This window comes from Blautia schinkii (assembly GCF_013304825.1).
Lineage (GTDB): Bacteria > Bacillota > Clostridia > Lachnospirales > Lachnospiraceae > Blautia_A > Blautia_A schinkii_B.
In genome coordinates, this window is record NZ_JAAWUO010000008.1 from 57,672 (window position 1) to 115,010 (window position 57,339).

At 40.5% G+C, this 57,339-nt stretch carries 62 protein-coding genes and 1 tRNA gene; 49 read left to right on the forward strand and 14 right to left on the reverse strand.

The annotated features are described in order from the left end of the window. Positions 1-94: 94 nt before the first annotated feature. From HFM85_RS07615 to HFM85_RS07645, 7 genes are all read left to right on the forward strand, one after another. The gene (locus HFM85_RS07615) at positions 95-1,093 is read left to right on the forward strand and encodes a PTS mannose/fructose/sorbose transporter subunit IIAB (protein ID WP_173737683.1); all 999 of its coding nucleotides are present in this window, start codon (positions 95-97) and stop codon (positions 1,091-1,093) included. A gap of 70 nt (positions 1,094-1,163) precedes the next feature. After that, a complete protein-coding gene (locus HFM85_RS07620; protein WP_173737684.1) occupies positions 1,164-1,979 on the forward strand; it encodes a PTS mannose/fructose/sorbose/N-acetylgalactosamine transporter subunit IIC in 816 nt (271 codons plus the stop codon). Beyond that, positions 1,976-2,806 carry a PTS system mannose/fructose/sorbose family transporter subunit IID gene (locus HFM85_RS07625; protein WP_173737685.1) on the forward strand — a complete coding sequence of 277 codons (831 nt, stop codon included), beginning with the start codon at positions 1,976-1,978 and terminating at the stop codon, positions 2,804-2,806. The genes HFM85_RS07620 and HFM85_RS07625 overlap by 4 nt, the downstream gene beginning before the upstream one ends. A 108-nt stretch (positions 2,807-2,914) precedes the next feature. Next, positions 2,915-4,594: a glycoside hydrolase family 13 protein gene (locus HFM85_RS07630; protein WP_173737686.1), complete on the forward strand. Its 1,680-nt coding sequence runs from the start codon at positions 2,915-2,917 to the stop codon at positions 4,592-4,594. 161 nt (positions 4,595-4,755) lie between these two features. After that, complete coding sequence (locus tag HFM85_RS07635) at positions 4,756-5,598, forward strand: Cof-type HAD-IIB family hydrolase (protein WP_173737687.1); 843 nt, start codon at positions 4,756-4,758, stop codon at positions 5,596-5,598. A 178-nt stretch (positions 5,599-5,776) separates the two neighbouring features. Next, on the forward strand, positions 5,777-6,634 hold the full coding sequence (locus tag HFM85_RS07640; RefSeq protein WP_173737688.1) for a YitT family protein: 858 nt from the start codon (positions 5,777-5,779) through the stop codon (positions 6,632-6,634). Positions 6,635-6,877: 243 nt separating this feature from the next. Continuing rightward, complete coding sequence (locus HFM85_RS07645; RefSeq protein WP_173737689.1) at positions 6,878-7,585, forward strand: C40 family peptidase; 708 nt, start codon at positions 6,878-6,880, stop codon at positions 7,583-7,585. Between the two features lie 580 nt (positions 7,586-8,165). Here HFM85_RS07645 and HFM85_RS07650 read toward each other — a convergent pair. Genes HFM85_RS07650 through HFM85_RS07690 form a run of 9 tightly spaced genes read right to left on the reverse strand, consistent with a single transcriptional unit; the run spans position 8,166 to position 16,684 of the window. After that, entirely contained in the window at positions 8,166-8,789 is a 624-nt protein-coding gene (locus tag HFM85_RS07650; protein ID WP_173737690.1) for a V-type ATP synthase subunit D, read from the reverse strand. 12 nt (positions 8,790-8,801) lie between these two features. Then, on the reverse strand, positions 8,802-10,184 hold the full coding sequence (locus tag HFM85_RS07655; RefSeq protein WP_119239431.1) for a V-type ATP synthase subunit B: 1,383 nt from the start codon (positions 10,182-10,184) through the stop codon (positions 8,802-8,804). Between the two features lie 15 nt (positions 10,185-10,199). Then, on the reverse strand, positions 10,200-11,969 hold the full coding sequence (locus HFM85_RS07660) for a V-type ATP synthase subunit A (RefSeq protein WP_173737691.1): 1,770 nt from the start codon (positions 11,967-11,969) through the stop codon (positions 10,200-10,202). Further along, positions 11,962-12,549 carry a V-type ATP synthase subunit E gene (locus HFM85_RS07665; RefSeq protein ID WP_173737692.1) on the reverse strand — a complete coding sequence of 196 codons (588 nt, stop codon included), beginning with the start codon at positions 12,547-12,549 and terminating at the stop codon, positions 11,962-11,964. The genes HFM85_RS07660 and HFM85_RS07665 overlap by 8 nt, the downstream gene beginning before the upstream one ends. A 12-nt stretch (positions 12,550-12,561) precedes the next feature. Beyond that, on the reverse strand, positions 12,562-12,870 hold the full coding sequence (locus HFM85_RS07670) for a V-type ATP synthase subunit F (RefSeq protein WP_119239433.1): 309 nt from the start codon (positions 12,868-12,870) through the stop codon (positions 12,562-12,564). A 1-nt stretch (position 12,871) separates the two neighbouring features. Further along, entirely contained in the window at positions 12,872-13,303 is a 432-nt protein-coding gene (locus tag HFM85_RS07675) for an ATP synthase subunit C (RefSeq protein ID WP_015525392.1), read from the reverse strand. A 38-nt stretch (positions 13,304-13,341) separates the two neighbouring features. After that, the gene (locus tag HFM85_RS07680) at positions 13,342-15,282 is read right to left on the reverse strand and encodes a V-type ATP synthase subunit I (protein WP_173737693.1); all 1,941 of its coding nucleotides are present in this window, start codon (positions 15,280-15,282) and stop codon (positions 13,342-13,344) included. Positions 15,283-15,300: 18 nt separating this feature from the next. Further along, the gene (locus tag HFM85_RS07685) at positions 15,301-16,344 is read right to left on the reverse strand and encodes a V0D/AC39 family V-type ATPase subunit (RefSeq protein ID WP_173737694.1); all 1,044 of its coding nucleotides are present in this window, start codon (positions 16,342-16,344) and stop codon (positions 15,301-15,303) included. 19 nt (positions 16,345-16,363) lie between these two features. After that, positions 16,364-16,684, reverse strand: coding sequence for a hypothetical protein (locus tag HFM85_RS07690; RefSeq protein ID WP_173737695.1), 321 nt, complete (start codon positions 16,682-16,684; stop codon positions 16,364-16,366). Positions 16,685-17,266: 582 nt separating this feature from the next. Here HFM85_RS07690 and trmB point away from each other — a divergent pair. From trmB to HFM85_RS07710, 4 genes are all read left to right on the forward strand, one after another. Beyond that, positions 17,267-17,923: a tRNA (guanosine(46)-N7)-methyltransferase TrmB gene (gene trmB, locus HFM85_RS07695; protein WP_173737696.1), complete on the forward strand. Its 657-nt coding sequence runs from the start codon at positions 17,267-17,269 to the stop codon at positions 17,921-17,923. A gap of 10 nt (positions 17,924-17,933) precedes the next feature. Continuing rightward, a complete protein-coding gene (locus tag HFM85_RS07700) occupies positions 17,934-19,262 on the forward strand; it encodes an MATE family efflux transporter (protein ID WP_173737697.1) in 1,329 nt (442 codons plus the stop codon). A 114-nt stretch (positions 19,263-19,376) separates the two neighbouring features. Next, complete coding sequence (locus HFM85_RS07705) at positions 19,377-19,550, forward strand: hypothetical protein (RefSeq protein WP_158526479.1); 174 nt, start codon at positions 19,377-19,379, stop codon at positions 19,548-19,550. A 94-nt stretch (positions 19,551-19,644) separates the two neighbouring features. Next, positions 19,645-19,717, forward strand: a tRNA-Lys gene (locus HFM85_RS07710). A gap of 319 nt (positions 19,718-20,036) precedes the next feature. On the opposite strand, the gene HFM85_RS07715 is transcribed toward HFM85_RS07710, so the two are convergent. Beyond that, complete coding sequence (locus HFM85_RS07715) at positions 20,037-21,392, reverse strand: Ig-like domain-containing protein (RefSeq protein WP_244092502.1); 1,356 nt, start codon at positions 21,390-21,392, stop codon at positions 20,037-20,039. A gap of 213 nt (positions 21,393-21,605) precedes the next feature. On the opposite strand from HFM85_RS07715, the gene HFM85_RS07720 reads away from it, so the two are divergent. The 4 genes from HFM85_RS07720 (at position 21,606) to guaA (ending at position 26,247) form a co-directional block, all read left to right on the forward strand. Further along, the gene (locus HFM85_RS07720) at positions 21,606-21,788 is read left to right on the forward strand and encodes a ribbon-helix-helix protein, CopG family (RefSeq protein ID WP_173737699.1); all 183 of its coding nucleotides are present in this window, start codon (positions 21,606-21,608) and stop codon (positions 21,786-21,788) included. A gap of 71 nt (positions 21,789-21,859) precedes the next feature. Continuing rightward, entirely contained in the window at positions 21,860-22,357 is a 498-nt protein-coding gene (locus tag HFM85_RS07725; RefSeq protein WP_173737700.1) for a hypothetical protein, read from the forward strand. 649 nt (positions 22,358-23,006) lie between these two features. Then, positions 23,007-24,569 carry an alanine/glycine:cation symporter family protein gene (locus tag HFM85_RS07730; RefSeq protein WP_173737701.1) on the forward strand — a complete coding sequence of 521 codons (1,563 nt, stop codon included), beginning with the start codon at positions 23,007-23,009 and terminating at the stop codon, positions 24,567-24,569. Positions 24,570-24,669: 100 nt separating this feature from the next. Next, the gene (gene guaA, locus HFM85_RS07735) at positions 24,670-26,247 is read left to right on the forward strand and encodes a glutamine-hydrolyzing GMP synthase (RefSeq protein ID WP_118368525.1); all 1,578 of its coding nucleotides are present in this window, start codon (positions 24,670-24,672) and stop codon (positions 26,245-26,247) included. Between the two features lie 292 nt (positions 26,248-26,539). Here guaA and HFM85_RS07740 read toward each other — a convergent pair whose 3' ends face one another. After that, positions 26,540-27,070, reverse strand: coding sequence for a helix-turn-helix domain-containing protein (locus HFM85_RS07740; protein WP_009247529.1), 531 nt, complete (start codon positions 27,068-27,070; stop codon positions 26,540-26,542). A 448-nt stretch (positions 27,071-27,518) separates the two neighbouring features. Here HFM85_RS07740 and HFM85_RS07745 point away from each other — a divergent pair, with 448 nt between their 5' ends. The 8 genes from HFM85_RS07745 (at position 27,519) to HFM85_RS07780 (ending at position 34,747) form a co-directional block, all read left to right on the forward strand. After that, on the forward strand, positions 27,519-27,707 hold the full coding sequence (locus tag HFM85_RS07745) for a helix-turn-helix domain-containing protein (RefSeq protein ID WP_009247528.1): 189 nt from the start codon (positions 27,519-27,521) through the stop codon (positions 27,705-27,707). Beyond that, on the forward strand, positions 27,708-28,799 hold the full coding sequence (locus tag HFM85_RS07750; protein ID WP_009247527.1) for a site-specific integrase: 1,092 nt from the start codon (positions 27,708-27,710) through the stop codon (positions 28,797-28,799). Then, positions 28,789-29,124 (forward strand): plasmid mobilization protein, encoded by a 336-nt coding sequence (locus HFM85_RS07755; protein WP_009247526.1) that lies wholly within the window; start codon positions 28,789-28,791, stop codon positions 29,122-29,124. The genes HFM85_RS07750 and HFM85_RS07755 overlap by 11 nt, the downstream gene beginning before the upstream one ends. After that, entirely contained in the window at positions 29,114-30,268 is a 1,155-nt protein-coding gene (locus tag HFM85_RS07760; protein ID WP_009247525.1) for an AAA family ATPase, read from the forward strand. The genes HFM85_RS07755 and HFM85_RS07760 overlap by 11 nt, the downstream gene beginning before the upstream one ends. A 355-nt stretch (positions 30,269-30,623) precedes the next feature. Beyond that, on the forward strand, positions 30,624-31,763 hold the full coding sequence (locus HFM85_RS07765) for a plasmid recombination protein (RefSeq protein ID WP_019190307.1): 1,140 nt from the start codon (positions 30,624-30,626) through the stop codon (positions 31,761-31,763). A 26-nt stretch (positions 31,764-31,789) separates the two neighbouring features. Beyond that, positions 31,790-32,167 (forward strand): TnpV protein, encoded by a 378-nt coding sequence (locus tag HFM85_RS07770; RefSeq protein ID WP_009247523.1) that lies wholly within the window; start codon positions 31,790-31,792, stop codon positions 32,165-32,167. A gap of 453 nt (positions 32,168-32,620) precedes the next feature. Further along, positions 32,621-34,165, forward strand: a complete 1,545-nt coding sequence (locus HFM85_RS07775) for an ATP-binding cassette domain-containing protein (RefSeq protein ID WP_009247522.1) — start codon at positions 32,621-32,623, stop codon at positions 34,163-34,165. An 84-nt stretch (positions 34,166-34,249) separates the two neighbouring features. Then, complete coding sequence (locus tag HFM85_RS07780; protein WP_009247521.1) at positions 34,250-34,747, forward strand: nucleotidyltransferase domain-containing protein; 498 nt, start codon at positions 34,250-34,252, stop codon at positions 34,745-34,747. A 417-nt stretch (positions 34,748-35,164) separates the two neighbouring features. Here HFM85_RS07780 and HFM85_RS07785 read toward each other — a convergent pair whose 3' ends face one another. After that, positions 35,165-35,689, reverse strand: coding sequence for a helix-turn-helix domain-containing protein (locus HFM85_RS07785; protein WP_173737702.1), 525 nt, complete (start codon positions 35,687-35,689; stop codon positions 35,165-35,167). A gap of 232 nt (positions 35,690-35,921) precedes the next feature. Between HFM85_RS07785 and HFM85_RS07790 the strand changes: the two genes are divergently transcribed. From HFM85_RS07790 to HFM85_RS07865, 16 genes are all read left to right on the forward strand, one after another. Continuing rightward, the gene (locus tag HFM85_RS07790) at positions 35,922-36,104 is read left to right on the forward strand and encodes a helix-turn-helix domain-containing protein (RefSeq protein ID WP_026650251.1); all 183 of its coding nucleotides are present in this window, start codon (positions 35,922-35,924) and stop codon (positions 36,102-36,104) included. Positions 36,105-36,121: 17 nt separating this feature from the next. Beyond that, positions 36,122-37,222: a site-specific integrase gene (locus HFM85_RS07795; RefSeq protein ID WP_156723366.1), complete on the forward strand. Its 1,101-nt coding sequence runs from the start codon at positions 36,122-36,124 to the stop codon at positions 37,220-37,222. Further along, positions 37,200-37,523, forward strand: coding sequence for a plasmid mobilization protein (locus HFM85_RS07800; protein WP_173737703.1), 324 nt, complete (start codon positions 37,200-37,202; stop codon positions 37,521-37,523). The genes HFM85_RS07795 and HFM85_RS07800 overlap by 23 nt, the downstream gene beginning before the upstream one ends. Next, positions 37,520-38,674 (forward strand): AAA family ATPase, encoded by a 1,155-nt coding sequence (locus HFM85_RS07805; RefSeq protein WP_173737704.1) that lies wholly within the window; start codon positions 37,520-37,522, stop codon positions 38,672-38,674. The genes HFM85_RS07800 and HFM85_RS07805 overlap by 4 nt, the downstream gene beginning before the upstream one ends. Before the next feature lie 91 nt (positions 38,675-38,765). Further along, positions 38,766-39,008 (forward strand): complexin-2, encoded by a 243-nt coding sequence (locus HFM85_RS07810; RefSeq protein WP_173737705.1) that lies wholly within the window; start codon positions 38,766-38,768, stop codon positions 39,006-39,008. Between the two features lie 174 nt (positions 39,009-39,182). Then, positions 39,183-39,410, forward strand: coding sequence for a DUF5348 domain-containing protein (locus HFM85_RS07815; protein WP_129900153.1), 228 nt, complete (start codon positions 39,183-39,185; stop codon positions 39,408-39,410). Positions 39,411-39,757: 347 nt separating this feature from the next. Beyond that, complete coding sequence (locus tag HFM85_RS16420) at positions 39,758-41,269, forward strand: coiled-coil domain-containing protein (protein WP_173737706.1); 1,512 nt, start codon at positions 39,758-39,760, stop codon at positions 41,267-41,269. A gap of 10 nt (positions 41,270-41,279) precedes the next feature. After that, positions 41,280-41,657: a TnpV protein gene (locus tag HFM85_RS07825; RefSeq protein WP_055155753.1), complete on the forward strand. Its 378-nt coding sequence runs from the start codon at positions 41,280-41,282 to the stop codon at positions 41,655-41,657. A 145-nt stretch (positions 41,658-41,802) separates the two neighbouring features. Continuing rightward, on the forward strand, positions 41,803-41,997 hold the full coding sequence (locus HFM85_RS07830) for a MerR family transcriptional regulator (protein WP_055155803.1): 195 nt from the start codon (positions 41,803-41,805) through the stop codon (positions 41,995-41,997). Then, entirely contained in the window at positions 41,991-44,513 is a 2,523-nt protein-coding gene (locus HFM85_RS07835; RefSeq protein ID WP_015561029.1) for a DNA cytosine methyltransferase, read from the forward strand. Before HFM85_RS07830 ends, HFM85_RS07835 begins: the two co-directional genes overlap by 7 nt. Continuing rightward, positions 44,506-45,723 carry a hypothetical protein gene (locus tag HFM85_RS07840; protein WP_055155754.1) on the forward strand — a complete coding sequence of 406 codons (1,218 nt, stop codon included), beginning with the start codon at positions 44,506-44,508 and terminating at the stop codon, positions 45,721-45,723. Before HFM85_RS07835 ends, HFM85_RS07840 begins: the two co-directional genes overlap by 8 nt. A 16-nt stretch (positions 45,724-45,739) precedes the next feature. After that, the gene (locus HFM85_RS07845; RefSeq protein WP_055155755.1) at positions 45,740-46,114 is read left to right on the forward strand and encodes a hypothetical protein; all 375 of its coding nucleotides are present in this window, start codon (positions 45,740-45,742) and stop codon (positions 46,112-46,114) included. A gap of 10 nt (positions 46,115-46,124) precedes the next feature. Next, positions 46,125-46,928: an HNH endonuclease gene (locus tag HFM85_RS16080; protein ID WP_202020362.1), complete on the forward strand. Its 804-nt coding sequence runs from the start codon at positions 46,125-46,127 to the stop codon at positions 46,926-46,928. 29 nt (positions 46,929-46,957) lie between these two features. Continuing rightward, positions 46,958-47,254, forward strand: coding sequence for a hypothetical protein (locus tag HFM85_RS07855; protein WP_055155756.1), 297 nt, complete (start codon positions 46,958-46,960; stop codon positions 47,252-47,254). 25 nt (positions 47,255-47,279) lie between these two features. After that, the gene (locus tag HFM85_RS07860) at positions 47,280-48,080 is read left to right on the forward strand and encodes an endonuclease/exonuclease/phosphatase (RefSeq protein ID WP_173737707.1); all 801 of its coding nucleotides are present in this window, start codon (positions 47,280-47,282) and stop codon (positions 48,078-48,080) included. Between the two features lies 1 nt (position 48,081). After that, positions 48,082-48,633 (forward strand): hypothetical protein, encoded by a 552-nt coding sequence (locus tag HFM85_RS07865; RefSeq protein ID WP_015561033.1) that lies wholly within the window; start codon positions 48,082-48,084, stop codon positions 48,631-48,633. Positions 48,634-48,904: 271 nt separating this feature from the next. Here HFM85_RS07865 and HFM85_RS07870 read toward each other — a convergent pair whose 3' ends face one another. After that, positions 48,905-49,492: a helix-turn-helix domain-containing protein gene (locus tag HFM85_RS07870; RefSeq protein WP_117639246.1), complete on the reverse strand. Its 588-nt coding sequence runs from the start codon at positions 49,490-49,492 to the stop codon at positions 48,905-48,907. A gap of 143 nt (positions 49,493-49,635) precedes the next feature. Continuing rightward, positions 49,636-50,178 (reverse strand): helix-turn-helix domain-containing protein, encoded by a 543-nt coding sequence (locus tag HFM85_RS07875; protein WP_055066090.1) that lies wholly within the window; start codon positions 50,176-50,178, stop codon positions 49,636-49,638. 166 nt (positions 50,179-50,344) lie between these two features. Here HFM85_RS07875 and HFM85_RS07880 point away from each other — a divergent pair, with 166 nt between their 5' ends. From HFM85_RS07880 to HFM85_RS07925, 10 genes are all read left to right on the forward strand, one after another. Then, positions 50,345-50,539: an ICEBs1 excisionase gene (locus HFM85_RS07880; protein WP_081017244.1), complete on the forward strand. Its 195-nt coding sequence runs from the start codon at positions 50,345-50,347 to the stop codon at positions 50,537-50,539. A gap of 20 nt (positions 50,540-50,559) precedes the next feature. Next, a complete protein-coding gene (locus tag HFM85_RS07885; RefSeq protein WP_055066092.1) occupies positions 50,560-51,615 on the forward strand; it encodes a site-specific integrase in 1,056 nt (351 codons plus the stop codon). 2 nt (positions 51,616-51,617) lie between these two features. Further along, the gene (locus HFM85_RS07890; protein ID WP_004611807.1) at positions 51,618-51,995 is read left to right on the forward strand and encodes a plasmid mobilization protein; all 378 of its coding nucleotides are present in this window, start codon (positions 51,618-51,620) and stop codon (positions 51,993-51,995) included. Between the two features lie 102 nt (positions 51,996-52,097). Next, the gene (locus HFM85_RS07895; RefSeq protein ID WP_117639242.1) at positions 52,098-53,078 is read left to right on the forward strand and encodes an AAA family ATPase; all 981 of its coding nucleotides are present in this window, start codon (positions 52,098-52,100) and stop codon (positions 53,076-53,078) included. A gap of 104 nt (positions 53,079-53,182) precedes the next feature. Then, the gene (locus tag HFM85_RS07900) at positions 53,183-53,416 is read left to right on the forward strand and encodes a complexin-2 (RefSeq protein ID WP_173737708.1); all 234 of its coding nucleotides are present in this window, start codon (positions 53,183-53,185) and stop codon (positions 53,414-53,416) included. A gap of 76 nt (positions 53,417-53,492) precedes the next feature. After that, a complete protein-coding gene (locus HFM85_RS07905) occupies positions 53,493-53,732 on the forward strand; it encodes a hypothetical protein (protein ID WP_173737709.1) in 240 nt (79 codons plus the stop codon). Positions 53,733-53,940: 208 nt separating this feature from the next. Further along, positions 53,941-55,371 carry a MobA/MobL family protein gene (locus HFM85_RS07910; protein ID WP_173737710.1) on the forward strand — a complete coding sequence of 477 codons (1,431 nt, stop codon included), beginning with the start codon at positions 53,941-53,943 and terminating at the stop codon, positions 55,369-55,371. A gap of 17 nt (positions 55,372-55,388) precedes the next feature. Further along, complete coding sequence (locus HFM85_RS07915) at positions 55,389-55,760, forward strand: TnpV protein (RefSeq protein ID WP_117991963.1); 372 nt, start codon at positions 55,389-55,391, stop codon at positions 55,758-55,760. A gap of 117 nt (positions 55,761-55,877) precedes the next feature. Continuing rightward, positions 55,878-56,609 carry a hypothetical protein gene (locus HFM85_RS07920; RefSeq protein WP_117991964.1) on the forward strand — a complete coding sequence of 244 codons (732 nt, stop codon included), beginning with the start codon at positions 55,878-55,880 and terminating at the stop codon, positions 56,607-56,609. Then, complete coding sequence (locus HFM85_RS07925; RefSeq protein ID WP_173737711.1) at positions 56,610-56,990, forward strand: hypothetical protein; 381 nt, start codon at positions 56,610-56,612, stop codon at positions 56,988-56,990. Positions 56,991-57,339 lie beyond the last annotated feature (349 nt).

Genomic DNA, 57,339 nt, shown 5'->3' on the forward strand with positions numbered 1-57,339 from the left:
CCTATTTACATATGCAGCCTTTAATGCTATAGTGTGAGCACAAAGGTTATGTACATAACTAACAGGGAAACAGTATAGAAGGAGTGAATACCAGATGAAACAGATTCTGATCGCCACACATGGAAAGATGGCCTCCGGTATCCGTTATACAGCAGAGCTGATCGTGGGAAAAATGGCTGAGATCACAACTATCGATGCTTATGTAACACCGGAAGATAATGTGGAGAAAAAGTTTGAGGAATATTTCGCACAGCACGAAAATGACAGAATTTTCGTTTTCACAGATCTGATGGGCGGAAGCGTTAATCAGAAGCTTCTGGGATATAGTCAGAAGGAGAACGTTACACTTATCACAGGAACCAACCTTCCTGTTCTGATGCAGATAATGATGGCTGACGATGATGTGACAGAGGAAGAGATCCAGGAATTTATCGATGATGCCAGAGAAGAGCTTCAGGTGGTAAACCTTGGCGGCGGAAAGAAAGCTGCATCTAAAGACAGCATTGCAGAAAATAATGCACCGACTGCAGAAAACGCCGTACAGGAGAGCGCAAAGAAAGCACCAGATCCACAGTCCTACGATAATTCCACAGCGAAGATCACAGCACTTCGTGTAGATGACCGTCTGATTCACGGTCAGGTTGCCATGACCTGGACCAAGCAGCTGGCAGTACAGGGAATCGTAGTTGCCAACGATGAGGCTGCCAACGATAACACCCAGAAGATGGCACTGAAAATGGCAGTACCGGGAGGGATTAAATCTCTGATCAAACCGGTGGACGAAGCCATTCGTATCTTAAACAATCCGAAGGCATCCCAAATGCGTATCCTGGTTCTTACAAGAACTGTAAAAGATGCCCTGAAAATAAGAAAGAATGTTGGCGAGATAGGATTTCTTAACGTAGGAAATACGGGACGTTTTGATGGAATCGATGTTTCCGAGAAGCTTGTCCTTACACCAACTATCATGCTGACAGACGCAGAGCAGCAGGCACTGAAAGAGCTGGTAGCTATTGATCCGAAGGCATGTATGCAGCAGGTACCGAATGACGAGCAGAAGCTTGTGAAGGATGTGCTGGATAAATTAAACTGACATATATAAACTGTGGAATGTGAATGTCCACAGAATGAATAAAACGTAACAAAAAAGGGAGGAAGGAAAAATGTTAAACGCATTTCTTGTAGCACTTGCCGTATTCATCTGTGTCGGCGGTGCAGAGCTGATCGGATTTACCATGCTGAACCGTCCGATCGTCATCGGACCTCTGGTAGGTCTGTTCCTTGGAGATCTTCACACAGGAGTTATCATCGGAGCTTCACTGGAAGCCGTATTCATGGGAGTTGTAAACATTGGCGGTGCCTCCGCGGCAGAACCCGGAATCGCCACAGCAGTAGGAACCGCTTTTGCTATCATGCTTGGCAAAGGATCTGAGGTTGCTCTGACACTGGCACTTCCGATCGGTATCCTTGGTCTTCAGATTAAGACAGTTCTCTATATTTTCATTGTAGGTATGTTTGCAAAAACCTTCGACCGTCTGGCAGCAGAGGGCAAGGAGAAACAGATCATCGCTCTCCATTACGGACTCTGGGCTGTGAACTGGGTATTATATTCACTGTTCGCATTCTTCGGGATCCTCTTTGGATCTGATGCAGTCAGTGCACTTCTGGATGCCATCCCGGATGTTGTTATGAACGGTCTGACAGTCTGCGGAGGACTTCTTCCGGCAGTAGGTATGGCGATGCTGATGAAAATGCTCTGGGACAACAAAATCTGCATGTTCTATTTCCTGGGATTTGTCCTGGCAGCATACTTAAACCTTCCGCTTATCGCTCTTGCAGTGATCGGAGTAATTATTGCCATCTCTGTTGGAATGAACGATTATAAGCTTAATCAGCTTTCTGCACAGAGAGTAGCTGTTTCACCGGCTGGAGACTCTGAAGAATATCTTGATGAAGAAGAGGAGGAATTTTTCTCATGAGTAATTTAACAAAATCTATTCCTGCAGATGAAAGAAAAATGCTGAGAAAAGCTTTCTGGCGTTCCTTCACTCTGTATGCAGCAGTAAGCCCGGCAAAACAGGGAGCATCCGGCTTCTGTTATTCCCTGATGCCATTTATCGACAAATTTTACAAAAATGATGAGGAAGGCAAAAAAGCGGCTCTCACAAGAAGTATGTCTTACTTCAATACAACCATCACCTGTTCTACATTCATCATGGGTCTTGTGGCATCCATGGAGAAGAAAAACAGCGAGCAGAAGGATTTTGACGCAAGCTCCATCAATGCGGTGAAATCTTCCCTGATGGGACCTCTGGCCGGTATCGGTGATTCCATTTTCTGGGGTGTTCTTCGTGTAATTGCGGCAGGAATCGCAGTAGGACTTGGAGCATCCGGAAATGTTCTGGCACCTATCGTGTTCCTGCTTCTTTTTAACATTCCGTCTATTCTTGTGAAATATTACGGTACATTCCTGGGTTACAAGCTTGGTTCCGAATACATCCAGAAGGTTTATGCAAGCGGTCTTATGAACATTCTGACAAAGGCTGCCAGCATTGTAGGTCTTATCATGGTTGGTGGTATGACTGCCAGCATGGTAACCTTTAAATCCACTTATGAACTCACCATGAAGGGTGAGTCTGTTCTGAACCTCCAGAGTATGCTGGATCAGATCTTTGTCGGCATCGTTCCTCTTGGACTGACTCTTCTGTGCTACTATCTGCTGAAAAAGAAAAACATCAGCATCACAGTTCTGATCATAGGTGTCATTATCCTGAGTATCCTTCTCTCTCTTTTCGGAATTGCATAAACCTTAAGGAGAAGGAATAAAGACCAGAATTATGAAAAGGCGGACCCCAGTTGGTCCGCCTATAAAAAAGCCTGAAATAAGATATTTTGAATAAAGGAGACACAGAACATGAAAGATTGGTGGAAGAATTCCGTTGTATATCAGATTTATCCAAGAAGCTTCAAGGACTCCAATGGAGACGGCTTCGGCGATCTTAAGGGTATTATTGAAAAACTCCCCTACCTTCAGAACCTTGGGATCGATGTGCTCTGGCTCAGTCCTGTATTTGACTCCCCACAGGACGACAATGGTTACGATATCAGTGATTACCGGAAAATTTATGCAGGCTTCGGAAGCAATGAGGACATGGATGAGCTGATCAGAAAAGCTCACGAGCATGGCATCAAAATCGTTCTGGATCTTGTAGTAAACCATACATCTGATGAGCATGCCTGGTTTGTGGAAAGCCGGAAATCCAAAGACAACGACTACAGTGATTATTACATCTGGAAAGATCCGAAAGCAGACGGCAGTGAACCGAACAACTGGGGTTCCAGCTTCTGCGGAAGCGCCTGGGAATATGACGAGGAGCGTGGTCAGTATTATCTTCATTTTTACAGCAAAAAACAGCCGGATCTTAACTGGGAGAATGAAAAAGTCCGCCAGGAGATTTATGATCTGATGAAATTCTGGATGGATAAAGGAGCAGATGGATGGCGTATGGATGTTATTGCTTCTATCTCCAAGGATCAGTCCTTCCCGGATTATCCGAAGACAGATGACCGTAAATATTACACAGGAAAATATCACAGCAACGGACCAAGACTTCATGAGTTTATCCACGAGATGAACCGGGAAGTGCTTTCAAAATATGACTGTATGACAGTAGGTGAGGCGCCGGGCTCCACACCGGAGGTTGCAAGACTTTTTACAGATCCGGAACGTGAGGAGCTGAATATGATCTTCACATTTGAGCATATGAATATCGACCGTATCCCGGGATCTGTAAACCGTAAATGGGCACTGAAGCCTTTTGATCTCCGTGAGCTGAAACGGGTTATGACTGAGTGGCAGAACAAGCTTTATAATAAAGGATGGAATGCTCTGTACTTTGAGAACCATGATCAGCCGCGTGTGATTTCCAGATGGGGAAATGATACCACTTATCGCGAGGAGTGTGCAAAAGCTTATGCAACAGTCCTTCACGGCATGCAGGGAACACCGTATATATATCAGGGCGAGGAGATCGGTATGACAAACGTACACTTCCCTCTGAACGAGTATGAGGATATTGAGGTGCGCAACGCATATCAGGATCTTGTAATTAAGAACAAAACCATCACCGAGGACGATTTCCGCAAGGCTGTATGGAACAAGAGCCGTGACAATGCCAGAGTACCAATGCAGTGGGATGACAGCGAGAACGCGGGATTCACAACCGGAAAACCGTGGTTCCGTATTTCCGACCGCTATCATGAGATCAATGTAAAAAAAGCTCTGGAAAAAAATGACTCCGTGTTTTATTATTATAAGGATCTGATCCGTCTGCGTCATGAAGAGGAACTTCTCACAGAAGGCGATTATCAGCTTCTTCTTCCGGAAGATGAGAAGGTATTTGCCTACCTGAGAACTTCAGAGAAAGAGCAGTGGATCGTTGTGGCAAATCTTTCTGAGGATACAGTAAGTACAGAAGACCTTACAGAATATGTATCCGATAAAGAGGATATTAAAATTGCAAACTACAAAGACAGAACAGGAATCAAAGAAAACTTGAGACCGTACGAGGCATTTATGATGAGAATCCGCTGAATTCCTGAACTGTTATTTACGCAGCAAAGCGGAAAAAATATCCGCTTTACAGACTGCAGGTATGAGTTTTTGTGCGTATCTGTACTGCCGAAGGCTATCCGGGCGCAGTGCAGATGCGCTTTTTGCTCATAGGAACACAGACGGACAAACAGGAGGAAATTATGGAAAAATACATCATTGCAGTAGATATGGACGGAACACTTCTGAACAGCGAGAATAAGATTTCCGGGAGAAACAGAAATGTTTTGCAGCGTCTGATCGATGACGGACATTATGTGGTACCGGCAACCGGAAGAACAAGGGAGCTGATCCCCCAGGAGTTTTCCGTGCTCCGTGGAGTGAAATGGGGAATTGTGGAAAATGGCTGTGTTGTCTGGGACTACGATAAAAATGAGATGATCTGGCGCAAAACAATGTCCAAAGGAATGGTACGGGGAATCCTGAAGGATGTGGAGGACAGCGGAGTAAAAGGCTGGATCGCGGAAGCTTATGCCAACGGAGTTGCATATTCCGATGCAGATGCCAGAGATTATGTGGCCTCAGTAGCAGATAAAGATTTTCTGGAAAAAACCTTCGTAGATTATTTCCTCAGCAGACATGAATTTGTAAAGGATTTTTACAGGCAGACGGAGCTTCTGGATCAGGCAGAAAAGATAAACATCTATTTTGAAAACCTCGAAGATAGCAGAGCTCTCCGTGAAAAATGGAAGGATCTGGATGATGTGGCTGTCACTACTTCCATCAGCGGTAACGCAGAGTTCAACGCAGCAGGGGTGGACAAAGGAGTTGGTCTTGCCATGCTGCGCACAAAGCTTGGCATTGACCGGATGCATGTGATCGCTTTTGGTGATAATGAAAATGATCTGGAAATGCTGGAAGGCGCAGGCATCGGAGTCGCTATGGGTAATTCCAAACAGTATGTAAAGGATGCCGCTAATGAGGTGACCGGAGATAATGATCATGATGGTGTGGCGGAATTTCTTGAGAGGTTTTTCGGGCTGTAAGCTGTGGGTGATCGTGATCGCTGATATACGGGACAGGGAAATATATTTTCTCTGTCTTTTTTTATTTTCATTTTCGGTGATATAAGGTATGATTAACAGAGAAGATGAGGGGAGTGCCGGTTTTGATCGGTAGTTTCCGGTGAAAATTTTTTGAGGGAATCAGGAGGGAATTTTTTATATGAAAAATTTAGTACCTAAGAGGGTGATGGAATATATAGTTATCACATTTGCAGTTATTCTGATGGATGTGGGAATCTATGTATTCAAATTCCCGAACAACTTTTCTTTCGGAGGAGTTTCGGGTATGGCAGTCGTATTCTCGCATTTTATTCCGATGACATCTGCGCAGATCAACCTGGTGATCAATCTTATTTTGCTGGTGATCGGGTTTATGATCCTGGGAAAAGATTTTGGCATAAAGACAGCTTATGTTACAGTTGTATCTTCGCTGCTCCTGAATGTATTCGAGAAGGTTTTTCCTATGGAAAAAGCACTCACAGGGAACATTATGCTGGAGCTGTGCTTCGCGATCATCCTTCCGGCACTGGCTGCTGCGATCCTGTTTTTTGAGAATGCCTCAGGCGGCGGTACGGATATTGTTGCGATGATCATTAAAAAGTATTCTACGATGAATATTTCGGGTGCACTGTTTCTTGTAGACTGTTTCATCGTTGTTGTTTCCTTTATGGTATTTGATATTACCACAGGCCTCTGCTCTGTGCTGGGTCTTATGGCCAAGACGTTGCTGATCGATAAGTCTATTGAGAGGATGAAGCTGAACAAATATTTCACTATCATTTCCAACAAACCGGAGGAAATCTCCGATTTCATCATGAAGGATCTGAACAGAAGTGCTACAATCTATCATGGAGAGGGTGTTTATACCCATAAGGATAAAAAGATTATCCTGACGGTAGTTGACGTAAAGCAGGCAGTGTTGCTGCAGAGGTTTATTGATGAGGTAGATCCGCAGGCATTTCTGATGGTAACGAAGAGCAGTGAGGTTATTGGTAAGGGATTTATGAGTTATATCTGATTGGTTAGATGATGCTATCCGTTTGACTATATGCTTTGTTATATAGAGAGCATTTTCTACAGCTGTTATGGTTGTAGAGATGCTCTTTTTTTATTGGATCAAGTCTGCAAATGATGTGAAGTTTTCGTGAAAAGGTTTGACATATAGTGTCTTATATGGTAGTATACACACTTACGTAACAAAATTTAACATAATTGTAATAAATAAAAGCAACGATAGATAAATTTTCTGAGAGGAGTTTTTATGTTTTATAAAAAAATTGCTGCTGTTGTCATGAGTGTTGTGATCGCCGGATCTGTTCCGTGTACAGTTTTTGCAGATACAGATGTAAGTGCTGTGACAGATGGCGAGGTGGAGGAACTTTCCATTGAGGAAGACTTCTCAGACGGGACGGATTCCATCTCCGCTCTTGCAAACGCTCTGGCAGACAAGACTGTTTCTGATGTGGCAGAATATCAGGAAGCGAAAGCAGAGGCTGAGGAGATCGCACAGAAGAGACTGGAAGCAGAAGCAGCAGCGGAAGCTGCCCGTAAAGCGGAAGAAGAGCGTAAGGCAGCTGAAGAGGCAGCACGTAAGGCTGAAGAAGCCCGCGTAGCCAAGCGTCAGGAAATTGCGGATTTTGCACTGCAGTTTGTAGGAAATCCGTATGTCTACGGCGGCACAAGCCTGACAAATGGTGCAGACTGTTCCGGGTTCGTGATGTCTGTGTTTGCACAGTTTGGTTATGAGCTTCCCCGTGTGGCAGCAGCCCAGTGTGCAGCATCCCAGAAGAAATCTGTAGAAGATATCGAAGTTGGTGACCTGGTATTCTACGGAGACGGCGGAATCGACCACGTAGCTCTCTATATCGGCGATGGCAAGATCGTCCACGCCAGCACAGCAGCTACAGGAATCAAAGTATCCGACTACAATTACCGTGCACCGGCTGCGGTTGGAACTTTTGTGGAATAATATATGAATAACGAGGATTTGTAGTTTCTTATCCAGATTTGTCTGGGTGCCAGGTGAAAAAAACCCTTCTGGCAATATGCACAAAACCGGTCGAACCATGGTGGATAAGTGAAAAATTATCCAAAAAGTTTTCCACATGGGGAAAATCCGCAAATAGGCTAATAATCAAGTTATACACAAAATTATCCACATTATCCACAAGGATAACAATGTGGAAGACCTGATTTACATAAAATAAATTAAACATATGTTTTGTGTAAAAATGATAAAACTGCAAAAACTGTGAAAAAAATCTGTAAAACTATTGACATTTTTAAATTCTAAATATCAAAAAATATTTCGGGAAAAAGATGTAATTCAAAGAAATAAAAGAAAATAATCTGAAAATAATAACAAAATTCTAATGAAACCACTGTATTTATCCAACCAGAAACCAGAAGTATGGAAATGTGCGTAAAAAAAGGACAGTGACCGGATACAACGGACACTCAATGTGTTGAAAAGTTATTTTCAGGTGTGGATAAGTGTGGATAACATCAAAAATCCTCCGCAGAACCGGAAAGATCTGCGGAGGATTTTTTTAACTGTTTTGTTTCATTCGTTTGATCACCTTCAGACGTGTAAACTCTTCTCGCTCTTTTTCCTCCAGGGCATTAGTGATATCTCTGGTGAGAGTTTCATATCTTGGGATGGTGATATTCTTCAGAGCGTTGGCACGCTTCTGGGTTTTTTTGATATTGGTGGCAAGACGGATAGCTGCGTTTTCAATCATGGAAAGCTGAATGGACAGTTCTTTCACACGCTCGAAAGCTGCCTTGGCCTCGTCCAGGGACAGCTTGGTGCTGTAGTAGGCGTAGGTCGGCGTATTGCTGCTCTGCTTGTCATATTCCACAAGAGGAATCTCAGTACCCATAACGCTTCGTGTCTTGATCCGGATGGAATTTTCTACAGGAACGGTATGGGAAATCTGGTCTACAAAAGCGATACCGATCTCCATGTTAGCTTTCTGCAGGGCTGCATAGGCAGTGCGGAAGGTTTCATCGATCTGAGTCTGGATATCCTTTGCCTGGTCAATAAGCTCCATCATTTCACGGATCAGGATATTACGCTTTTTGTCCATAAGCTCATAGCCCTGTCTGGAAAGAGCCAGAGAATTTTTTGCAAGTATGAGATTTCCCTTGGTGGGAAAGGTATTCGGATCCATAAAATCACCTCACTAACGGACGGTTTCTCTGTAATACTGATCCAGAACTTTGGTATCGATACGGTCGAGCTCTTCTCTTGGAAGAAGTCCAAGAAGCTCCCAGCCCTTATCCAGAGTCTCAATGATGCTTCGGTTCTCAGTCTCAGACTGTCCTACGAACTCAGCCTCGAATGCTTTACCAAATACAAGATACTGTTTATCCAGCGGAGAAAGCTCATCTTCACCGATAACGGAAGCCAGGGCTCTTGCGTCGCCTACCTTTGCGTAGCAGGAAAAGAGCTGGTTGGCAACGTCCTGATGATCAGCACGTGTGAAGCCTTCACCGATACCATCTTTCATCAGACGGGAGAGGGACGGCAGAACATTGATCGGCGGATAAATAGCCTGGCCGTGAAGCTGGCGGTCCAGTACGATCTGCCCCTCTGTGATGTATCCTGTAAGGTCAGGAATCGGATGCGTGATATCGTCATTAGGCATGGTCAGGATCGGGATCTGGGTTACAGAGCCTGTGCCGCCGCGGACAATTCCTGCACGCTCATAAAGAGTAGCAAGCTCACTGTACAGATATCCGGGATAACCTTTTCGGGAAGGAATCTCACCTTTGGAGGAGGAAACTTCTCGCATGGCCTCGCAGAAAGAAGTGATATCTGTGAGGATAACCAGGATGTGCATGCCTTTTTCAAAAGCAAGATACTCAGCGGCAGTCAGTGCGATCTTCGGTGTAAGAAGACGCTCAACAACCGGGTCATTTGCAAGGTTCAAAAACATAACAACGTGATCGGAAGCACCGCTTTCTTCGAAAGTCCTGCGGAAGAATTCGGCTACGTCATATTTAACGCCCATTGCTGCAAAAACAATGGCAAATTTTTCATCAGAATCGCCGCCCAGGGAAGCCTGCTGAACGATCTGTGCAGCCAGCTTGTCATGAGGAAGACCGTTACCGGAAAAGATCGGCAGCTTCTGGCCGCGGATCAGGGTGGTCAGTCCGTCAATGGCGGAGATACCGGTGTTGATATAGTTTCGCGGATATTCACGTGTTACCGGGTTCAGCGGAAGACCGTTGATGTTCAGGCTGACTTCCGGTGTGATCTCGCCAAGACCGTCAATAGGCTGGCCGATACCGTTAAAGGTACGTCCTAGGATTTCAGGGGAAAGCCCGATCTCCATTGGATGTCCGGTAAGACGTGTGTGTGTATTGCCGAGGGACATATTATCTGTTCCCTCAAAAACCTGGATAACAGCCTTATCCTCGTAGATTTCCACGATACGGCCGATTTTCTGCGTGCCGTCCTCCATGTGGAATTCCACGATCTCCTCGTAAGATGCGTTCTTAACACCCTCAAGGACAACAAGAGGGCCGTTTATTTCACTCAGGCCAAGATATTCGATTGCCATAAACTGATCCCTCCTTTAACCGTTTCTTTCCAGTACATTATCGTAGAAACGGTCGATATCTTTGTGATACTCATCAAAACGCTCCAGTTCTTTATTTGGAACCTCGTATTTGATAGCAATGATACGCTCAAAAATTTTATCCTCTTTCAGCACGGAAACCGGCATGCCGCGGTTTACAAGAGCACGGCATTTCTCATAAAGATAAAGGATAGTTTCCATCATCAGGAACTGTTTTTCCATAGGAACACTGGTGTCTTCCTGATGAAAAGCGTTCTGCTGAAGGAATCCGAGACGGATCACTCTGGCAATCTCAAGTGTCAGTTTCTGGTCATCCGGAAGAACATCGCTTCCGATAAGCTTAACGATCTCCATGAGAGAACTTTCCTGGTTGAGGATAGCCATGATCTGGTTTCTGTCATAAACGAATTTCGGGGAAACATGCTCTCTGTACCATGGAGTCAGGTCTTCCAGATATTCGCTGTAGCTGGTAAGCCACTGGATCGCAGGGAAGTGACGGGCATAGGCAAGTGCCTTGTCCAGTCCCCAGAAGCAGCGGACAAATCGTTTCGTATTCTGTGTAACCGGTTCGGAGAAGTCACCACCCTGAGGGGAAACTGCACCGATAATAGATACGGAACCTTCTGTTCCGTTCAGGTTCTGCATCATTCCCGCACGCTCATAAAATGCGGAAAGCTTGGAAGCCAGGTAAGCCGGGAAACCTTCCTCTGCAGGCATCTCCTCCAGACGTCCGGAAAGCTCACGGAGAGCCTCAGCCCATCGGGATGTGGAGTCTGCCATGATGGCTACGTCATAGCCCATATCGCGGTAATATTCCGCAAGTGTGACACCTGTATAGATAGAAGCCTCACGGGCTGCAACCGGCATGTTTGAAGTGTTGGCGATCAGAGTGGTACGGTCCATCATCAGGTTTCCGGATTTTGGGTCGATCAGTTTGCTGAAGTCCTCGAGAACCTGTGTCATCTCGTTTCCACGCTCGCCGCAGCCGATATAGATGATGATATCTGCGTCAGACCACTTGGCGATCTGGTGCTGTGTCATGGTTTTTCCTGTTCCGAATCCACCGGGAACAGCAGCAGTGCCGCCCTTGGCAATCGGGAAAAGGGTATCAAGGATTCGCTGGCCCGTAAGAAGCGGAACGCTTGCCGGGAAACGCTTGTAGGTCGGTCTCGGAACACGGATCGGCCATTTCTGGGCAAGAGCCAGCTCTTTTTCAGTGCCGTCATCAAGACGGATGGTGATAATAGGCTCCAGAACAGTGTAAGCACCGTCCGGAACTGCATGGATAACGGTTCCGTGCGGGATGTTTGGCGGAACCATGGATTTATGAAGGATGGAGGCGGTCTCCTGTGTCTCTGCAATCACAGTACCTGCGCCGATCACGTCTCCTTCTTTTACTGTGATGTGTGTTTCCCATTTTTTCTCAGTGTCAAGGGAATCAACGCTGACACCGCGGGAAATATATTTTCCGGAGGCCTCTGCAATTTCTGCAAGAGGCCTCTGGATACCATCAAAAATATTGTGGATGATTCCCGGTCCAAGGAGAACGGAAATTGCGTCTCCTGTTCCGGTAACGGTTTCTCCGGGTTTCAGTCCTGTAGTTTCCTCAAAAACCTGTACAGTCGTCATATGTTTCTTAAGTCCGATGACCTCTCCTACAAGTTTCTCAGGGCCTACATAGACCATCTCGGAGATCTTGAAGCCGGTGTCGCCCTTGAGGTAGATAACAGGACCGTTGACACCGTAGATAATACCTGTTTTACTCATGTGCTGGACCTCCGTTGAATTTGAAATCTCTGTATGCTGCATTGTATCCTTCCTCAAAAGAATTGTCGATGAGGATGTTTTTCTCCGGGATCACAGCTTTGATTCCGCCGATAAAGGAATTTCCGGAAAGCTTCAGCGGAAACCCTGTCTTGATCGTAAGTGACTTCAGCCGGGGTTCATCCTCCCTGGAAAGATAGATCTGGATCTCATCGTGTTCTGCAAAACATACGGCTTCTTCGATCTTGCTGCAAAGATATTCCTCATAACGGGAGGATTCCATAAATTTCAGGATCTGTTCTCTGACCTCTGAAAAAAGTTTCTCTTTTAAACGCCTCTGTCTGGCAGTCCAGTCACGGCGGATATTCAGCTGTTCGGCTGAAAGTGCCTTGTTGATCTCACGCCGGGCGTTTGCAATCTCGGCTTTCCGGGAACTGGCAGCGTTTTCCAGAGCCATTTTTTTATGTTCCTCCATTGCGGCATCCAGTGATTCTTTATGCTCCTGGACCTCTTTTTCCGCCTGGTGGCGGGCTTCTTCCACGGAGGTATCATAGAAGTGGGTGAGTTTTTCTTCGATTGTCATAATATCACCTGCCTATAATTTTAATCCGATGGCCTCATTCACGTATGAAGTGATGAAATCAGGCCTGCGGCCGGTACCGTGTCTGTCAGGAATTTCTATGATGAGAGGTGTTTTGTGATGGAGTTTTACATCGTCGATGATCTCAGGAAATTCCCGGCCGAATTTCTCGGTCAGGAGAATGATACCGATTTCTTTATCCGCGATAGTACGCTCCAGAGCTTCCTTCAGCTCATCGTGTTCATGGACAACAACACCTTCTACACCGGCCAGTCTCATTCCTGTCAGAGTATCAATATTGTCGCTGATCAGGTACATCTTCATATCAAAGTTTACCCAGGATCATGAAGGAGATGATCAGTCCATAAAGAGCAACACCTTCGGCAAGACCTACGAAGATAAGGGATTTACCAAGGATGCTCTGATCCTCACTGATTGCTCCAAGTGCTGCGCTTGCCGCACTGGCAACGGCAATACCACCACCGATACAGGAAAGTCCGGTAACGAGTGCTGCTGCGATGTAGCCCATACCTGTTGCAAGGCCTGCGTCAGCACCTGTTGCAGCCTGTACAGAAGCTCCGCCTGCGAATGTTACGGCGATGGCAACAAGCATGATCCCGAAGAAGAAAAATGCGTTTACGCCAAGAGCTGTTTTGTAGCGGCCACGGCTTTTTTCGCCGAGAAGATAATAACCGAATGGAAGAATGATGCTGAGTACAAGTGCAACTGCGATTGTAATCTGTGTAATGACTGTCATGATGATGACCTCCTTAAACTTAAATGGTAATCGTTTTATTATTTATTCCTGGAGCAGAACGGCTCGAATTTACGTCCGCTGCCTTTGTAGAAACGGCTGAACATTTCGTAATATTCCAGACGGAGTACCTGGATACCTACGATCAGGCCCTCCATAGCGCATACGAAAAGGTTTCCGAGGATAATGACGATCCAGTTCGGACTGCCGTTCTCTGCGCCTGCAAGCATAAGCACAACCTCCATCATAGCTGCGTGGCTGACTGCAAAAGCACCGATACGCACGAAGGAGAGTGTATTGGAAAAGTAGCTCAGGATAACCTCGAACAGTTCGAAGATACCCTGTACGATAAACATGCCCTTTTCTTTTGGCATAACTTCGGCTTTTTTCTTAACCAGGTTGGTAAGCGGCTCCTTGAAGAAGATCAGAAGCAGCGGAACACCGAACATGATGGCAAGAACAGCTCCGCCGGGAACTGCATGACCGGAAACAAAAAGTCCGATGCAAAGTACTGCAGATCCGTAGAATACAAGTCCTGCCACAGCGTTGGTGTCGAACCAGGTTTTTTCAACATCATGCATCTTAAGGGAATTGATGATGTTGAAAATCATGCACAGGAGGATGATTCCCATGCCAAAGCCGATGGCAACAATAAATACGGTATTCAGTTTTCCGATAAAAGGTATGGTCGTCATACTGTCTACAGGTCTTAGCCACAGAGCAGGTATGACATCTTCAAATCCAAAGATACTGCCGAACATCAGGCCGAAGAAGGTTGAGAAAACACCGGCACAGCTGATGATTCCGGCAAGGTCGATATGCTTCAGCCTGTACAGAAGGAAACCTCCGATAAAAAGCAGAAGTCCCTGTCCTGCATCACCGAACATGGCTCCGAAAATGAAGGAGTAGGTGATGGCAACGAACCAGGTTGGGTCCATCTCGCCATAAGCGGGAAGACCGTACATCTTGACATACATTTCAAATGGTTTGAAAAGCTTCGGGTTCTTCAGCTTTGTTGGCGGCTGATGGTTTGGATCATGTTCCGGTGATGTGGTATCCTCGCCGTCTACCAGGCAGAAGATCCGTTCATCTGATGCGATATCAGCCTGAAAAGCCCGTGTGTCAGCTTCTGTCATCCAGCCACAGAGAATATAGAAATTCTCATGATTTCCGGTGCAGGCAGCAGCCTTACGGACATCAAAGTTTCTGGAAAACTGACGTAGTGTATCTCTGGCAGAAACAATATCTCCGGCTCTGTCAGAGAGGAAACGCTGGCGTTTCTGCTTCTGGGCTTCCAGATGCTTCAAGGCATCCTCGTACTGTTTGCTTACGCTGGAAAAAGCCTGCTGGGCTGTACCGGTGTAATTATCCGGTACAAAGATCTTCTCAAAGTGCATGGAAGAGTAGGCCGCATCAATCTTGTGAGCCTCATGCTTCGGTACAAAATAGACTCCCCAGACATACTGGTCATCTTCATCACATTTCAGGAAGATGGTGTTCAGGTTGTCGTAAATGTATTTCTTGAATTTTTCGTAATACTGTTTCTCAATACGTCCGAAATGAAAATGAATGTATTTCAGGTGCAGAATAGAGGAAATATCGTAATCAATATTTCGGAACGGACGTATGATCCGCAGGGATTCTTCCAGGGAGGAACATTTTTCTTCTAATTCAGTTTGTTCCTGCTGGAGTTGCTCCGATTGTCCACGGATCTCCTTCACTGTGGAAAGTGCTTTTTCAATACCAGTGCTTCGGTTGGAAGCAGCAGGAGGACTTTTCAGTTCTTCGTAAATGGTATTGATGGAATTAAGAGCATCTCTATACGGATTGACCTCAAGGAAAGGTGTCAGGCTTTCTACTGTGGTCAGTTCAGAGAGCGCGTTTTCCAGATGGATTTCGTACTTGCACAGGTAGGTGTTTACAACCCGGTCAATATCTGCTTTGGGACCGGTGATGCTCAGAAAATTCATTTTTTCAATCACGTTGCTACCTCCTGGTTATTAACCGTTGCGTATATAACGCAGGGATTGTTCTGGATCCACGCCATAGCGCACGCACTCAAGGGCAATGGTCAGACGGTTGACTTCATGTTCTTTATGATATAAATAGGAATAAATGACTGCTACGGAGTAAGGGTCCTTGCGTGCTTCCCGTTCCAGCACATTCCTGAGGATGTAGTTATAAAATTCCTCCAGGTTGGTTGCAGTCAGCTGCTCATATTTCTTACCATAGTAGGTTCCGGCAAAAATACGCTGGGCTTCTTCGTATGTGGGAGCTTCCACAAGCGCGGTGATCTCTTCTTTACGAAGCTTGTAGTTCATGGGAATCAGCAATGCATAGATTTCGGCTGGTTCCATGCGAAAACAGCGTTTGGATCGCTGGATGAACTGCAGGTTCAGCATATCAAATTTTTCGCCGTAGGCTTTCGTGATCTGAGCCAGATCATTGCCCTTGAAAAGTTTCTTCCGCATATTCCAGATCTGTGAAAAATATGAAAGATCAAGTGCCATGCCGAAGTCAAAAAGCGTGGCATTTCCCCGTTCGTTGACCTGAGACAGAGGAATGAAGAAATCATTTCCCTTTAGTGCGGCGATAAATTCATCCATATTGGCGCAGGCTGCAAGTCTGTCAATATCCAGTCTGGAATGCAGTTTGAAAAAATCGCGGTAAGGGGAAATATCTACGGGGTCAGTATCTCTGTGGTCGAAGAGATTCGTCATAATCTCTTTCAGGACACGGATCTCATAGCGTTTCGAGTAAAGAGTCAGGAACGTCCGCTGTTCCTGGTTTGCAAAGTGGTAAAGTCTTGAAAAATTCCGGAAGATAGATTTCTTCAGAAGTTTCTCTATCTGCCCTCGATGCAGATCATTCTCATCGAGACCAGACCAGATATTCTGATATTCCGGGGTTCGTTTCAGGTAGGCTGTTACCTGGGGGACATTGGGAAGCTGAACGATTTCTTCCAGCTGCTCATCTGTCACAAGCCTGCTTTGCATGGCACGGATCTTGGTAGAGAGTCCGCTGTATGAGAGGACAGTGCCCATTGAATCACTTCCTTTCCCTTCAGGTTTCGGTAATTCCTGTTATTTTCTGAAACAGCTCTTTGGAAAGAGTCTCGTGGTTGGCTTCGTAGTAGGAATCCAACCTGGATAGCTGGTCTTCTGTCTCTGCACGAAGCTGGGTGATCCGGGCGTCTTTCTCGCGGGCCAGATCTTCACGGATCTTCCGGATTTCAGCGCTGGTCTTTGTTTCCAGGGAGACATCGAAATCTTTGATCTGTTTTTCGGCTTCTTCTGAGAGAGCTTGTTTCTGTCGCGCAGCGTCCTGCATGATAGCATTGGCTGTAGCTTCGATTTCCGAAAGCTTGTTTAGGATTTGTTCCATTGCGCCCTCCTTGTTTTGTTTATTGTCTATAATTGATTTTTATATGATACACCTTTTTTATGGTAAAAACAACTAAAAAATTGTTAAATTTTTTGCAATTATTGAATAAATATGTTCAAAAAGAGACGAAAAAAAGAAATTTGTTTATTAGACGATAATTGAGTTTTGGGAAAAAATGAAAACCGCAAAGGGGCCGTAAAGCCACGGCCCCTCTGCACACCCCTCGGGCTTTTTTTAGGAGTGCCTGGTTGTGGTGAGTGAAAGGGTATTGACTTGTGCCTGTATGCTGCGATTTTGGATGGGGGAAGGCTGTGCCGAGGTGGTGGCGGACGGACGGCGAGGCGCTTCGCTGTCGCCTGGTATTGTTTGAGGATGTCTGAGGCTTGACGTTGTTGGGTGATTTTGGGATTTTTTTAAGTTTTTCTTGCGGTGGGAGGGGGATTGCATGTATAGTTGAGTATTGGAATGTTGTTTGATCGAATTCTGCTTTGATTGTAAAAAGCAACAAGCAGCTGTTCGGTGTGATTTTATTTGATAAGAATCATTGAGACATTATTATGGAAAGATTATTGGAGGTTGTTTATGAGATTACGAAATATTCCGGGTGCTAAGGATGCTATTTTGGATTGTGAGTGGGTAATTGATGAGCCGGAGAGGTTTAAAGGAAAGTGGGATGAGGTTTTTGGAGTGAAGAGACCGCTTTTTCTGGAAGTTGGTATGGGGAAGGGGCGTTTTCTGATGGATATGGCAAGACTTCATCCGGAGAGAAATTTTGTGGGAATTGAGATGTATGACAGTGTGCTTCTTCGGGCGCTGCAGAAGAGAGAGGAACTGGAATCGGCAGGAGAGGAGTTTTCCAATCTTGTTTTTATCCGGGTGGATGCAAGATTGCTGCCGGAGATTTTTGAGAAGGATGAGGTTAATGGGATCTATCTGAATTTTTCGGATCCGTGGCCGAAGGCGCGTCATGCAAAGAGAAGACTTACGTCCAGGGAATTTCTGGCAAGATATGAGAAGATTTTGAAAAAAGAAGGAACTGTAGAGTTTAAGACGGATAACCGTGGTCTGTTTGAGTTTTCCCTGGAAGAGGTTAGGGATTCCGATTGGAATCTGGAGGTGTGTACCTTTGATCTTCATCATGATGAGGAATTGGTGAAGGGAAATGTCATGACGGAATATGAGGAGAAGTTTTCTTCTATGGGAAATCCGATCTGTAAAATGGTGATCAGACAGAAATAGAGGGAATAAGATGCAGGAAGAAATTTTTGAAAAGTATCCTATACCAAAGGCATATTTTAAGCTGGCACTTCCGGTTGTGTTCAGTATGGTTATCTCGCTTGTTTATAATATGGTGGATACGTATTTTATTGCAGGAACCGGCAATACGGATCTGGTGGCGGGAGTTGCCCTTGGATCGCCGATCTTTACGCTGATGATCGCGCTGGGAGATATTTTTGGACTTGGCGGCAGTTCTTTTATTTCCAGGCTTTTTGGAGAAAAAAGATACGAGGACGCAAAGCGGATCAGCGTATTCAGCTTTTATGGCGCGATCGTCAGCGGTGTTGCAGTTGCGGCTGTACTGATGATCTTCAGAAGTCTGGTATTGGGACTTCTGGGTGCAAGCGAGGCCACCTGGGAGTATGCGTCACAGTATTATACCTGTATTGCACTGGGTGCGCCGTTTATCATTGTTTCGCTGACACCGTCCAATCAGTTACGAACAGAAGGATTTGCGACGGCTTCGATGATTGGTTCTGTACTTGGCGCAGTTGTAAACATTATTCTGGATCCGATCATGATCTTTGTACTGGGCTGGGGTGCGGCCGGCGCAGCTACAGCGACCGTGATCGGAAATGTTTGTACCGATATTTTCTTTGTATGGTTTCTTATTAAAAAGAGCAAAAATCTTTCTGTGGATCCCAAGGGATTTCACATTTCCAGGTCGGAGATCGGAGCGGTTTTTGCCATTGGTATTCCGGCTTCTGTTACTAATCTGATGCAGAGCATCGGAATTGCGCTGACAAACCGAGCGTTGCTGGGATTTGGTGACGATAAGGTTGCAGCTATGGGAATCGTTATGAAAATTAATATGATCGCTGCGTTGGTCCTGGTTGGTTTTGCCTTTGGTGGACAGCCGCTGACCGGATACAATTACGGCGCGAGAAACCGCACAAGGTTGAAAGCAACTTTGAAGTTTGCATATCTTCTTGAGGGAGGAATGGCACTTGTACTGATGGCGGTACTTGGATTTTTTGCCCCGCAGATGGTAAAGATCTTTATGAGCGATCCTTCCGTTGTGGAAAATGGCGCGCTGATGCTTCGGCTGCAGCTGGCGGGAATGTTGTGTATGGGAATCGTGCTGATCAGCACCTGTACATTTCAGTCTGCAGGACAGGCTATGGGAGCTTTTCTGTTATCAGTGAGCAGACAGGGAGTGGTCTTTGCGGTTGTACTGATGATCGCTCTTAAGGTGGCAGGGTATCATGGCGTTCTGGCTTCTCAGGCAATCTCGGATTTCCTTACGGCAGTGCTGGCGGTGGTGCTGGTATGGCGCTGGTGGAAAAAAGTGGATTTCTAAGAGTCCGCTTTAAATACTTTGCGCAAATATCAGGAAACAGATCAGGATATTTTCATATAATAAAATATCCGTGATGTTGGAAAGGTATTTGCGCAAAGCAGGAGGCCATAAGTTTTGAAAAAAAGAAAATTCAGATCCATGCAGCAGAATCTCCATACGGTAAGCCGCAGCATTAACAGCCAGGCTGCCCATATCAGAAATTCGTTGTCGGAAATGGAAAAAATGCTGGATAAAATTGCATCAAATGAAGATATAAAAAATAAAAAAGAAAAAAATAAAAAAAATTAAAAAAAGGTGTTGACTTTCTTCAAATCATAACGTATAATACAACATGTCTTGAGGAACGAACGAAACAAAAAACGAAAGACAAACAATTAAATAAGCGTCTTTAGCTCAGTTGGTAGAGCACCTGACTCTTAATCAGGGTGTCCAGGGTTCGAACCCCTGAAGACGCACTAAAGGCACTGTTTTTGCAGATATGGAGCTGCGGGGACGGTGTTTTTTGTGTAGAAAAACTCAGTGTTTATGCGGGTTTGCGGGCTCTTGTGCATATCTCCAAATAACTTTCTAACATCTTTTAAAGATATCTTGAATACAGTGTATTCAAGATATCTTTAAAGCATTTTCCATAAGATTCATCTTTTCAATTTCTGTATACGTGTCAAAACAATAGTATTTTAATATTGTCTTTTCGTCTGAGTGACCTAACATTATTCTTACAACTATAAAAGGGAGCCGAAAAGCTCCCTCCATAGTTTGCAATCTTAAATTTTACTAACCTACCATCCTTTTGGAAACTCCGTAAAAAGAATCTTTCTGATTGCCACCTAACTTGATATATCCTCTCTGTCCATTGTATTTGAAAATCATATAGTTATTATTGTCTTTTGAACAAAATCCCTCTAAAGTAGCAACAGCACCTTTTTTTAGAGTAAAGTTATTTTTCCCACTTGGAGAACTATAAAAAACAAGATTTTTCATTGCTACAAATTTGTTGTCATAAAAATAATTTTGGTAACCATCCTGATAATACTCTGAGGTTAATTTACTCTTGTCTTTATAATATAAAGAAGTTGCAGCGACTGTATCAGACGCTCTTTTAAATATACCATTTGAATATACATAAGTATATTCCACATTAACTGCGCCTGTAAGATATGGTTGAATTAAGTATTTTATTTTGATCGTATTATTTCCATTAAATGCAATATCATCAAGTGTGGTGTAAGCATGTGAAAAACCACCCAATTTTTCATTTAATACTGTTTGAAATTTATTAGTTGCCTTATTATATTGAATAAAGAAATCATCTTCGGAATATGAATAACCACTTTGAACTCGTATTATCTGAATATTATTTTTTAATGCTATATAGGAAATACAAACATTATCACTCAATAATGCAAACTTCTGTGCATTTTTTCCATTTACAGATATTGATAACGTGCCATTAAATTTATTATCAGACCATCCAGTTCCTGTGGCTTGGATATCAAGCTGATCTGCATTTCCGTCTCCTGTCAGATCAATTTTGGTATGTAATTCATGATTTCCATAGACAACATTTATCATACCTAAATTCAGCTTTACTCCAATAATAGACGTATGAGTTGGAGTGTTATTAGATGGTGTATTCGTTGTTCCTACCGTAATTTTACAAGTTGCTTTCTTCCCACTTCCATCTTTCGCTTTCACTGTAATTGTGGCAGTTCCATTTCCAACAGTTTTCACAACACCTTTAGAAGATACTGTTGCTACTTTTTTATTGCTTGAACTCCAAGTAACTGCTTTATTGTTAGCGCTGCTTGGTGCTACTGCTGACTTTAAAGTAAGAGAACTTCCCTTTTTAAGTGTAGCTGATGTTTTATTCAGCTTTATGCTTTTTACTGGCTGCTTAACAGTAACTTTGCAGGTAAGTTTTTTGTTTTTTCTATATTTCGCAGTAATTACCGCAGTTCCCTTTTTCTTAGCTTTTACAACGCCTTTTGAAGATACGGTTGCTACGCTCTTTTTGCTGCTCGTCCAAGTAATTTTTCCCTTTGTTCCTGTTGCTTTCAAAGTATAAGTTTTTCCAACATTAAGGGAAATACTCTTTTTGTTCAGCTTTGCCGCACTTGCTGAAACTGGCATTACAATCACACTTAGTAACATGCACATCAATAATATTATTGATGTTTTTTTAATCTCTTCATACTCATTTTCCTCCCTAAATCTTTTTCTTTAATAGTATCATGCTGTCCATTTTTTTACAATTGATCGTGTTGTAAATAGATATTTATTCGTAATATATAAAACAGTCATTGAACCCTCTATAATCAAATACAGATTGAGGAGTGATACGATATGAAAAACGAACCTTTAATAATAAAAAAGCGTGGCGAAGATGGCAGCATGGTTATCACAGTCAGATTGAAGGAAGATATTTTAGCATCTTTAGACCAACTTGCCGCAGACAGCAATTATTCAAGGAATGAATTGATAAATATTATTTTAAGACATGGAATTGAAAATATAAAAATTGAATGAGAGTGGGCGCCCACTCTTTTTTCTTTGCTTTTGGAATGGTTAAATAAAAGAAAAATGTTTGAGGTTAGATTATGACAAAAGAATTTGAAGGTTCGGGACGTGGGAAAAAGAGAAACCAAAAGATGAAGCCATTTCTTGTGTATCAATATCTTATGAGGCACACAGACGAAAATCACGTAATTACTGGTGAAGATATTTGTTCTGCAATGGCTGATATTTACGGCATTGAAGCAGAACGAAGAGGCATTTACAGAGACATTGACGAAATAAATAAGGCGATCTTTGCTTTTGAGGAAGAAATTCTAATGGAAGAAGCAGAAGAAATGATTGAAGAAGATGACAGCTTGAAAAATATCATTTTCGATAAGCACCAAAAGGGATTCTGTATGCAGCAGAGACATTATGATTATACATACATTCAGCTTTTGGTTGAAAGTGTCTATGTTTCAAAATATCTGTCTGAACCGCAGGCAGAACGCTTGATAAAAATTCTATGTGAATTTGTCAGTGAGTTCCAAGAGAAGAAAATACGTCACAACGCCATTCTGACAGACAGAGTATTTGGATAAGATCAGAAAGACATATGAGAGTTGATAAAAAGATGTTAAAAGATGTTATAAAGTTGATGGATTCTTGTTTGGGAAAAGTACCTCAGAAAAAAAGGAGGGCCGGGTCTTGGAAGGGACCCGGCAGAGTATGAAAAGAAAAATAAGTAATGATCTATAAGATGAAAAAGCTATGTGCTTTATTTGTTTAATAATATACCGTCAAAATGTGATGGAACTGTGAGAAGCGTTTTAAAAATCTGTGAGGAAAATCTAAATATCTTATAAAGTCTTATAAAATCTTATAAAATCTCTCTGTGTTTGTTGCGACGAATCTGTAATTTAACCGAATCAAGTAAGTTACCTGAGGGGGTGCGAAAAGCAATAGCAGTTGGTGGGGGCTTGTAAGGATGGAAAATTCTGAAATTTGTACAAAAATAGTGAAAATAAATAAGACTTTTCTAAGCCGATGCGGTATAATAAATCATAGCATAAAAATCCGGAGGGGAAATGAACGATGATGGATGTGGTACACAACGTCATATGAACAGATGCGGAAATTTTTCGGAGGGATATAAATGAATATATCTATATTTTATGTCCAGCGGAAAATGCAATATTCGGAAAGATGGTTCAATTCTGAGGTATTCAGAGGAAAAGGGAGGAGATGGCTATGGAGAGAGTATTTGAGGCGATCAATGGAGTGTTCAGCTTTATCGGTCCACTGTCTGATTTTCTGTGGGAGTTCCCCACGAATTTTGATTGGTACAGCAGTATCCCGATTCTGGGAAATATATCCTTTGCGATCATATTACTTCTTGGGTCCGGGATTTTTTTCAGTTTCAGGATCGGTTTTATGCAGGTGACTTACTTTAAAAAAGGAATCAGGACCATGACGGAGAAACGTGTTGTGGAAACAGGAATTTCGCCGCTTGCATCGTTTTTCCTGAGTTCAGCTATGCGTGTAGGACCGGGAAATATCCTGGGCGTAACAGGTGCTATTGCAGTGGGTGGACCGGGGGCCCTGTTCTGGATGTGGATATCTGCGTTTTTCGGGATGGCAGTTGCATACATGGAGGGTGTCCTTGCTCAGATTTTCAAGGAGAAGAAGGACGATGAGTTCGTAGGAGGTCTTCCTTTTTATGGGAGAAAGCTTCTTGGAAATAAGGTATGGATCGGTGTTTTTCTTTCGGTATTGTATATTCTGTATGCGCTTTGCTGTCTGCCGGCACAGGGCTTTAACGTTGTTTCATCAGTAGGACGCATGGCAGAGATCGTAACCGGAAAAACCATCCCAAGCGGATCAGCCTTCTATTATATAGTAGGTACGCTGATCGTAATTCTCACAGCAGCTATCGCATTTGGCGGAATCAAAAAAGTATCCAGATGGACAGATATGATGGTGCCGGTGATGGCAGTGCTCTATATGGTAGTAGTGTTACTTCTTATCATATTGAATTTTACCCGTATTCCGTATTTCTTCGGAAGCGTGTTTGCAGGATCCTTTAAGCCGGATGCATTTTTTGGAGGTGTTTTTGGAACAGTTCTTGCACAGGGCGTAAAACGAGGTTTGATGTCCAATGAGGCTGGTCAGGGAACGATCACCATGTCAGCGGCAGCAGCTGACGCAAAGCATCCATGCGAGCAGGGCGTGATCGCTTCTCTGGGAGTTTTTCTTGATACTATTGTGATCTGTACGCTTACCGGATTTGTGGTAGTTATGGCACATTGCTGGACGGGAGCAGATGCGGAAACCTGGCAGGCTCTTGACAAACTTCCCAAATATACGGAGTCCATTGCTGTGCTGACTCCGGGAACTGCAATGAACGGGATCGTTACATTTCTTGTAACCTTATGTTTCTGCCTGTTTGCATTTACCTGTCTGCTTGGAATGATCAGCTTTTCGGAAATCGCAGCAAACCGTATCCGCAAGGATAAGATATGTATTAATTTTGTACGCTGTATCGGTCTTTTTGTTGCCGCATTTGGTATTCTCTGTAATATCGCAGGACTGGAGCTTGGAAATCTCTGGGCATTTTCTGATCTTGGAAATATTCTGATCGTATTTTTCAACGTACCGATCGTTTATGTCGGTGCGAAATATGTTTTCCGGGCGACCAGACATTATAAGAAGAATGACGGTACTCCGTTTACATCGGAGATAATTGGAAGAAATGACTGCGCTTACTGGGATGAGCAGGCAGAAAAAGCAGTGAAAAATTTTTCCGGAAAATAAAAAGTCCGGCGGGAGATAAAATTAGCATTGTAAAAGTGCATGTACTCATTTATAATGAGTAACAGATTCTAAAGATGTTATAAATAACAGGAGGAAAGCCTTGAAAAGAGAATTAGTTATTGTCATTGATTTTGGCGGTCAGTACAATCAGCTGGTTGCAAGACGTGTCAGAGAATGTAATGTATATTGCGAAATTTATTCTTACAAGACAGATCTTGAGAAGATTAAAGCGATGAATCCTAAGGGAATCATCCTTACCGGCGGACCAAACAGCTGCTATGAGGCAGATTCACCGACTTACCAGAAGGAATTATTTGAGCTTGGTATTCCGGTACTTGGACTTTGCTATGGAGCACAGCTTATGATGCATGTCCTTGGCGGAAAAGTTGAGAAGGCAGATGTCAGCGAATACGGTAAGACAGAGCTTCTCATCGATAAGAAAGATTCCAGGATCTTCAAAAATGTATCCGACAAAACAATCTGCTGGATGAGCCATACAGACTATATTTCCCAGACTGCACCGGGATTTGAGATCGCTGCACATACTGCAGACTGTCCGGTAGCAACTGCACAGAATGAAGAGAAGAAACTGTATGCGATCCAGTTCCATCCGGAGGTACTGCACACAGTAGAAGGAAAGACAATGCTGTCCAACTTCGTGCTTGGTGTCTGCGAATGTGCCGGAGACTGGAAGATGGATGCCTTTGTTGAACATACGATCAAAGAGATCCGCGAGAAAGTCGGTGATGGAAAAGTTCTCCTTGCCCTGTCAGGTGGTGTAGATTCCTCCGTGGCAGCAGGACTTCTTTCCAGAGCGATCGGTAAGCAGCTTACTTGCGTATTTGTAGATCATGGCCTTCTTCGTAAGGATGAAGGTGATGAGGTTGAAGGTGTATTCGGACCGAATGGTCAGTTTGATCTGAACTTTATCCGCGTGAACGCACAGCAGAGATATTACGATAAGCTTGCCGGTGTTACAGAGCCTGAAGCGAAGCGTAAGATCATTGGTGAGGAATTTATCCGTATCTTCGAGGAGGAAGCCAAGAAGATCGGTGCTGTAGATTTCCTTGCACAGGGAACCATTTATCCGGACGTTGTAGAGAGCGGTCTCGGTGGAGAATCCGCAGTGATCAAATCCCACCACAACGTAGGAGGCCTTCCGGATTTCGTTGATTTCAAAGAAATCATTGAGCCGCTTCGTGACCTGTTTAAAGATGAGGTCCGTAAAGCCGGCCTTGAGCTTGGAATTCCGGAAAGACTGGTATTCCGTCAGCCATTCCCGGGCCCGGGACTTGGAATCCGTATCATCGGTGAAGTCACCGAGGAAAAAGTACGCATCGTACAGGATGCAGACTACATCTACCGTGAAGAAGTCGACAATGCAGCCGCCGACTACAAAAAAGAACACGGAGAAGAACCGTCCTGGATGCCGAACCAGTACTTTGCAGCCCTTACAAATATGCGAAGCGTAGGTGTAATGGGAGACTTCAGAACATATGATTATGCAGTGGCGCTTCGCGCCGTTAAGACCATTGACTTCATGACTGCGGAGTCTGCTGAGATTCCTTATGCAGTACTTAATAAGGTGATGAACCGCATTATTAATGAGGTTAAGGGTGTAAACCGCGTATTCTATGATCTTACTAGTAAGCCGCCTGGAACGATTGAGTTTGAATAAATCGAGTTGCTTAAAAAAGCCAGTGTTTATGCGGGTTTCAGCGATTTCGATTAGTCTTTTGATAACAAATTGATAACAGTCATAGCAAGTGCCATTATTCTTGTTATCCAGTGGTTTATGGGTAACGGAACAATTAACAGGTGGCTTGCAGACTAAAGTTCGGAGCTTGGCTCTGAACAAATTCCATATTATAAACTAAGCCCTTAGCTGTGGTTAATAACCATAGTTAAGGGCTTTTTTGTCGTTGCCAAAGCATCTGTAGGGAGCTGCCAGTGGCAGGTCCTGTAGGTGCTTATTTATCTTTCAAGTGGTCTTTGAATGCTTCCACGAGAGCGTCACTTAATTCCTGTGATGGAACTTTTGCCCAACGCTGTGTGGTGTCGAACTCTGGATAATGGTAACGCCAGTTATCGTATTCTTCTCTGTTGATTTCTTCGGAAGATAGCTTGTCTGCCTGTTCTTTCCAAGCATACAGCATTTTGAGGAGTTCATATGCTTCTCTGCCTTTGTCCTTGTTGACCTTTAAGCATACCTCTCCGTCTGCTTCACTGACAGTAAGACCGTAAATATCTTCAAGGGTAAACAGAGTGTGCATAAGACCGATATAGCTGTCTATGTCAGGAACATCAAGAGCCTGTGGAGAAACATCAAGCACCTGTGCCAATGCATTTGTAAGGTCTGCTTTCGGTTTGCGTGTACCAGTTTCGTACTGTGCCAAACGCACATCAGCACTCTTTTCTGGAAAACCGATTGCTGTACCGAGATACTTTTGTGTCATACCACGCATTAGTCTGAAAAAATGTATTCTTTCGCTGATAGCCATAATGATACGCTCCTTTTATATTTAGTGAAATAAGTATAGCAGAAATGTTTAGTGGAAGTCAAGAAAAACCGAAACAAAAATGTTTAATATTTTCTTTGCAACCACTTGACAATAGCAAATATGTTTAGTAAAATAAATTACGAATTAAACAAATATGCTTAATGCGACAACTGAATGACCGTCCGAAAAGCCAAACCGCCAAGACCTCGTCGGAGCAAGTTCCGTATCGTTCGCTTGTGTGCAAGCACAAAAGCTCATTCGCTGCACTGCTCCTCCTCTTCCCCAAAAGTCTCCGACTTTTCGGGAACCCCTATACGAGCGAGCGCCTGATGTACTGCGGTGCATTGGGACAGCACAGCGCCTGCCGACAAGCAGGAGTGCCTGTTGGAACTTTAACACGGAGAAAGCGGCAAGCAAAAAATTATTTTAAGAAAGGAAGAAAAAGGATATGGAAAACAGATTTATCCGAGCCGAAGATGTGGCTCAGGAACTAAACGTATCAAAACCTTATGCATATAAACTCATCAGACAATTAAATGAGGAATTGAAAGCAAAGGGCTTTATTACGATTGCAGGGCGTGTAAATCGCCAGTATTTTTACGAAAGGCTCTACGGAGCAGGAAAGGGGGAAATGTAAATGCCGGTATTTAAGAATGAAGATAACGGTACTTGGTATGTGATGGCAAGGTATGTGAACTGGAAAGGGGAACGCAAGCAGAAATGCAAGCGTGGCTTTGCTACCAAACGAGAAGCACAGGAATGGGAAAGAATGTTCAAATTGCAGACTTCTTCAGACCTTGATATGAGTTTTGAAGCCTTTACGGAGCTTTATATCAATGATGTGAAGAACCGTTTGAAGGAAAACACGTGGCTTACCAAAGAGCATATCATACGCACAAAGATACTTCCGTATTTCGGGAAACTGAAAATCAGCGAGATTTCCACAAAGGAGATTATTACTTGGCAGAATGAAATGCTTGCCTATCGTGATGAGAAGAAAAAGCCTTATTCACAGACGTATCTGAAAACGCTGCACAATCAGTTGTCCGCCATTTTCAATCACGCTGTCCGCTACTATGAACTGCGTTCCAATCCTGCGGCAAAGGTGGGAAATATGGGACGTGAGGAACACAAGGAAATGCTGTTCTGGACAAAGGAAGAATACAAGAAATTCTCTTTTGAGATGATGGACAAGCCTGTTTCCTTTTATGCGTTTGAAATGCTTTACTGGTGCGGTATCCGAGAGGGCGAGCTGTTAGCTTTGACTCCGGCAGATTTCAACTTTGATAAGGAAACAGTCACAATCAATAAATCCTATCAGCGTTTGAAAGGGCAGGATGTGATTACTTCTCCGAAAACGAAAAAGAGCAACCGCACGATTAAAATGCCGAAGTTTCTGTGTGAGGAAATGAAAGAATATCTCGGTATGCTTTACGGATTGAAGAAGAAAGACCGTATCTTTACGGTGACGAAAAGCTATCTTCATCACGAGATGGACAGAGGGGCAAAGGCGGCAGGCGTGAAGCGTATCCGCATTCACGATCTCCGTCACAGCCACATTTCACTCTTGATTGATATGGGCTTTTCTGCGGTGGCGATTGCTGACCGAGTTGGTCACGAAAGTATTGATATTACTTATCAGTACGCACACCTCTTTCCGTCAAAGCAGATTGAGATGGCAGAAAAATTAGATGATTTAGGGAAAGGAGATTTTGAAAATGTCAGCTAAGAACAGAGATAACAAAAATCGTTGGAGGAATATCACAGTAGGGTTTCGAGTATCGCCCGAAGAAAACGAACTCATTAACAGAGCTGTAGCTCTATCAGGATTGCCAAAACAGGAGTATTGTTACCGCCGTTGCTTAAATCAGGATGTGGTGGTACAGGGCAATCCGAGAGTGTATAAGGCGTTGAAAACGGAATTTGCCACAGTCCTTGCGGAACTGAAAAGGATTGAAGCAGGAAAAGGTGTGGATGATGAACTGCTGAGTGTAATAGAACTGATTTCCATTATTCTCGGCGGTTTGAAAGGAGAGGATGCGAATGGAGAATAAAAAAGAAATGACTATTCCAAATGTATCTGCGGCAACAGATGCGGAACAGTCACTTTCCAAATGTACTGACAATAGTATAGTCAATCAGGATACGGATTTCAAGGGGTACGAGCAATCTTTTGAAGAAATGCAAAGGGAAATACTCAGACAGTTAGACCCTTCCTATCTGAAAACAGTATCAATGACAACGCTGTATGATACGGTGTTTGAGGTTCAGACACCACTTATCGACGGTCTGCTCCAAAGGGGAACTTACCTTTTCGTAGGTTCCCCGAAAGTGGGAAAGAGCTTTATGATGGCACAGCTTGCCTATCATATCAGCACAGGCACACCGCTTTGGGAGTATAAGGTGCGTAAGGCAACGGTGCTTTATTTTGCCCTTGAAGATGATTACCCACGTTTGCAGAAGCGATTGTTTCAGATGTTCGGTGCAAAGGAGACAGGCAATCTGTATTTCGCAACGGAATGTAAAACGGTCAATGGCGGACTGGAAGAACAGATAAGAGGGTTTATGAGGGAACACCCAGACACAGGCTTGATTATCATAGACACCTTAAAGCGTGTGCGTGAAGCAGGCGGAGCAGATTACAGCTACGCAAGTGATTATGATGTTGTGGCAAGGCTGAAAGCGTTGGCAGACAGTTACAAGGTTTCAATGCTTATTGTTCATCATACACGCAAACAAAAATCGGAAGATATATTCGATATGATTTCAGGCACGAATGGTCTGATGGGTGCGGCAGACGGTGCATTTGTTCTCAGTAAGGACAAGCGTACTTCCAACAATGCCACACTTGATGTTGCTGGCAGAGACCAGCAGGATATGAAAATCCATCTTGTAAGGGACAGCGAGCGATTGGTGTGGAACTTTGCAAAATCGGAAACGGAGATGTGGAAAGAACCGCCCGAACCTCTGCTTGAGAAGATAGCGGATACGCTCTTTTCGGAAAGTGACAGATGGGAAGGAACTGCTTCGGAACTTTGCGAAAGGCTTGCGGTGGATATAAAGCCGAATGTACTTTCTTTAAGGCTCAGTATCAACGCAAGCAGGCTGTTTCGTGATTACGGTATCCGTTATCAGAACAGCCGCACACACGACGGAAGAAAGGTTTCACTTTGGAAAGAAACCGAGCAGACGGCGTGACAAACGGTGTCAAAGGTGTCAATGTTTTTGAGAGCAGCACGCTGTGAAAAACATTGTCACCATCGTCACACTTTGACACCGGATAAAGTTTAGGGGAGTGTGCAGAGAGTGCCTTTTCAAAGGCGGCTCTTTGGTCTCGCCTGCTGGCTCGGTCGGTTCGCAGGCGTGTGTGCCACCGGCACACGCTCACCCCTCGGAGAGCCTTCGGAGAACGCAAAACCTGTTTACAGGTCGCATTTTTGATGGGTGTACCCGTCAAAAGTGCTTTTGCGTTACTTTTGACAAAAGTAACAAAACCTGAGAATGTTGAAATTTACAGATGGGAGATGAAAAAATGCAGAGAACGATAAGTGCAATGGTCGGTAAAGGCTCGGTCAATCACAATAGCCGAAAGTTCCGAGCAGAAAATGTAGACGGAACTCGTACTCATCTCAATATCGACTACTGCAATGAAAATATAAAGACAGTTTATCACGAATTGTTTGATGAAGCATTGGAAAGATACAATGCCAAGCAGATAAGGTCAGACCGAAAGATAAAAGATTATTATGAAAAAATCCGAAGTTCCAAGCAGGAAAAACCGTTCCACGAAATCATTTTACAGGTGGGCGGTAAGGGAAATATGAACGCCGATACGGAAAACGGAGAACTGGCAAAGCAGATTTTAGATGAATACTATCAGGGTTTTCAGGAGCGAAATCCACAGCTTCGGGTGTTCTCGGCTCATCTGCATATGGATGAAGCTACACCACATCTGCACATAGATTTTGTACCTTTTACCACAGGCAGCAAGCGTGGACTTGATACAAGAGTGTCACTAAAGCAGGCTCTTGCAACGCAAGGTTTTAAGGGCGGCAGTCGTGGCGATACGGAGTGGTCGCAATGGATACAGTCCGAAAAAGAACAGCTTGCGGCGGTGATGGAACGTTATGGGATTGAGTGGGAACATTTAGGCACACACGAAAAACATCTTTCTGTTTTGGATTATAAAAAGCAGGAAAGAGAAAAAGAAGTGGCGGCATTAGGTGCGAAAATCGAGCAGAAACAGATTGAATTTGATGTGTTGTCGGAACGAGTATTGAACTATGATAAGGCAAAAGACGAGCTGTCAAATCTTGAAATAGAGCTTGATACTGCACCGAAATATCAGTTGCCAGAACCAGAGAAATTTATGACTGCAAAGGCATATAAAACCAAAATGGCAGAGCCGGTTGTAAGGAAATTGAAGCAACTTGTCAAAACGGTGCTTGCCCGCTGCTTTGAGGGGTGGGACAACTATCATAGGCTGAATACAGCGAATGCACAGTTATACCGCACCAATCAGCGTTTGGAGAAAGTCAATGAAAGATTGACCGAAGAAAACAAAATCCTAAAAGCAGAAAATAAAGATTACAGCCTGCTCCGTAAGGTTTTTGGTCGCAAACAGATAGATGATTTGTTGGAGCAGGCAAGAACAGTTAAAGGTCGCAAGCGTGATAATACACGATCACGATAGACAAAAATCACAGGAGGAAAAGGAAAATGACAAAGACAATTTTTGAAGAAATGGGCGGAACTTATAGACAGGTGGGTGATTATTTATTGCCGAACATCACAGTACCAGCCGAAGAAGAAATAGAGCCGATTGGTTTATGGGGGAAACGACATGCAAGGCATTTAAAGGAACACTATAAAGTGTTATATATGAACCTGCTGACAAGCGGAAAGCTGCATAGTTATCTTGCAGAAGTCGATAAGCAAGCAGAGGATATGTTTCTTCGACTGGTAAAGGAATATGCCGACAGACAAGATGTGACGGAACAATTAAAGAAAGATAATCCCTACGAATGGATTGGAAGAATGAATAATATTCAGGCTTGTGTGAGGGAAGTTGTAGGAACGGAGTTGATTTACACATAAGCGTTTTACGGTATGGTGCTCCTGCGTTTGCTGGAGTGCTGTGGTTGTGGTTGTAAAGAGGTTGTGAAAGATTGAATTTCGTAATGGTTGGATGTATAATTAGGAAGTGAAAATTTTAATTTGCACTTCCATAAGGTGAAATGTATTGACACAAAAAATACAGTATGATAGTATTGCCATTAGAAGAAAGAAAGGCACATTTTGTGTAAGGTGAGGAAATGATTAATAGATAATTTGATTTAAGTAAGACACATATAGTTATTGAGCCTGTAGAGAATAGGTTTGTTTTGTGTACGCTTAAGTTGGATTATCGCAAGAGGCATTTCCTTTGTTTTCCTTTTGGAAAAGAAATAAGGGGCTATTTAGCGAGTCTATTTTTGCGTATGCAAAAAAGACTCGTTTTTGTGTGTTCAAAATAATAATTGGCTCAGACTTCGAAAAGGAGAAACTTTAATGTTGCAGATAAAAAAATTAAATTTAACACATAAAAAAGACCTGAGAATAATTCTTAATGATTTCAACCTTGTGCTAAATGATGGAGATAAGGCAGTTATTATTGGAGAAGAGGGAAATGGGAAATCGACATTAATGAAGTGGATATACAATCCGTCGCTTGTAGAAAACTATATAGAAGCAGATGGGGAAAGGATAATGGGACACGAACGTCTTGGTTATCTTCCGCAGGAGATGCTCGATGAAGATAAGGAAAAAACAATATACGAATATTTTTCTGAAGAGGAAATATTCTGGGAGAAAACGCCTAAAGAATTGTCTGTTATTGCGGGAAAATTTGGAATGAAAAATGATTTTTTCTACAGTAACCAGACAATGGGTAGTCTTTCAGGAGGCGAAAAAGTCAAGACACAACTTATGAGGCTTTTCATTCGCGATGTTTCTGTGCTGTTGTTGGACGAACCTTCCAATGACATCGACATTGCGACGCTTACATTACTGGAAAAAATCATAAATGACTGGAAGCACATTGTGCTTTTTATTTCACACGATGAAACGCTGATAGAGCGTACTGCCAACATGGTGATACATATCGAGCAGATTATACGAAAAACAAAGGCGAGATATACCGTGGCAAAGCTTCCCTATAGACGCTATGTGGAAGAACGGCTTCATAAATTTGAAATCCAAAAACAGCGGGCACTGAGTGACCGTAGGGAGAAAAAGATTCGCGATGAAAAATATCAAAGAGTTATGCAGAGTGTACAAGGTGCATTAAGAAGTTGTACCAGACAAGCACCGTCTGTTGCCAAAAACTTAAAGGACAAAATGCATACGGTTAAGGCAATGGAACGAAGATTTGAAAAAGAAGATGAAAATATGACTCAGATGCCGGAACAGGAAGAAGCAATCTTTGTCAAATTAGGGGATGAAAACTCACACATTCCCGCAGGAAAAACGGTCATAGAATATGAACTTTCAAAGCTTGTGACTCCGGATGGCAAAAGAATTTTAGCAGAAGGAATTCATTTAAAAATAAAAGGTTCAGAAAAAATCTGTATGATAGGAGCCAACGGGGCAGGAAAAACGACTCTTCTAAAAAAGATAGCGGAAGAACTCCTAAATCGGAATGACATTAAAGCAGAATATATGCCTCAAACTTATGAAGACCTGCTGGATTTGGATGTTACACCGGTTGATTACCTTGATAAAACAGGAGATAAAGAAGAGCGTACAAGAATTAGAACATACCTTGGTTCACTTAAATACACACCAGATGAAATGGAGCATCCGATTCGGGAGTTATCAGGCGGACAAAAGGCGAAAGTGCTTCTCTTGAGGATGAGCTTAAGTGGTGCAAATGTTCTTATTCTGGATGAACCGACAAGAAATTTTTCACCATTGTCCGGTCCGGTAATAAGAAAAATGCTCCGAGAATTTCCGGGGGCTGTCATTAGCATTTCTCACGATAGAAAGTATATTGAAGAGGTGTGCGATAAAATATATCAGCTAAATCCTAATGGATTACAGCTAATTGGTGATTGATAACAAAAAGGATGAAAGACTGACAAATTTCAGGCTTTTAGTGAGTTGGAAAGCATACAAAGATTTGAATTTGGAGGATAGATTATGGTACGTACAGAAGATGCATGTGAAATTATAAAATATGCTTTGCAAAACGAAATTAAAGTATATTTAGATGGCGGATGGGGTGTTGATGCACTTCTTAAAAGAGAATCAAGAATACACAATGATATTGATTTGTTTGTTGAACTGAAACATTATCATGATTATATTTATGTGATTAAGCAGCATGGATTTGAGGAAGTAAATACTGATTATACAACGGATGGTCATACTGTCTGGAAAGATGATAAACAAAGAATCATTGATTTACATTGTTTTGAATTTACAGATGACGGAATTGTTTATGAGGGAGATATATTTCCATCAAAAACTTTTTCCGGTATTGGAAAAGTTGGAGATATAACTGTTTCTTGTATTGAACCATTGAGTCAGGTAATGCTTCATTTGGGATATGAACACGATAAAAATGATGTGCATGATGTGATGCTGTTGTGTGAAACATTTCAAATAGCAATACCAGATGAATATAAGGAAAAGTAAAATTTCAGTTTTGTGTTGAATCTCTAAGCAAAATAGCTTATAATTTGACATGCTACATATAGTTATTATCCACAGTTATCGAGTAGGTGTTATCAATGCCGATAACAAAATGATAACATTAGCTCGTATAGGCAGGATAATATGGATATATCAAATAATCAAAAGAACGAGAAACATTACAGAGAATAATTCCTAAACAAAAAGCGTTAGTCTTTGTAGAATTTGAATAATCCACACAATTTGACAAAGCCAGTATTTATGCGGGTTGCAAACAAATTTGCTTAGTGATTGGCAACGAAATGGCAACATTTTGCGATTATTCAAAAGATAAAAATTTTATTTCATAACGTATATAAAGAAACCTTACTGATTTTCAGAAGTAAAAAACTGAATATCGGTAAGGTTTTTTCTTTTCTCTTATTTTTCTTTTTTAGTCAATTCTTTTACGATGTAATCACTCAGTTCCTGAGATGGTACCTTGGCACATTTCTGGTAAGTATCCAGTTCCGGGTACTTATATCTCCATTCATCATATTCTTCCTTGCTGATTTCACCGTTTTCCAGTTTGTCAGCTTGTTCCATCCATGCACGAAGCATTTCATCGACAGAGGAGCCGGGAGCAGATATGGAAGAGTCAAGGCAGATATGAGGCTGCCCATCTACATTTCTTACTTTCAGACCATACATATCTTCCAGTGCAAATAGTGTATGCATCAGACCTATGTGAGTATCAATATCTGGAACTGTTAAAGCATGAGTATTGACATCGAAGATCTGAGACATTTGTTTTACAAGATCGATTTTAGGAACTCTGGCTTCAGATTCATACTGAGCCATGCGGACATCTGAGGTTTTTCCTTTGAATCCCAGTTGCTCTCCGAGTTGCTTTTGTGTCATGCCTTTGCGGTTGCGAAAAAATTTGATACGTTGTCCGATTGCCATTTTTGTTTGCCTCCTTATAGTGGTCATTCGTGTTGCCATAATTAATTGTGAAGAAAATAAAACAATTCTGTTTAGATTCAGTATAGCATGAGCAATTTTAGATAGCAAGAAGAACTTAAACAAAAAAATTTAATATTCTTATAAAACTGCTTGACTTAAATTAAAATGTTTAGTATCATGCAAATGTAACAACTTAAACAAATTACGTTAAGATAGAGAGAGGAGATGCGATGTGACGAACAGAACTTTTATGACAGTAGAAGAAGTAGCAGCGGAACTGGGAGTTTCCAAGTCTTATGCTTATAAGATTGTCAAACAATTAAATGATGAATTACAGAAGCTGGGTTATCTTACGGTAGCTGGCAGAGTAAACACCAATTATTTCCGCAAAAAAGTATGTTACAGCGAAGTGTAAGAGAGAGGAGAATTTGTATGAGTATTTACAAAGATAATGTCACTGGGAAGTGGCGAGTGGTTTATCGGTATACCGACTGGACAGGGAAAACGAAACAGACTTCAAAACGAGGATTTCCTACGAAGCGAGAAGCGCAGATGTGGGAACACGAACAAATGTTAAAGCATGATGCAAAACTGGATATGACTTTCGCAAGTTTTTATGAAATCTATGTAGAAGATAAAAAGGAACGAATCCGGGATAACACATGGGGAACTAAGAATAATATTGCCAGAACAAAAATTCTTCCATACTTTGGGGAGAGAAAGATTGCAGAAATTGAACCAAAAGATGTGATTGCATGGCAGAATCATTTGCTTGCATTTAAGAGAGCGAATGGAAAAGGGTATTCTGCTTCATATCTGCGGAAAATCCACAGCCAGTTAAGTGCCATTTTCAATCATGCAGTTGATTTTTATCATTTGCCTTCTAATCCGGCACAGAAAGCTGGAAATATAGCAATAGAGGAATATAAGGAAATGTTGTTCTGGACGAAAGAAGAGTATTTGAAATTTGCAGATGTGATGATGGATAAACCAGTTTCTTACTACGCTTTTGAAATGCTTTACTGGTGTGGTATCCGTGAAGGAGAGTTGCTTGCCCTGACACCAGCGGATTTTGACTTTACAACGCATACACTGCGAATTAACAAATCATATCAAAGATTAAACCGGGAAGATGTGATTACCCCACCAAAGACATTTAAAAGTAACAGATTTATCAAGATGCCACAATTTATATGTGATGAGATGCAGGATTATATGGAAATGCTTTACGGTCTGAAGGAAGATGAAAGAATTTTCACAATTTCCAAATCTTATCTGCATCATGAAATGAACAGAGGATCAAAAGTGTCTGGGGTGAAGCGAATCCGTGTGCATGATTTGAGACATTCCCATGTATCGTTATTGATCAATATGGGATTTACGGTATTGGCAATCGCAGACCGAATGGGACATGAGAGCATTGATATCACTTACCGATATGCGCATCTGTTTCCAAGTGAGCAGACACAGATGGCAGAACAGTTGGATATTGAAAGGATGGAAAAATTAAATGGAGAAAAATCTGGACAGTAAAGGAAGATGGAGAAACAAAATCGTAGCATTCCGGGTATCACCGGAAGAAGCAGAGCAGATTGATGCATGTGTCCGATTGTCAGGACTTAGCAAGCAGGACTATATCACAAAACGATTAACTGATCGGGAAATTGTGGTACAGGGAAATCCAAGAGTGTATAAAGCATTGCGAAATCAGATGGCAGAGATTTATGAAGAATTGAAACATCTGGAAAAATGCAGTGAGGAAAGCGAAGAGTTGCTGAGTACCCTGAGATTGGTCGCAGAGACATTGTATGGATTGAAAGGGGAAAATGAATGACAGCAAAAGAAAAAATGACTGCTCCGATTGCATCTGTTGGCGCAGATGTGGAACAGTCATCAAGTAATAAATTAACCAACCAAAGTATAGCAGATTTGCCCGGTAAGGGCAATCTGCAAGCCACAAATAATGCGGAAAATACAGCAAAATCAGCAAATAAAAAGAATCTAGATGATCTGGAAACAGTTTCTATGATGGAATTATACGATACTGCATATCCACCAAAATTGCCGATTGTAGATGGACTTCTGTATAACGGAACTTATCTGTTTGTTGGTTCGCCGAAAATTGGAAAATCATTCTTTATGGCACAGATCGGGTATCACATCAGTAAAGGACTTCCATTGTGGGGCTTTTCAGTCAGACAGGGAACGGTTCTGTATCTGGCATTGGAAGATGATTATGCAAGGTTGCAAAAGCGGTTATCACAGATGTTTGGAATGGAAGGCAGTGAGAATTTTTATTTCGCTACAAAATCAAAATCGCTCAATGACGGACTGGAAAAACAGCTTGTAACGTTTGTAACAGAGCATAAAGACGCAAGATTGATTATCATTGATACTCTTCAGAAGGTTCGAGAGGTCGGTGGAGATAAATTCAGTTATGCCAGCGATTACGAGATTGTAACGAAGCTGAAAGCATTCAGTGATAAATATGGTATCTGTTTTCTGGTTGTGCATCATACAAGGAAAATGGAATCTTCAGATAGTTTTGATATGATTTCTGGCACAAATGGATTGCTTGGAGCTGCGGATGGAGCGTTCGTCATGCAGAAAGAAAAACGGACAGATAATAAGGCAGTTCTGGAAGTGGCAGGACGTGACCAGCAGGATCAGAAACTATGGTTGAACTTTAACCGGGAGAGATGTGTCTGGGAACTTACCAAGACAGAGACAGAACTTTGGAAAGAACCAGAAGATCCAGTGTTGGAAAAAATCAAAGAGTTTGTAACAGAAACTACGCCAGAGTGGGCAGGAACAGCAACAGAGCTTGTGGAAGTATTGCAGGTGGAAATGCAGCCGAACGCATTATCACGAAAATTAAATGTCAGCCTTGAACGATTGATTCTGGAATATGGAATCCAGTATAAAGCGGAACGAGGACATGATGGAAGAAAGATCAGATTAGCCTTTGTTGGAAAACAAGTGTGACGATATGTGACGGTTGTGACGGTATTTTATATAGCGTGTCAGTAGTGAAAATATCGTCACTATCGTCACGACCGTCACGGAAAGGAGAAACATGGAAAGAAAATTACAGGTGCAGATACCAAAAGATTTATTACTGGCATTGTTCCAGTATCATCTTGCCGGGAATGAGGAATATCAACCGGAGATAGAAAAAGCATTGATGGAAAAATTAGACAGTATGGTAAGACGTCAGTTATATACAGCATTCAAAACAGCACCAACCGAGGAAGAACGGGAAAAGGCAAGACAAGAGTATTTGGATAAGTGTGGAATGCATGAGAACTTTCGTTGGTAAAGATTCTGCTTGATGACCTTATGACAGGAGCGTGCCACGCACCTGTAAATAGCAGACAAAGAGAAGGTTTGTAAGGTGTAGCCGGTAGTTGATTGGCGAAGAAAAAACTTTTCAAAAGGAGGCCCTGATTCAGGGCGTCCCTGCGGAAATGATAAATGAAGGGAGAATGACACCATGAGAGAAGGAAGATTAGGTTACAACAGTTATAACAAAAGATATGGATTATTGTCCTCAGACTTATGGATTGATCCAGGATTTCACTGCGGAGAATGTCTGGAAGTTCTAGTTGATAATCAGTGGGTAAAGACACGAATGGAAATGAATCTGGCGAGAGAATGGTATTTGGTTGGAACACCATATTGTGGAGATCTGGAGTATGTACGGGCAAGGATACAGGAATAAAGCAGACAGAAAGAGAAATAGCCGCTTGGTTGTTAGTGATAAAAAATAAGCCCGGATACGGGCAGAAAAAAGAGGGCGGATACGCCCAAAATGAAAGGAAAAAGCCAAGTTGTGGTAGATGTAAGAAGCATCTCACAAAGCCCTCGGCGTTTGAGAGCGAAATACACCCATCGCACAAATCAAAGATTTGTACTCAGGATATTTCGCCCTGCCGGGAGCTATTGTAGCCGGAAACGGCAGTTAGTTCGTAAACGGATGCCGATGCATCCACTCACAAATGATATGGCAGAATTTATTTTGCCGAAGACAAGGAGGAAGTGCCTATCGGAAGAAATTCATTTATTCAAATGACAAAATTAAGCAATGTAAAAGGCAGGATCACTTATATATCCAGTCACGCAAAACAGGAAAATCTTTATGCAGTTTATGAAACCACAGAACGGAAATTTTGGAAGGAACTTGCAAAATGTAATCAGGAAGAATTTGTAAAAAGTGGGACAGAAGGAAAATGTATTGAGGCAAGAGAATTGATTATTGCTTTACCAGAGAGTTTTACGGAATATCAGCCGGATAGATTGCTACAACTTTTTACAAATCATTTTAAACAGAATTATGGAACAGAGTGTATTGCTGCTTTGCACCACAATAAAAGAAAGACCAATTATCACATTCATTTGATATTTGCAGAACGGAAACTACTGGATGAACCAATCATTAAGATTGCCAGCAGAAATATGTTTTATGATGAAAATGGAAAACATGTCCGAACCAAGAAAGAGATATTAGGAGAAGATGGCGAGATCCGAGAAGGCTGCAGTATTGTGAAGAAAGGAGAAGTCTATGAGAAGAAGCTGTTTACAGCGAAAGAAGAACGCTTCAAGAGCAATTCGTTTCTGGATGAGGTAAAGCATTCCTATACAGATTTAATCAATATTTATGTGCAGGACGAAAGTCAGAAGTTGCAGGTATTTGAGCGTGGCAGTGTTTATCTTGCAACAAAGAAAATTGGAAAAAATAATCCGAAAGCACAGGAAATAGAAGCGGATAACCAAAAACGCCGGGAATGGAACAGAGCTGTTGATATGGCATTGATTAGTGGAGTGCCGGAACCGAAGATAATGGAAGTGAAGCGGAAAGAAATCACGGAGCCAATCAGGGAATCCATTGCTCGGCGTGGAAACAGACCACGATTATTTTCCAGAGTTGTAACAGTGGCGGTCGAGGCATTGGAGTTTTTGATAGCAAGTGTGCTGTTTAAGAAGCCCAGGGAAGTGCCGGAGCAGACAAGTGTGGCACAGACAGAGCGAACGGAAGCCGAACACCAAGAGCATATTGCTGAAAATAGTATGGCAGCAGTTAAAGTAACAAAAGATGAAAAGTCAGAACCGGAACAACCCAAAATGACAAGGCTTGCATCAAAATATTCAAAACTTTTTAAGGTGAATAAAGAACTAGAAGAACAAAATAGTGCAATTCAGAAGAAACAAAAACAGCTTTCTGCAAAAAAGAAAGAACTGTCAGAGGTAAAGGGATGGTTTAAAGGAAGAAAGAAAAAAGAATTGCAGAATGAAATTGATGAATTGAAAAGTCAGATTAGAGATATGAAAGATTATCTTCCAAGGATTGTGCAGAAAATCGGATATAGAAGTGTACAGGAATTTTTAAAAGATTTTAAGGCTTCTCAAATTGAGTATAGCCAGTATCGAACTGCAATAGAAAAATGGAAGAAAGAAACGGGCAAAGATCCAGTAGCACATGGTATTAGGGCGAAGCTGGCAGAAAAGAAACAGGAAATACAGAACGAACAGAAAAATAAACAGCATACCCGTAGTCAGAACAAAGATCGGGGAGTAAGATAGGAGGACAATCATGGAGAAACACATTATGGGAGAAAATGGAATCAGTTATACTTTAGGAGAGGACGGTCTGTATTATCCAGACCTGTACCTCCCGGAAGAGACAGAGTATCCGATTGGAAAGTATGGAATGTTGAGAAAATCATACTTGAAAGAGCATCGGAAAGGATTATATCTGGAGTTGGTACTTTCTGGAAAGTTAAATGAGCATCTACATCAGGTTGACGAGGAGTGTAATCAGATGATGGACAGACTGATGGAGCAGATGAAAGAAAAGCAGGGAGTGACAGAAGAATTGAAGATGCAGAATCAGATGGCATGGGTTGGGAAAATGAATAATATCCGGGCTTGTGCGGAGGAGATTGTAGTAAAAAAGATTGTCTATGCGTAGAGTGTAGGGCGGCTTTTTAGCTGCCCTTTATCATAAAAACACAGGAATGTAAAAATATCGAGAAAAGAACATGAGTTCGATAAAAAGGCTTGCAATTATTCAGATAAATGAATATAATGATGAGGAGAACTAACGGAGGATGAATATGGATTACTTAACAACAATGGAGATGTCAAAAGAGTGGGGGATTTCTTCAAGGAGAATTGCTGTTCTTTGCGAACAAAATCGTATAAATGGAGTTATAAAAAAAGGAAAAACATGGCTTATTCCGCAAGATTCTATAAAGCCTGCAGATGCTAGAAAAAATAATCATGGTCAGCGAGGTGTATCAAAATGTTAAAAAATAAAACATTGACATATATAAGCTTGTTTAGTTGTGCAGGTGTTGGTTGCTTTGGATTTAAAAAAGCAGGATTCGAATGTATAGCAACAAATGAATTGATTGAAAGAAGAATAAATGTTCAAAAGTTTAATGATAAATGTAAATTCGATTCTGGATATATCTGTGACGATATAACGACAGAAGAAACAAAAAATAAGATTTTTGCAGAAATAAAAAAATGGGAAAAGATGGGCAACGATAAAGTGGACGTTCTAATTGCAACTCCGCCTTGTCAGGGTATGTCAGTTGCTAACCATAAGAAAGCCGAAAATGAGATTATTAGAAATAGCTTAGTGGTAGAATCGGTACATTTGGTTCAAAAAATAAATCCTAGATTTTTTATTTTTGAAAATGTGGCTGCTTTTATGAAAACTGGATGTACAGCACCAGATGGTTCGGTAAAGGCAATAGGCGATGTTATATATGAAGAATTAGGAGAAAAGTATATTATTGCTAGCAGAATATTGAATTTTAAAAATTATGGTTCCAATTCATCTAGAACACGTACTGTTGTTATAGGTGTAAATAGAGAGATGGCAGAATATGTATCTCCAATAGAGTTGTATCCAGCGTATGTAGAAGAAAAAAGTCTTAGAAGTATTATCGGTAATATGCCGGAACTTGAATGGGGAGAGATTTGTTCAAGCGATTTTTACCATGCATTTAGAACATATCCAGAGAGAATGAGATGTTGGATACATGATTTGAAAGAAGGCGAGTGCGCTTTTGATAATCAAGATGAACTGAAACGTCCACATAAAATAGTGGATGGTAAAATTGTACCTAATATTCAGAAAAACGGCGATAAGTATACACGTCAATACTGGGATAAAGTTGCACCATGTATTCATACAAGAAATGATCAGCTGGCAAGTCAAAATACAGTTCATCCGAAAGAAGATAGAGTATTTTCTGTTCGTGAACTTATGAAAATTATGACTATTCCAGATGAATTTAAATGGGTAAATTTTTCTCTGGAAGAATTAAATGCACTTCCAGAAAAAAATAAAAAAGCTTTGTTAAAAAAAGAAGAAATAAAGATAAGACAAAGTATTGGAGAAGCAGTTCCGACAAATGTATTTTTCCAAATAGCGGAGAATATAAAAAATTTTATGGAACAAGAGCATTTTACAACTGCAATTATAAATAAAACGATAGAGAATTATAAGTTGGAAGATGCAGAGAATTTGATTAAATTTATTCAGAATAATCCGCTCAATTTAGGAAATGCATCATTAGCAAGGATTGCTGAATTAACAAATTCAAAAAGGGAAAATAATGCTGCATATTATACGAACAAGTTTATTTTGAATGAAATATTTAAGGAGTTGCCATCTATAGAGAAAGATGTGATAACTATTTTGGAACCATCCGTAGGAATAGGGAATTTCTTGCCTTTTATTTTCAAAAAATATGAGGAAACCAAAGAAGTAAATATTGATGTGGTAGATATTGATGGTCGTAACCTGGAAATATTAAGACTATTGTTAGCTAAGCAAAAGATACCATCTAATATGAAATTGAATTTTATTCAAGCAGACACATTGTTGTATGATTTTAACAAGCATTATGATTTAGTTATTGGAAACCCTCCATTTTCAAAGCTGAAATCAAAAGATGCCGCAAAGTATCTGAAAAACAACATCAATAAAGAAACAACTAATACATTTGAGTTCTTTCTAGAAAAGGCAATGACACTATCAGATTATGTTGTTATGATAACGCCAAAAGCGGTATTAAATACCCCGGAATTCAGAAAAACTCGTGACCTGCTTGCAACTAAAAAAATTGATTGTATACAGGACTATGGGGAAAATGGTTTCAAGGGAGTGCTGGTAGAAACAATTTGCCTATTTGTTGGTACAAACGAAAAGCCAAATGAAACTAAAGTGGAATCATTGACTTTGAAGAAAACCGTGGTTCAAAAGCAGAAGTATATTACAGATAAGGAATATCCATACTGGATTATTTATAGAAATGATTTTTTTGATGGTATTTCTCAAAGACTTGATTTTGATAAGTTTACGGTATTCAGAGATAGACAGATTACCAATTCCAATACAACTCAGGATAAAGGCAAAGATTGTTTAAGAGTTATTAAATCAAGAAATATAAGTGATGATGGAAAGGAAATAATTGATATTCCGGGATATGACTCTTATATAAAGAAAGACACTGTAGAAAATTTGAGTGCTTATAAATTTGTGGGAAATCAGAATGTTTATTTAACTCCGAATATGACATATAAACCAAGGGTAATGCGTAATACTGGAAATGTAGTAGTAAATGGTTCGGTTGCAGTATTGATTCCTAAAGAAAAGATGGCATTATCAGAAAGACAAATGGAATATTTCTCTTCTGCAGAATATAGAAAGTTTTATCAAATCGCAAGAAACTATCAAACACGTTCATTAAACGTGGATGCAACAAGTGTATTTTTTTATGGGGTACTAAAGGAGTGTTGTAATGGATAATACAACAATACAAAAATTTTTAGATGAACATGATTATGATATCAGGAAAACACATAATGGGCGTTGGATAGATCAAAAATGTACAATGGATGTAGTATGCCTGGTATCTGATTGTATTGTGGAATATACCAGTAATAGAGAGGATAAAAGATTTACAGTAAATGATATCTGGTATAGTGATTATACGGTGGAAAATGTTCAACAAATTTTTAGCAAACCAAATCCTACTCAGAAAGCATCAAATGAATATGATAAGTATTTTGGACAGCCAATAAAGTTACTGGATGCGGCAGGCGTAATTCACGGTGAAAAAAGTGGAAGAGGATACACGTATTCTATCGTGAATCAAGAATTGTTAGAGTATATAAGCTTCAGAGAAAGAAATAGTTTTAACTTCTTGTGTTTATATATTGAAAAAGTTCTTAAGGATAGTGGACTTTATAGAATATTTGAATACTTTTTCAGGTTACAAGATAAAAACAGTTTTAGAGAATTAAAAGATGCATATACGCAATTTACAATCAATTATACGCCGATAAATGGAGCAACAGAATGTGGTAGAATTTTTACTAAAGTGTTGAATCCATTAGCTTGTAAATATCGGAAATGCGGAACGGAAAGAGGTCACATATCAAAAGATATTATTACTCAAGATATGATTATGTATAATCAGAGAAATTGGAGAGATATTTTATCTGAGAAACCGAAAGATATGACGAGAATTGAGTATGAGATAACATTGCCGAAGCCTAGTGAAGACTGCATGACAACGTATCGTATTAATCGAGCTAAAAAGAATTTGCGTAGATTTAATGATCAGTATCGAAATGGAAAGACGGAAGTTTATGATGAAAGGCATATCAAGGATCCAGCTACACAGATGCATCATATATTTCCGGCAAGTGATTATCCTGCAATTGCAGACTATTTGGAGAACTTGATTGCCTTGACACCTACACAACATTATACATATGCTCATCCGAACAATAATACCCAATATATTGATAGAGCGTATCAATATGTGTGTTTGATCTCTAAGACAGGTACTATTAGAGATAATTTGCTAGGGAAAAATAAAGCTCCTATTATATATGATTTTTATTTGTATCAGACAGTACTGAATACGGGGTTAGGAACAGAGGAATTTTATGAAATTCAAGAACTGGATTTTGATGGGTTGTTAAATTGTATTGAGAAGTATTATGTTTAAATAAGGAGAAAGTTAGTTGAAGAGAAAAGAATTTAAAGAAAAATTATTTGATGCGTTAAAAAGTGATGTCGACAATATGTCGTATGATGAGAAAATGATTCTAGTGAATAATTTGTTGATTGATTTTGAAAAAGAGAACGAATATTTGCGGGACACGTCAAATAAGGGGCAGAAATGGAAAGATGAAGAATTAAAAATAATATTATCAGATGCACCGTCTAAAGCTAACTGTATAAAGTATGCAAGATTATTTAAAAGAGGATATGGAAGTATCGAACAGATATATAGATGGTCAACAACTTCTCCGATAGAAATGTCAGATGAACGTAAAGAGGATAGTTTTATTTGTCAAATTAAAAAGGTAGCAAAAGAACTTGGACTTAGAGGATAAGGGGAATTTCATGGAATTAAACTGGGGGAATATTTTACATTTTAACAGTGAAAAAGACTATTATGAAGTATTAGGATTTTTATCAAAAGAAGAGGAACTTATAAGAGTATATACTGAAAATAATGATAAAGCAGGAGCATGGTCCAGTCAAGGAAGAATGTCGCTACGTAATGTGAGCATAGATTCTTTGCCGGAGGCGTTAAAGAATGCGTTTGAAACGAGCGTTGATGGAAGAATCAGTGTGACACATTATGTGAAAAATCTTAAAGAGAATCATAATTTTTCGAGAGAAATAGATCCGACAGGCAGTGATTTTACGAAAAGATTGTACAAAGAATCTTTGGAGAAAGTTTTAGAAACGGTTCCAGAAGAATATGAAAATGATTTTTATCGGGGATATCACTGGAATTGCGAGATTATAGAAAGAATTAGAAATGCATCTAAACATGAAATCAATTGGGATGAAGAAACCGTTCAAGAAGAGACAGCAGGAACTACTGAGGGAAAGAGAACTGTCTATTATACTACAAAATATGAGCGTAGCTCTAAGAATAGAGAGGCAGCAATACGAATTCATGGAACGAAATGCATGATTTGTGGATTTGATTTTGGACAAAAATATGGTGAGTTGGGAAAAGGTTATATTGAAGTCCATCATATAAAACCTTTAGCAACATTAGAGCAAGAAGTAGTTATAAATCCGGAGACAGATTTAATATGCGTATGTGCAAATTGTCATAGAATGTTGCATAGATTTAAAAATTATATTGTTACAGTAGAAGAATTGAAGTATATTGTAGATGATAATAAATGATTATTGCTTTGCAAGGAAAGAGGGATATAATGGGGAAATTGGTTTTTGGAAAAAACGGACAGGTTCATTTTAATAACGAAAATGAAAAACAAGAAGCGATAGAATATCTGTTAACATCTGATAATGTTGATTTCGATGTCCATGAGGATAATCAAGAGCAAGGGGCTTGGGGACCAGAAGAAAGAATTCATTTCAAAAGTGAAGATGGTGTACCAGATTGTTTAAAACGTTTGATGACGGCGGGAAGACCAGGACTTTATGGAAGAATTAATTGCAAAGAATTTTGTGAAGAATTACGCAAAGAGGCAAAAAGAAGAGAACAATAAGTAGAGTTAAAAAAGTGATAAATGAGTGAAAAAATTGCGAGTATGTTTTTGGAATACCAATAAAAATGAAAATATAAATGAGTATATTTCTGATATAATAGTAGAACAAGAAATAGATATTTTGGCGTTAGCTGAATATGAATCAGATATTGAAGAGCTTAAGAAAATGCTGGCATTATATAATATTGTTATAGAACAGGCTATAACAATTGGATGCGACAGAATTACTATCCTAAAAAGAAAAGCAAATATACAACCGGCATTTCAAAATAAATATTGCTCTATGCAGATTATCGATAATATGTACCTTTTAGTATGCTTACATTTGCCTAGTAAATTGTATGCGGATGTGCTTAAGAGAGGAATCGCAATTGCCCGTATTGTTGAGGAAATACAAATACAGGAAGAAAAATTGGGCATTGAGAAGACGATTATAGTTGGTGATATTAATGAGAATCCATATGAAACGGGGTGTTTAGGAGCAAGTGGTTTTCATGGAATACCGGTATATAAAGATACAATGAAAAAATATCGTGTAATAATGGATGAGAGTTTTAAAATGTTCTATAATCCTATGTGGAATTTACTTGGTGATTTCTCGTTTCCACCAGGAACATATTATTATTCAGGCAATGAGGTGGAAAATTCTTTTTGGAATGTGTATGATCAGGTAATGATTCGTCCTTGTTTAAGAGGACAATTTGTAGATGATGAATTGAAAATATTATGTGAAACCAAAAAGAGAAAATTGATTGATGCAAACAATCATCCAGATAAAAAGATTAGTGATCATTTGCCAATAGTATTTGAAATTATGGAGGACTAAAATGGGGTACAATTTGAAAACAGATTACAATTTTAGTGCAGTTGACTCAGTTATGCCAGATATAGTTATGAGTGACATATGTAATGAGTTGGAAAAAATTACGAAAGGTTTTGTTGTTGCAAATGTTCGTAAATATGATGGAAAAATAGAATCGTATGATACAATGGGAGCAATGGCAGCATTAGCCGCATCGTTGCAGACATCTATGCGTGTAGATATTCAAGACAAACTAGGTGTAATTGAGGAAACTAGTTTTAAGTATGAGATGTATTTGACTGCAAATCAAATAGAAAATTATAAATATAGAGTTATGTTTGTTGGTTATGGAATAGCGGGATATCCAGTAAAAGTTGTATTGGAACAAGACATTGCTGATGAATTAAATAATAAGGAGGATTCAGGATATATTTATACAATAGATTCTAAAACTGAATTTGAAGAACTGTTGGTTAGTGTATTTAATAGTAAGACCATGCAAAAAATAATTCAAAATCTTATAACAGCCTCGAATAGAAAATTATTGGAGCAAAAAGAGGCAAAAGAGGATTGCTAAATTACATGAATTTGTTATAATGAAGTGGCAACAAATTGGCAACAGAAAATCAGCGAGCCAAAATAATATACGCAACTGAAATAAAATAATGGCAAAAAAGATACAAAACTTAAATAAATATGTTTAAGAATATCTTTGGACTTGCCGAGTTTGAATAACGGACAAAAAACCTCGGATGCCCATTTTACAAGGGTTTCCGAGGTTTTGTTATGTCTGTTGGCTCTATTTTGGCTCTATTTAAGAAATTTTGATAGGTAAAAACGTCGACGGATTAAAAAATATAGGATTTGAGCAACCAAACAAAAAACATAGATATAATAAATCCGATTGTGGCACTTAGTAAAGCTGAAAGCAGTTGCTGATAAGGACGTTTTCCTTTTTCTTGTGCTTTTTCAATTTCATCTAATTGCTTTCCTTCGGTGAATGCCACAATTTCTTTGTACGTCATAATATCATTTTCTTTTTTGAACTTTTCTACTCTTAAAGCGTAATATATCATAATTAAGAAAAGAATTCCCCAAACGATATATCCACAATATCCTAAAAATACTGCCAATGGCACAGCTGCAATGACAGTTAATATTAAAAGTACTGTAAAAATAGCTCCATCACGATTAAATTTCTGTATAGCTTCTTTGCTAATTTCTTCTTTCATAGTAGTAATATCTCCTTTGATTAGTTGATCAAGAGAGATGTGAAATGTTGAACTTAACAGTAGCAGGCTATGAATATCTGGATAACTTTTATCATTTTCCCAATTAGAAATAGTTTGTCTTGTGACATATATTTTTTCTGCAAGTTCTTCCTGAGATAAATTCATATCTGTTCGATATCTTTTTATCTGTTTATACAGTTCCAATGCGCGTCCTCCTTTTTACGTGTTTTTTCTCTCGACCTAGACATATCGTATTAAATGTTAGTAAATGATTCTATCAAAATGCTTTTACATAGAGTAAATTCAATAGTCAAAGGTCTTTTACATAGTAGAATGAGAGGTTATATCTATTGTGGAAATACTTTTACAGTAATTCTGTTGGTTCCTTTTTTGACAACCATATTATCATCTACTAGATGATTTTTTATATCTTCCATGTTCTGCTCAATCTCAGTGATAGTTTCTGCATAATTATCTTCGGCACTCAATTTATTCTTGGAGTTTTCCAGATTTTCTTTTATTTGCTTTGCTTTAAGATAGGTGCAAAGTTTATTGTTGATAGCAGCGTTCTGAAAAGAAAATTTCACAGTAGAAGGGATAAACTCTCCATTTTCATCTCTTTCTGCTTCAAATTTCATATCTACTTGCTCATCTAATTTAAACAGTAAAGAAAGTACATCAGATACAGTTTCTATATCAAAATCCATGAATAGATTAATGCTGATGCCAAGAGCGTTTGTGATTTTCAGTAATTGATCCGGCTTTGGATTGCGAATACCATACTCATACTTTTTGATAGTAGCCGGATTTATGCCGGAAAGATTTCCCAACATTTCTTGTGATATTCCACGTATATTCCGATAATATTTGATTTTTTCTCCGACAGTCATAGTGTTTCTCCTTTTTGTGCTTTGTGGGTATAGAGATAGTTTAGCACATTGGGACACATTTGTGTATAAAAATTTATGAAAAATACTTGACGAACACAAATGTGTACTATATAATACGAATTACAAGGAACACAAAAGTGTACTAAGATTAAAGAGGAAAGGAGAAATGAATATGGAGAATACGATGAAAATGTATATTACCGCAGATGAAGTTGCTGAATTACTCGGAGTATCTAGAGGGTATGCATATAAAGTTATTCGAGGACTGAATGATGAGTTGAAAGCAAAGGGATTTCGAGTGATTTCAGGGAAAGTGCCAAGAAAGTATTTTCAGGAAAAATATTATGGAATGGTTGTTTAGAAGAAAGAGGGGATGAAGATATGCCGGCAACAAGAGACGGAAAATTATGGCGCAGTCAGTTTTATTATAAAGACTGGCAGGGAGTACGCCGCAAAAAGAACAAACGAGGTTTTAAGACAAAAGGAGAAGCAGATGAATGGGAAAGAAACTTTCTTCAGCAACAGCAGAAGAATCTGGATATCAGTTTTGAGAATTTTGTAGAAATTTATTTTGCGGATATGGAGAACCGTTTACGGGAAAGCACGATTATTAATAAGCGATATGTGTTTGACTTGAAAGTAACTCCGTATTTCAAACATAAGAAAATGTGTGAAATTCAAACTTCAGATATCAGAGCATGGCAGAATGAGTTGATTAAAAAGGGATATGCTCCGACTTATCTGAAAAGTATTAACAATCAGTTGGCAGCGCTTTTTAATTATGCTGTACGCTATTATGATCTGCGTGATAATCCTTGCAGAAAAGCAGGAAGTATCGGAAAGAGCAAGGCTGATGAAATGGATTTTTGGACAAAACAGGAGTTCAAAGAGTTCTTGCCATCTATGGATAGTAAGCCTGAAGCAAGAATGGCATTCCTGCTCTTATATTGGACTGGTATGAGAATTGGAGAATTGCTTGCTTTAACTTATGAAGATATAGACTTAGAAAAACGTTGTATCACGATTAACAAGTCATATCAGCGTTTGAACGGTAAGGATATGATCACGCCGCCGAAGACTCCGAAAAGCAATCGTCAAATATCTATTCCGCCATTTTTAGCGGAAGAATTAAAAGAATATTGCAGTATGTTGTATGGAATAACGGCAAATGAAAGAATGTTTCGATTTACAAAATCATTCATGGAACATGAAATGGTTCGGGGGATAAAAGAAACAGGTGTTAGACGTATCCGTCTGCATGATTTAAGACATTCTCATGCGTCATTGTTGGTTGAAATGGGATTTCAGCCATTGGCGATTGCAGAACGGTTGGGGCATGAGAAGATTGAGACTACCTTGAACACATACTCACATTTGTATCCCAATAAACAAGCAGAATTGGCAGAGAAGTTGGAAATTGCCAATGGAGAGGAGTAGCTATGAGCGGAGTACACAAATACCCAACAATCAGTTTTCGTATTTCCCCAAGAGAGAGGGACGAAATAGAAGCAAAAATCAAAGCGAGCGGTATGCAGAAAAAAGATTATTTTGTACGTTCCTGCATTTATAACAAAGTGTGCGTAGTCGGGAAAAAAGAAGTGATATATCAACTGGTTGAGGAATTACAACTTATGCAGTACAACATTGCGGAAATCCTAAAGCAATTTGAAGAGCAGGAAATCCTGTTATCAGACGAAGGATTGGAGCAGATGAAAAATGACTGTCTGGATATGCTGAAAGCCATTATATGGATGTTAGACGGAGCAAAGTATCTTTGGCAGGGAACTGAAAAAAGTCCTGACAGCGGCAACTGTTAGGACTTACGAAAAATCGGATAACCTTTGTTATCAAGATATTTACAAAATCAGTATAACAGAGGTTCTCCGCAGAAACAACAGAATTTTTGAATGGAGGACTTTATGGAAGAACAGAAAATTGAATTAAAAATTATCAATATGGCAGATATTCAATCGCAGGAAATTGAATGGTTGTGGTATCCGTTTATCCCTTATGGGAAATTGACAATTATTCAAGGCGATCCGGGAGATGGAAAAACAACACTTGTATTGAATCTTGCAGCCAAATTATCAAAGGGTATCGGACTTGATGAAGATATGCAGGTATCAGAGCCTATGAATATTATTTATCAGACTGCCGAGGATGGATTAGCAGATACAGTTAAGCCAAGACTTGAAGTGGCAGATGCTGATTGTGAGAAAATTATGGTTATTGACGAAAGCGAAAAATCTCTTTCTATGATAGATGAACGTTTGGAACAGGCGATTGTTCAAACCAATGCACGATTACTTATTTTAGACCCGATACAAGCCTATCTGGGTGGCGGAATGGATATGAACCGGGCAAATGAAGCAAGAGATATGACTAAGAAATTAGGACTTTTAGCAGAGAAGTATAAGTGCGCGATTATCCTAATTGGTCATATGAATAAGGCTGCCGGAAACAAGGCGGCATATCGAGGAATGGGTTCGATTGACTTTTTTGCAGTAGCAAGAAGCGTTCTTTTAGTCGGCAGAATAGAGGGACAGAAAAATACAAGAGCAGTTGTGCAGATAAAGAATAACCTTGCCGCATTCGGACATTCAAAGGCATTTGAACTGACGGAAGAAGGCTTTCATTGGCTGGGCGATTATGAAATTACGGCAGACGAATTGTTGGGAGGAATCACCCCGAAAGCAAATAAAAAGGAGCGGGCAAAACAACTCATTTATGAACTGGCAGAAACAAACAGCGTGGTAAAAAGTGAGGATATTGTTAACCTTGCCGAAGAAAAAGGAATTTCAAAACGAACATTGGAAAATGCGAAAAAAGAGTTGGGTATTAAAGGAAAACGGATTGGAGAATCATGGTATTGGAAACTTGATGAAATCGTGAAACCGTAGATAAGAACGCAACAATGCAGAGTGTATAGAAATTGCAGAGACGTAAATGTAAGGTTGCAAAAACTAAAGACATTGCATTGTTGCGGAGTTGGAAAGGAGAGCGTATGAAACAAATACAGATACCGGAGCAGTTATTTATGGAACTTGTAAAATTTCATTTGCTGGATATGGAAGAAAATTTGCCAAGTATAAAACAAGGATTAGAAGCGAAATTGGATGCTTTGGTAATGAGAGATTTATATTCAAAATACAAAACTGCGCCTACAGAGGAAGAAAGGGAACATGCGAGAAAAGAATATCTGGACAGACGAGGAGTGTCGGAGAAATTCCGTTGGTAATTCTTCCTTGATGATAGAAACAGGAGTGTGACACGCACCTGTAAATAACAGATAAGTCAGGAAAGGAGTGTTGCGGATGTTAAAACAGCCGGAAAGAGAAAGCAGAAATGTGAATGATTTTTTTTATGAGATGGAGGGCAGACAGATACAAAAAATGAACAAGGTACTGGCAGACGTGGAACTGACAAAAGCAGAGGAAAGAACTCTGATATGGCTTGCCGGATGGGAAGAAAGTACCGTAGATCATCTGCTGTCAGTTATAGAAAAAGCAGCCCGGATACGGGCAGATAAAAAGGGCGGATACGCCCATAAATGAAATCGCAAGTCTGGCGGTAATCAGATTATGTAATACAAAAATAGCCCTCGGCGATTGAGAGCGAAATACACCCATCGCACAAAACTAAAGTTTTATGATCTGTGTATTTCGCCCTGCCGGGAGCTATGCTGCCGATAGGCAGATAAGTTCGTAAACAGGTGCCTATGCACCTACTCACAATAAAGTCGGCGAGAGCCGGGGAAGGAGGATGCTTATAGGCAGACATTCATTTATCAGACAAAGCAAGCTGTCCGATGTGGCAGGAAGGATTGATTATATTTCCAATCCGAAACGACAGGAATATCTTTATGCGACCTATCAGACAGAAGGGGCAACACCGGAGTTTTGGAAAAATCTTGCGAGAGAAAATCAGTTGGACTTTAAGGCGAGTGGTTCGGCAGGGAAATGTATCGAGGGGCGTGAGTTCATCATAGCGCTTCCCGAAAGTTTTGTTCAGTATAGGGCAGATGATGTGGTAAGACTTTTTACGGAGACTTTCCATAAAAGATATGGCGTGGAGTGCATCGCTGCTCTTCATCACAACAAGACAAAGACGAATTATCATATTCATCTGGTATTCAGTGAACGGAAAATGTTGGAACAACCCGAAGTAAAGATTGCTACCCGAAATATGTTTTATGATGAGCAGGGGAAGCATAGACGCACAAAGAAAGAGATTTTAGATGAGCAGGGCAATCTTCGGGCGGGATGCAGTATCATCCCCAAAGGGGAAGTTTATGAAAGCCATATCTTCACGAAAAAGGATGAATGGTTTAAGAACAAAGCATTTACCAAAGAAGTCAAAGAACTGTTTACTGATACGATCAACCGATATGTAAAAGAGGAATCAGAAAAATTATCCGTATTCCAACAGGGCGGCGTATATCTGGCAACCAAGAAAATCGGAAAGAACAATCCGAAGGCAGAGGAGATAAAGGAGGACAATGCGGCAAGGCAGGAATGGAATCGGACAGTTGATGTGGCATTAGTCGAGGGCGTTCCCGAAGAAGATATTTTGAAGATCAAGCAGGAAAAAATCACAGACAAAACGCTGCAATCTATCAGGACCCATGGTTGGCTGCCGGATATGTTTCGTCAGATTATCCGAGGTGCGAAAGAATTTTTGCAGGAAGTAATTTTCAAATTTAAACTACCGCCGAAACCTGTACCAAAGATTGATTTGCAGGAGTGGAAAGATATGCGGAAGGTCATGTATGAATTGCAGAGACAGTCAACGGAGATAAAACGCACACAGCAAGATATTTCTTCTTTGAAAAAGCAACTGTCAGAGCTACGAGGACTATTTAAAGGCAAAGAGCGAAAATCTTTGGAGGGGAAAATTGAACTGTTAGAGGATTTGGAGAAACGTCTGCACAAGAGTTTGGAACAGATCGTAAAACGGGAAGGCTATCCAAATGTGCAAGCCTTTCAGAAGGTCTATAACAAGGCAGAAGAATTGATTATAGAATACAACGAAGAACTAAGGGCATGGAAAAATCAGACGGAACAGAAGAAAGAGAAACCGTTAGAACAGCCGAAAAAAGCGAGTGTACTGGAAAAGCTGCACAGCTATCAGCAGGAAGGCAGACAGCAGCCGAAACGATCAGTCAAGAAAAAATCTATGGATAGAGAACGATAAGAAAGGTGGAAACGATTATGAAGAAAACAATATTTGAAGAAATGGGCGGCACTTATATCAGACAAGGGGATTATCTTATCCCCTGTCTTACCTTGCCAGAGGAAGAACAGAGATTTATCGGCGTATGGGGACAAAGGCATTTACGTTATTTGAAAGAACATAAGAGAACGGTTTATATTACTCTGCTTACAAGTGGCAAGCTGAATAGTTATCTTGCAGATATAGAAGAACAGGCACAGGAACACTTTGAAAGGATTATAGAGCAGATGAAACAGGTGCAGGAAATTACAGAGCAGTTAAAAGCAGAAAATCAGATGGAATGGGTAGCGAGAACGAACAATATACAATCGTGTGCAAGGGAGATTGTGGAAAATGAAATATTATATTGAAATGAGATACAGAAAATGTCGTTTAGAAAAATGCGGTACAAAAACTTGACAAACATAATGTATGGTGTTATATTATACTCGTAAAGAGTTAAGCGGTACAAAAAAGGAGGATATGTTATGGGTAGACCGGGATATTTATCTTTATATGCTGATGAAAGAACGCAGCAAATTTTTGATGATTTTGTAAAGACTAAGGGAATAACTAAAAGCACTGCACTTACTGAAATGTTAGAAATTTATATGTTATGTGCAGATGAGAAATTGTACCTCGAACTGAAGAAAAAATACTTGGGTGTGGAGGTAGCTAAGCAAGAATTGATTCAGAGAACAGACACAAACGCTATTAATGATTACATTTTTATAAAGTTGGGAACGGCGTATGATGTGGAGGGAAATCCTCTTTCAGGAAAGGAAACAATCGAAACCTATATGAGAACTTGTAAAGAAAATGGTCTGGGGTATAGTTGGTTCTCAACTCAATCGTTGCACTTTGGGATGGCAAAAAAGAAGGTTTCCTATTATAATCAACTAATTTCTCAAGGCGAAACAGTACGAATGCTGTTTGCAATCGGTGGCGATTTAAATGATATTTATTGTTCGGCAATAGTACAGGAAATTGTGTCAGATAAAGAGTTGTCAGTTTGCCCAGGAGAAGCAGAAAGTGTGCCTGAAGAATTTGGCAGTGAAGAACGAGCGAAGATATGGATTAAGATTACGGACATTCAAGAAGAAAAAGGGTTGAAGGCTGCTATGTTTAAAGTTAGAAGTACAGATGCTAATCTGAAACAAGTTATTTCTAATTCACAGTTTCACTTTGGCTATGTTTATGTACCGGAAATGGAGGATTAAATGCTTTGTTCTATCAATTCTGGAAAATATGTAAAAACTCTTCCTCACAAGAAAAACTATGATAAATGGCATAAACACCTGTCGGATGAAAATTATGCCAAAATAATTGATGAACTGGGAAAACGAATTGATTCACAGGAAATCAATACTGCTGGTTGGATTCCCGGGCATGATTGGACGGGAACAGTATTTGAGCCAATATATTATGCGTGTGGTAGAAATGAACGTCAAGCAGGGATGTTTTTTGGACTGATTTTGTTTAATTATCTAATGCACAGACCGGATGGTGTTTGGGGATTTGGTCGCTTCGAGAAAGATGGTGTGCCGATTGAAAGTACAACCTACTTTGAAATAAAGAACCCACCATCGGATTGTTTATAGAATTTGAAAAAGTGAAGAAGTATTAAGTTGCTTTTCTAAGCAAAACCGCTTGTAATTTGAGTCGGAACATATTGCTATTATCCACAGTTATAGAGCGTGTGTTATCAATGCCGATAACAAAATGATAACATTAGCTCATATAGGCAGGATAATATGGATAAATCAAATAATCAAAAGAACTATAAACACGACAACGAATAATTTCTAAACAAAATTGATTAGCAATTGTCAAATTCGAATAAAAAAATTTGACACGAAGTATCTTAAATGACAGACAGTCTATGTGATTGTCTGCTGTTTGTATATTATCTGTATTTTATTAGTTATATTCAATGACGTTATCAGTAAG

What these genes read in the sequence shown, in the direction of transcription:
- HFM85_RS07645 (WP_173737689.1), top strand. Translation starts at nt 6,878, where the DNA reads ATGTTTTATAAAAAAATTGCTGCTGTTGTCATGAGTGTTGTGATCGCC.
- HFM85_RS07915 (WP_117991963.1), top strand. Translation starts at nt 55,389, where the DNA reads ATGAAGAAAACAATATTTGAAGAAATGGGCGGCACTTATATCAGACAA.
- HFM85_RS07660 (WP_173737691.1), bottom strand. Translation starts at nt 11,969, where the DNA reads ATGAGTAAAACAGGTATTATCTACGGTGTCAACGGTCCTGTTATCTAC.
- HFM85_RS07745 (WP_009247528.1), top strand. Translation starts at nt 27,519, where the DNA reads ATGGAAAACAGATTTATCCGAGCCGAAGATGTGGCTCAGGAACTAAAC.
- HFM85_RS07815 (WP_129900153.1), top strand. Translation starts at nt 39,183, where the DNA reads ATGAGAGAAGGAAGATTAGGTTACAACAGTTATAACAAAAGATATGGA.
- HFM85_RS07720 (WP_173737699.1), top strand. Translation starts at nt 21,606, where the DNA reads ATGAAAAACGAACCTTTAATAATAAAAAAGCGTGGCGAAGATGGCAGC.
- HFM85_RS07675 (WP_015525392.1), bottom strand. Translation starts at nt 13,303, where the DNA reads ATGACAGTCATTACACAGATTACAATCGCAGTTGCACTTGTACTCAGC.
- HFM85_RS07885 (WP_055066092.1), top strand. Translation starts at nt 50,560, where the DNA reads ATGCCGGCAACAAGAGACGGAAAATTATGGCGCAGTCAGTTTTATTAT.
- HFM85_RS07895 (WP_117639242.1), top strand. Translation starts at nt 52,098, where the DNA reads ATGGAAGAACAGAAAATTGAATTAAAAATTATCAATATGGCAGATATT.
- HFM85_RS07740 (WP_009247529.1), bottom strand. Translation starts at nt 27,070, where the DNA reads ATGGCTATCAGCGAAAGAATACATTTTTTCAGACTAATGCGTGGTATG.
- HFM85_RS07890 (WP_004611807.1), top strand. Translation starts at nt 51,618, where the DNA reads ATGAGCGGAGTACACAAATACCCAACAATCAGTTTTCGTATTTCCCCA.
- HFM85_RS07855 (WP_055155756.1), top strand. Translation starts at nt 46,958, where the DNA reads ATGGGGAAATTGGTTTTTGGAAAAAACGGACAGGTTCATTTTAATAAC.
- HFM85_RS07905 (WP_173737709.1), top strand. Translation starts at nt 53,493, where the DNA reads ATGTTAAAACAGCCGGAAAGAGAAAGCAGAAATGTGAATGATTTTTTT.
- HFM85_RS07625 (WP_173737685.1), top strand. Translation starts at nt 1,976, where the DNA reads ATGAGTAATTTAACAAAATCTATTCCTGCAGATGAAAGAAAAATGCTG.
- HFM85_RS07670 (WP_119239433.1), bottom strand. Translation starts at nt 12,870, where the DNA reads ATGAAGATGTACCTGATCAGCGACAATATTGATACTCTGACAGGAATG.
- HFM85_RS16080 (WP_202020362.1), top strand. Translation starts at nt 46,125, where the DNA reads ATGGAATTAAACTGGGGGAATATTTTACATTTTAACAGTGAAAAAGAC.
- HFM85_RS07715 (WP_244092502.1), bottom strand. Translation starts at nt 21,392, where the DNA reads ATGCCAGTTTCAGCAAGTGCGGCAAAGCTGAACAAAAAGAGTATTTCC.
- HFM85_RS07810 (WP_173737705.1), top strand. Translation starts at nt 38,766, where the DNA reads ATGGAAAGAAAATTACAGGTGCAGATACCAAAAGATTTATTACTGGCA.
- HFM85_RS07690 (WP_173737695.1), bottom strand. Translation starts at nt 16,684, where the DNA reads ATGGAACAAATCCTAAACAAGCTTTCGGAAATCGAAGCTACAGCCAAT.
- HFM85_RS07830 (WP_055155803.1), top strand. Translation starts at nt 41,803, where the DNA reads ATGGATTACTTAACAACAATGGAGATGTCAAAAGAGTGGGGGATTTCT.
- HFM85_RS07620 (WP_173737684.1), top strand. Translation starts at nt 1,164, where the DNA reads ATGTTAAACGCATTTCTTGTAGCACTTGCCGTATTCATCTGTGTCGGC.
- HFM85_RS07920 (WP_117991964.1), top strand. Translation starts at nt 55,878, where the DNA reads ATGGGTAGACCGGGATATTTATCTTTATATGCTGATGAAAGAACGCAG.
- HFM85_RS07750 (WP_009247527.1), top strand. Translation starts at nt 27,708, where the DNA reads ATGCCGGTATTTAAGAATGAAGATAACGGTACTTGGTATGTGATGGCA.
- HFM85_RS07665 (WP_173737692.1), bottom strand. Translation starts at nt 12,549, where the DNA reads ATGACAATCGAAGAAAAACTCACCCACTTCTATGATACCTCCGTGGAA.
- HFM85_RS07805 (WP_173737704.1), top strand. Translation starts at nt 37,520, where the DNA reads ATGACAGCAAAAGAAAAAATGACTGCTCCGATTGCATCTGTTGGCGCA.
- HFM85_RS07635 (WP_173737687.1), top strand. Translation starts at nt 4,756, where the DNA reads ATGGAAAAATACATCATTGCAGTAGATATGGACGGAACACTTCTGAAC.
- HFM85_RS07925 (WP_173737711.1), top strand. Translation starts at nt 56,610, where the DNA reads ATGCTTTGTTCTATCAATTCTGGAAAATATGTAAAAACTCTTCCTCAC.
- HFM85_RS07800 (WP_173737703.1), top strand. Translation starts at nt 37,200, where the DNA reads ATGGAGAAAAATCTGGACAGTAAAGGAAGATGGAGAAACAAAATCGTA.
- HFM85_RS07825 (WP_055155753.1), top strand. Translation starts at nt 41,280, where the DNA reads ATGGAGAAACACATTATGGGAGAAAATGGAATCAGTTATACTTTAGGA.
- HFM85_RS07730 (WP_173737701.1), top strand. Translation starts at nt 23,007, where the DNA reads ATGGAGAGAGTATTTGAGGCGATCAATGGAGTGTTCAGCTTTATCGGT.
- HFM85_RS07755 (WP_009247526.1), top strand. Translation starts at nt 28,789, where the DNA reads ATGTCAGCTAAGAACAGAGATAACAAAAATCGTTGGAGGAATATCACA.
- HFM85_RS07910 (WP_173737710.1), top strand. Translation starts at nt 53,941, where the DNA reads ATGCTTATAGGCAGACATTCATTTATCAGACAAAGCAAGCTGTCCGAT.
- HFM85_RS07765 (WP_019190307.1), top strand. Translation starts at nt 30,624, where the DNA reads ATGGTCGGTAAAGGCTCGGTCAATCACAATAGCCGAAAGTTCCGAGCA.
- HFM85_RS07795 (WP_156723366.1), top strand. Translation starts at nt 36,122, where the DNA reads ATGAGTATTTACAAAGATAATGTCACTGGGAAGTGGCGAGTGGTTTAT.
- HFM85_RS07655 (WP_119239431.1), bottom strand. Translation starts at nt 10,184, where the DNA reads ATGGCAATCGAATATCTTGGCCTGAGTGAAATAAACGGCCCTCTTGTT.
- HFM85_RS07630 (WP_173737686.1), top strand. Translation starts at nt 2,915, where the DNA reads ATGAAAGATTGGTGGAAGAATTCCGTTGTATATCAGATTTATCCAAGA.
- HFM85_RS07900 (WP_173737708.1), top strand. Translation starts at nt 53,183, where the DNA reads ATGAAACAAATACAGATACCGGAGCAGTTATTTATGGAACTTGTAAAA.
- HFM85_RS07640 (WP_173737688.1), top strand. Translation starts at nt 5,777, where the DNA reads ATGAAAAATTTAGTACCTAAGAGGGTGATGGAATATATAGTTATCACA.
- HFM85_RS07770 (WP_009247523.1), top strand. Translation starts at nt 31,790, where the DNA reads ATGACAAAGACAATTTTTGAAGAAATGGGCGGAACTTATAGACAGGTG.
- HFM85_RS07775 (WP_009247522.1), top strand. Translation starts at nt 32,621, where the DNA reads ATGTTGCAGATAAAAAAATTAAATTTAACACATAAAAAAGACCTGAGA.
- trmB (WP_173737696.1), top strand. Translation starts at nt 17,267, where the DNA reads ATGAGATTACGAAATATTCCGGGTGCTAAGGATGCTATTTTGGATTGT.
- HFM85_RS07865 (WP_015561033.1), top strand. Translation starts at nt 48,082, where the DNA reads ATGGGGTACAATTTGAAAACAGATTACAATTTTAGTGCAGTTGACTCA.
- HFM85_RS07615 (WP_173737683.1), top strand. Translation starts at nt 95, where the DNA reads ATGAAACAGATTCTGATCGCCACACATGGAAAGATGGCCTCCGGTATC.
- HFM85_RS07760 (WP_009247525.1), top strand. Translation starts at nt 29,114, where the DNA reads ATGGAGAATAAAAAAGAAATGACTATTCCAAATGTATCTGCGGCAACA.
- HFM85_RS07875 (WP_055066090.1), bottom strand. Translation starts at nt 50,178, where the DNA reads ATGACTGTCGGAGAAAAAATCAAATATTATCGGAATATACGTGGAATA.
- HFM85_RS07785 (WP_173737702.1), bottom strand. Translation starts at nt 35,689, where the DNA reads ATGGCAATCGGACAACGTATCAAATTTTTTCGCAACCGCAAAGGCATG.
- HFM85_RS07700 (WP_173737697.1), top strand. Translation starts at nt 17,934, where the DNA reads ATGCAGGAAGAAATTTTTGAAAAGTATCCTATACCAAAGGCATATTTT.
- HFM85_RS07840 (WP_055155754.1), top strand. Translation starts at nt 44,506, where the DNA reads ATGGATAATACAACAATACAAAAATTTTTAGATGAACATGATTATGAT.
- HFM85_RS07650 (WP_173737690.1), bottom strand. Translation starts at nt 8,789, where the DNA reads ATGGATCCGAATACCTTTCCCACCAAGGGAAATCTCATACTTGCAAAA.
- HFM85_RS07835 (WP_015561029.1), top strand. Translation starts at nt 41,991, where the DNA reads ATGTTAAAAAATAAAACATTGACATATATAAGCTTGTTTAGTTGTGCA.
- HFM85_RS07880 (WP_081017244.1), top strand. Translation starts at nt 50,345, where the DNA reads ATGAATATGGAGAATACGATGAAAATGTATATTACCGCAGATGAAGTT.
- HFM85_RS07780 (WP_009247521.1), top strand. Translation starts at nt 34,250, where the DNA reads ATGGTACGTACAGAAGATGCATGTGAAATTATAAAATATGCTTTGCAA.
- HFM85_RS07685 (WP_173737694.1), bottom strand. Translation starts at nt 16,344, where the DNA reads ATGGGCACTGTCCTCTCATACAGCGGACTCTCTACCAAGATCCGTGCC.
- HFM85_RS07725 (WP_173737700.1), top strand. Translation starts at nt 21,860, where the DNA reads ATGACAAAAGAATTTGAAGGTTCGGGACGTGGGAAAAAGAGAAACCAA.
- HFM85_RS16420 (WP_173737706.1), top strand. Translation starts at nt 39,758, where the DNA reads ATGACAAAATTAAGCAATGTAAAAGGCAGGATCACTTATATATCCAGT.